Source organism: Paraburkholderia sp. J41 (genome assembly GCF_905220235.1).
In the GTDB taxonomy this organism is placed as follows: Bacteria; Pseudomonadota; Gammaproteobacteria; order Burkholderiales; family Burkholderiaceae; genus Paraburkholderia.
Genome location: NZ_CAJMZE010000001.1, coordinates 56,481 through 113,582 on the forward strand (window position 1 = coordinate 56,481; position 57,102 = coordinate 113,582).

General features: G+C 67.0%; 49 protein-coding genes, 1 pseudogene and 1 riboswitch (2 of these 51 running past the window's edge). Of the genes and pseudogenes, 18 read left to right on the plus strand and 32 right to left on the minus strand.

Going from position 1 to position 57,102, the window contains the following annotated elements; genetic code table 11:
* The 4 genes from U5805_RS00265 to U5805_RS00280 all read right to left on the minus strand — a co-directional run.
* A protein-coding gene (locus U5805_RS00265; protein ID WP_415914514.1) for a four-helix bundle copper-binding protein crosses the window boundary here: on the minus strand, positions 1–75 show its beginning. It extends 471 nt beyond the left edge of the window; 75 of the gene's 546 nt are visible here — the first part of the coding sequence; it begins with the start codon at positions 73–75; its stop codon lies off the left edge, out of view.
* A 602-nt stretch (positions 76–677) separates the two neighbouring features.
* Positions 678–1,433, minus strand: a complete 756-nt coding sequence (locus U5805_RS00270; protein ID WP_322101422.1) for a substrate-binding domain-containing protein — start codon at positions 1,431–1,433, stop codon at positions 678–680.
* Positions 1,434–1,796: 363 nt separating this feature from the next.
* Positions 1,797–2,792, minus strand: coding sequence for a DUF6492 family protein (locus tag U5805_RS00275; protein ID WP_322101423.1), 996 nt, complete (start codon positions 2,790–2,792; stop codon positions 1,797–1,799).
* A gap of 1 nt (position 2,793) precedes the next feature.
* Positions 2,794–4,860: a hypothetical protein gene (locus tag U5805_RS00280; RefSeq protein ID WP_322101424.1), complete on the minus strand. Its 2,067-nt coding sequence runs from the start codon at positions 4,858–4,860 to the stop codon at positions 2,794–2,796.
* A 247-nt stretch (positions 4,861–5,107) separates the two neighbouring features.
* Here U5805_RS00280 and U5805_RS00285 point away from each other — a divergent pair, with 247 nt between their 5' ends.
* The 4 genes from U5805_RS00285 to U5805_RS00300 are packed head-to-tail and all read left to right on the plus strand — an operon-like array spanning position 5,108 to position 10,488.
* Entirely contained in the window at positions 5,108–5,824 is a 717-nt protein-coding gene (locus U5805_RS00285; RefSeq protein ID WP_322101425.1) for a polysaccharide biosynthesis/export family protein, read from the plus strand.
* 14 nt (positions 5,825–5,838) lie between these two features.
* A complete protein-coding gene (locus U5805_RS00290) occupies positions 5,839–7,188 on the plus strand; it encodes a hypothetical protein (RefSeq protein ID WP_322101426.1) in 1,350 nt (449 codons plus the stop codon).
* Positions 7,166–8,845: a glycoside hydrolase family 44 protein gene (locus U5805_RS00295; RefSeq protein WP_322101427.1), complete on the plus strand. Its 1,680-nt coding sequence runs from the start codon at positions 7,166–7,168 to the stop codon at positions 8,843–8,845. Before U5805_RS00290 ends, U5805_RS00295 begins: the two co-directional genes overlap by 23 nt.
* Positions 8,842–10,488: a hypothetical protein gene (locus U5805_RS00300; protein WP_322101428.1), complete on the plus strand. Its 1,647-nt coding sequence runs from the start codon at positions 8,842–8,844 to the stop codon at positions 10,486–10,488. Before U5805_RS00295 ends, U5805_RS00300 begins: the two co-directional genes overlap by 4 nt.
* Before the next feature lie 76 nt (positions 10,489–10,564).
* Here the strand turns inward: U5805_RS00300 and U5805_RS00305 are convergent, their stop codons facing one another.
* Together U5805_RS00305 and U5805_RS00310 are read right to left on the minus strand one after the other, a co-directional pair.
* Positions 10,565–11,503, minus strand: coding sequence for an NAD-dependent epimerase/dehydratase family protein (locus U5805_RS00305; protein ID WP_322101429.1), 939 nt, complete (start codon positions 11,501–11,503; stop codon positions 10,565–10,567).
* Complete coding sequence (locus U5805_RS00310; protein ID WP_322101430.1) at positions 11,500–13,266, minus strand: GMC family oxidoreductase; 1,767 nt, start codon at positions 13,264–13,266, stop codon at positions 11,500–11,502. Before U5805_RS00310 ends, U5805_RS00305 begins: the two co-directional genes overlap by 4 nt.
* Positions 13,267–13,634: 368 nt before the next feature.
* Here U5805_RS00310 and U5805_RS00315 point away from each other — a divergent pair, with 368 nt between their 5' ends.
* On the plus strand, positions 13,635–14,459 hold the full coding sequence (locus U5805_RS00315) for a WecB/TagA/CpsF family glycosyltransferase (RefSeq protein WP_322101431.1): 825 nt from the start codon (positions 13,635–13,637) through the stop codon (positions 14,457–14,459).
* Positions 14,460–14,670: 211 nt separating this feature from the next.
* Here U5805_RS00315 and U5805_RS00320 read toward each other — a convergent pair whose 3' ends face one another.
* The 5 genes from U5805_RS00320 to U5805_RS00340 form a co-directional block, all read right to left on the minus strand.
* Positions 14,671–16,074, minus strand: coding sequence for an undecaprenyl-phosphate glucose phosphotransferase (locus U5805_RS00320; protein WP_322101432.1), 1,404 nt, complete (start codon positions 16,072–16,074; stop codon positions 14,671–14,673).
* Between the two features lie 661 nt (positions 16,075–16,735).
* Entirely contained in the window at positions 16,736–17,914 is a 1,179-nt protein-coding gene (locus U5805_RS00325) for a GGDEF domain-containing protein (RefSeq protein WP_322101433.1), read from the minus strand.
* A 511-nt stretch (positions 17,915–18,425) separates the two neighbouring features.
* Positions 18,426–20,375: an ATP-binding protein gene (locus U5805_RS00330; protein ID WP_322101434.1), complete on the minus strand. Its 1,950-nt coding sequence runs from the start codon at positions 20,373–20,375 to the stop codon at positions 18,426–18,428.
* A gap of 115 nt (positions 20,376–20,490) precedes the next feature.
* A complete protein-coding gene (locus U5805_RS00335) occupies positions 20,491–20,853 on the minus strand; it encodes a response regulator (RefSeq protein WP_322101435.1) in 363 nt (120 codons plus the stop codon).
* A gap of 201 nt (positions 20,854–21,054) precedes the next feature.
* Positions 21,055–22,971: an AAA family ATPase gene (locus U5805_RS00340; protein ID WP_322101436.1), complete on the minus strand. Its 1,917-nt coding sequence runs from the start codon at positions 22,969–22,971 to the stop codon at positions 21,055–21,057.
* 454 nt (positions 22,972–23,425) lie between these two features.
* Between U5805_RS00340 and U5805_RS00345 the strand changes: the two genes are divergently transcribed.
* On the plus strand, positions 23,426–23,587 hold the full coding sequence (locus U5805_RS00345; RefSeq protein ID WP_322101437.1) for a DUF1328 family protein: 162 nt from the start codon (positions 23,426–23,428) through the stop codon (positions 23,585–23,587).
* A gap of 199 nt (positions 23,588–23,786) precedes the next feature.
* On the opposite strand, the gene U5805_RS00350 is transcribed toward U5805_RS00345, so the two are convergent.
* Positions 23,787–25,139, minus strand: a complete 1,353-nt coding sequence (locus tag U5805_RS00350; protein WP_322101438.1) for an MFS transporter — start codon at positions 25,137–25,139, stop codon at positions 23,787–23,789.
* A 350-nt stretch (positions 25,140–25,489) separates the two neighbouring features.
* Here U5805_RS00350 and U5805_RS00355 point away from each other — a divergent pair, with 350 nt between their 5' ends.
* Positions 25,490–25,918 carry a hypothetical protein gene (locus U5805_RS00355; RefSeq protein WP_322101439.1) on the plus strand — a complete coding sequence of 143 codons (429 nt, stop codon included), beginning with the start codon at positions 25,490–25,492 and terminating at the stop codon, positions 25,916–25,918.
* Between the two features lie 4 nt (positions 25,919–25,922).
* On the opposite strand, the gene U5805_RS00360 is transcribed toward U5805_RS00355, so the two are convergent.
* Positions 25,923–26,855, minus strand: a complete 933-nt coding sequence (locus tag U5805_RS00360; RefSeq protein ID WP_322101440.1) for a LysR family transcriptional regulator — start codon at positions 26,853–26,855, stop codon at positions 25,923–25,925.
* 145 nt (positions 26,856–27,000) lie between these two features.
* Between U5805_RS00360 and U5805_RS00365 the strand changes: the two genes are divergently transcribed.
* Complete coding sequence (locus U5805_RS00365; protein WP_322101441.1) at positions 27,001–27,858, plus strand: NmrA family NAD(P)-binding protein; 858 nt, start codon at positions 27,001–27,003, stop codon at positions 27,856–27,858.
* A gap of 134 nt (positions 27,859–27,992) precedes the next feature.
* On the opposite strand, the gene U5805_RS00370 is transcribed toward U5805_RS00365, so the two are convergent.
* The 5 genes from U5805_RS00370 to U5805_RS00390 form a co-directional block, all read right to left on the minus strand.
* Positions 27,993–28,133, minus strand: a complete 141-nt coding sequence (locus U5805_RS00370; protein WP_322101442.1) for a hypothetical protein — start codon at positions 28,131–28,133, stop codon at positions 27,993–27,995.
* 132 nt (positions 28,134–28,265) lie between these two features.
* Positions 28,266–28,733, minus strand: coding sequence for a hypothetical protein (locus U5805_RS00375; RefSeq protein WP_322101443.1), 468 nt, complete (start codon positions 28,731–28,733; stop codon positions 28,266–28,268).
* A gap of 293 nt (positions 28,734–29,026) precedes the next feature.
* A complete protein-coding gene (locus U5805_RS00380) occupies positions 29,027–29,437 on the minus strand; it encodes a DUF3331 domain-containing protein (protein ID WP_322101444.1) in 411 nt (136 codons plus the stop codon).
* 728 nt (positions 29,438–30,165) lie between these two features.
* The gene (locus U5805_RS00385) at positions 30,166–31,197 is read right to left on the minus strand and encodes an alpha/beta hydrolase (RefSeq protein WP_322101445.1); all 1,032 of its coding nucleotides are present in this window, start codon (positions 31,195–31,197) and stop codon (positions 30,166–30,168) included.
* Positions 31,198–31,320: 123 nt separating this feature from the next.
* On the minus strand, positions 31,321–31,692 hold the full coding sequence (locus U5805_RS00390; RefSeq protein WP_322101446.1) for a DUF4148 domain-containing protein: 372 nt from the start codon (positions 31,690–31,692) through the stop codon (positions 31,321–31,323).
* Positions 31,693–32,020: 328 nt separating this feature from the next.
* Here U5805_RS00390 and U5805_RS00395 point away from each other — a divergent pair, with 328 nt between their 5' ends.
* The 3 genes and pseudogenes from U5805_RS00395 (at position 32,021) to fusA (ending at position 35,022) form a co-directional block, all read left to right on the plus strand.
* Positions 32,021–32,149, plus strand: a complete 129-nt coding sequence (locus tag U5805_RS00395; protein ID WP_322101447.1) for a hypothetical protein — start codon at positions 32,021–32,023, stop codon at positions 32,147–32,149.
* Positions 32,150–32,535: 386 nt separating this feature from the next.
* Positions 32,536–32,767, plus strand: a pseudogene (locus tag U5805_RS00400) (slipin family protein); the annotation flags it as partial.
* A gap of 206 nt (positions 32,768–32,973) precedes the next feature.
* Positions 32,974–35,022: an elongation factor G gene (fusA, locus tag U5805_RS00405; RefSeq protein WP_322101448.1), complete on the plus strand. Its 2,049-nt coding sequence runs from the start codon at positions 32,974–32,976 to the stop codon at positions 35,020–35,022.
* 20 nt (positions 35,023–35,042) lie between these two features.
* On the opposite strand, the gene U5805_RS00410 is transcribed toward fusA, so the two are convergent.
* The 7 genes from U5805_RS00410 to U5805_RS00440 all read right to left on the minus strand — a co-directional run bounded on the left by U5805_RS00410 (position 35,043) and on the right by U5805_RS00440 (position 41,746).
* The gene (locus tag U5805_RS00410) at positions 35,043–35,789 is read right to left on the minus strand and encodes a response regulator (protein ID WP_322101449.1); all 747 of its coding nucleotides are present in this window, start codon (positions 35,787–35,789) and stop codon (positions 35,043–35,045) included.
* On the minus strand, positions 35,782–35,934 hold the full coding sequence (locus U5805_RS00415) for a hypothetical protein (RefSeq protein ID WP_322101450.1): 153 nt from the start codon (positions 35,932–35,934) through the stop codon (positions 35,782–35,784). The genes U5805_RS00410 and U5805_RS00415 overlap by 8 nt, the downstream gene beginning before the upstream one ends.
* Positions 35,931–36,302 carry a GFA family protein gene (locus U5805_RS00420; RefSeq protein WP_322101451.1) on the minus strand — a complete coding sequence of 124 codons (372 nt, stop codon included), beginning with the start codon at positions 36,300–36,302 and terminating at the stop codon, positions 35,931–35,933. Before U5805_RS00420 ends, U5805_RS00415 begins: the two co-directional genes overlap by 4 nt.
* A gap of 154 nt (positions 36,303–36,456) precedes the next feature.
* Positions 36,457–37,803, minus strand: coding sequence for an ATP-binding protein (locus U5805_RS00425; RefSeq protein WP_322101452.1), 1,347 nt, complete (start codon positions 37,801–37,803; stop codon positions 36,457–36,459).
* Positions 37,804–38,035: 232 nt separating this feature from the next.
* Positions 38,036–38,839 carry a transporter substrate-binding domain-containing protein gene (locus U5805_RS00430; protein ID WP_322101453.1) on the minus strand — a complete coding sequence of 268 codons (804 nt, stop codon included), beginning with the start codon at positions 38,837–38,839 and terminating at the stop codon, positions 38,036–38,038.
* 274 nt (positions 38,840–39,113) lie between these two features.
* Positions 39,114–39,860, minus strand: a complete 747-nt coding sequence (msrA, locus tag U5805_RS00435) for a peptide-methionine (S)-S-oxide reductase MsrA (protein WP_322101454.1) — start codon at positions 39,858–39,860, stop codon at positions 39,114–39,116.
* Between the two features lie 38 nt (positions 39,861–39,898).
* Positions 39,899–41,746, minus strand: a complete 1,848-nt coding sequence (locus tag U5805_RS00440; protein WP_322101455.1) for a cytochrome c biogenesis protein DipZ — start codon at positions 41,744–41,746, stop codon at positions 39,899–39,901.
* A gap of 341 nt (positions 41,747–42,087) precedes the next feature.
* A riboswitch (cobalamin riboswitch) is annotated at positions 42,088–42,280 on the plus strand.
* A 99-nt stretch (positions 42,281–42,379) separates the two neighbouring features.
* Between U5805_RS00440 and U5805_RS00445 the strand changes: the two genes are divergently transcribed.
* Complete coding sequence (locus U5805_RS00445; RefSeq protein ID WP_322101456.1) at positions 42,380–44,293, plus strand: TonB-dependent receptor domain-containing protein; 1,914 nt, start codon at positions 42,380–42,382, stop codon at positions 44,291–44,293.
* 53 nt (positions 44,294–44,346) lie between these two features.
* Here the strand turns inward: U5805_RS00445 and U5805_RS00450 are convergent, their stop codons facing one another.
* Together U5805_RS00450 and U5805_RS00455 are read right to left on the minus strand one after the other, a co-directional pair.
* Positions 44,347–44,991 carry a glutamine cyclotransferase gene (locus U5805_RS00450; RefSeq protein ID WP_322101457.1) on the minus strand — a complete coding sequence of 215 codons (645 nt, stop codon included), beginning with the start codon at positions 44,989–44,991 and terminating at the stop codon, positions 44,347–44,349.
* Positions 44,992–45,063: 72 nt separating this feature from the next.
* Positions 45,064–46,302 (minus strand): helix-turn-helix domain-containing protein, encoded by a 1,239-nt coding sequence (locus tag U5805_RS00455; RefSeq protein ID WP_322101726.1) that lies wholly within the window; start codon positions 46,300–46,302, stop codon positions 45,064–45,066.
* 154 nt (positions 46,303–46,456) lie between these two features.
* On the opposite strand from U5805_RS00455, the gene U5805_RS00460 reads away from it, so the two are divergent.
* Positions 46,457–47,224 carry a DUF899 domain-containing protein gene (locus U5805_RS00460; RefSeq protein WP_322101458.1) on the plus strand — a complete coding sequence of 256 codons (768 nt, stop codon included), beginning with the start codon at positions 46,457–46,459 and terminating at the stop codon, positions 47,222–47,224.
* A 307-nt stretch (positions 47,225–47,531) separates the two neighbouring features.
* Positions 47,532–48,032, plus strand: coding sequence for a molybdopterin-dependent oxidoreductase (locus U5805_RS00465; RefSeq protein WP_322101727.1), 501 nt, complete (start codon positions 47,532–47,534; stop codon positions 48,030–48,032).
* A gap of 47 nt (positions 48,033–48,079) precedes the next feature.
* Here U5805_RS00465 and U5805_RS00470 read toward each other — a convergent pair whose 3' ends face one another.
* Together U5805_RS00470 and U5805_RS00475 are read right to left on the minus strand one after the other, a co-directional pair.
* Positions 48,080–48,331: a hypothetical protein gene (locus tag U5805_RS00470; RefSeq protein ID WP_322101459.1), complete on the minus strand. Its 252-nt coding sequence runs from the start codon at positions 48,329–48,331 to the stop codon at positions 48,080–48,082.
* A gap of 10 nt (positions 48,332–48,341) precedes the next feature.
* Entirely contained in the window at positions 48,342–48,680 is a 339-nt protein-coding gene (locus tag U5805_RS00475) for a hypothetical protein (protein ID WP_322101460.1), read from the minus strand.
* Between the two features lie 442 nt (positions 48,681–49,122).
* Here U5805_RS00475 and U5805_RS00480 point away from each other — a divergent pair, with 442 nt between their 5' ends.
* Both U5805_RS00480 and U5805_RS00485 read left to right on the plus strand, forming a co-directional pair.
* Entirely contained in the window at positions 49,123–50,157 is a 1,035-nt protein-coding gene (locus tag U5805_RS00480; protein WP_322101461.1) for a helix-turn-helix domain-containing protein, read from the plus strand.
* Positions 50,158–50,455: 298 nt separating this feature from the next.
* Positions 50,456–51,409, plus strand: coding sequence for a LysR family transcriptional regulator (locus U5805_RS00485; protein WP_322101462.1), 954 nt, complete (start codon positions 50,456–50,458; stop codon positions 51,407–51,409).
* A gap of 69 nt (positions 51,410–51,478) precedes the next feature.
* Here U5805_RS00485 and U5805_RS00490 read toward each other — a convergent pair whose 3' ends face one another.
* Positions 51,479–53,068: an aldehyde dehydrogenase (NADP(+)) gene (locus tag U5805_RS00490; protein WP_322101463.1), complete on the minus strand. Its 1,590-nt coding sequence runs from the start codon at positions 53,066–53,068 to the stop codon at positions 51,479–51,481.
* On the minus strand, positions 53,065–54,735 hold the full coding sequence (locus U5805_RS00495; RefSeq protein WP_322101464.1) for a thiamine pyrophosphate-binding protein: 1,671 nt from the start codon (positions 54,733–54,735) through the stop codon (positions 53,065–53,067). The genes U5805_RS00490 and U5805_RS00495 overlap by 4 nt, the downstream gene beginning before the upstream one ends.
* Positions 54,736–54,997: 262 nt before the next feature.
* Between U5805_RS00495 and U5805_RS00500 the strand changes: the two genes are divergently transcribed.
* Positions 54,998–55,300: a hypothetical protein gene (locus U5805_RS00500; protein ID WP_322101465.1), complete on the plus strand. Its 303-nt coding sequence runs from the start codon at positions 54,998–55,000 to the stop codon at positions 55,298–55,300.
* A 134-nt stretch (positions 55,301–55,434) separates the two neighbouring features.
* Here the strand turns inward: U5805_RS00500 and U5805_RS00505 are convergent, their stop codons facing one another.
* Positions 55,435–56,502: an SDR family oxidoreductase gene (locus U5805_RS00505; protein WP_322101466.1), complete on the minus strand. Its 1,068-nt coding sequence runs from the start codon at positions 56,500–56,502 to the stop codon at positions 55,435–55,437.
* A gap of 207 nt (positions 56,503–56,709) precedes the next feature.
* Between U5805_RS00505 and U5805_RS00510 the strand changes: the two genes are divergently transcribed.
* A protein-coding gene (locus U5805_RS00510) for a hypothetical protein (protein WP_322101467.1) crosses the window boundary here: on the plus strand, positions 56,710–57,102 show its 5' portion. 93 nt of this gene lie beyond the right edge of the window; the window shows 393 of its 486 coding nt (coding positions 1–393); it begins with the start codon at positions 56,710–56,712; the stop codon falls past the right edge of the window.

Here is a 57,102-nt window from a genome sequence, read left to right on the forward strand (position 1 = left end):
TTCCCCCGAGTGGATGATCGTCGTGCAACGCGCACCCTGCATACCCGGCCGATACATGGTCGCAACGCGGCTCATCGCCCTTCATGGCCCTGTTTGGCCCTGTTTGGCGCGCACGTCGAACGCGGCAAGCGTGGCTGCATGCATTACGGCAATGCCGGTAATGTGCGGTGGAAATTGCAATCGCTGAATTTCGACGGAAACGGCGCTCACACGCCGTAGCGATGGCGTGCTTACGATGCCGACTATCGACGCATTCGATCTCGTGCCGGCAAGCTCGATACGACCCGGCCAACGGCAATCTTGCTTCGGCGTACGTGGGCGACGAAGGACAACTGCCTTAACGGCGATGCCCGCTTCGGCGTTCGACGCGTTGGCGTAACGATCGGTCGATAAAAAGAAGCCCCGCACGAAGCGGGGCTTAAACAGGTATGGATAACCTGGATCAGTCTGTCGAGCACGGGGTCGTACTCGACACCTGAAGCTTGAACGCAAAGCCGCATCACGGCGATAGAAGGAATTCGAATTTCGCGCCTGAACTACGCGTTCGCTGCGATCTCGCGATACTTCCCCGCATTCGTTGCCGTTTCGTCGGGCTTCGAATGAACGCGTCATTGCAGCGTTGCCGCGCGCGAGACCTTCCCGCCGGCAAGCCGTCACGCGCGCCCGGGCGCTTCCCGTCACGCGCGCCTGGGCGCTTCCATGCCGTGACGTGCGCGAATCGCGTCGTTCTCCGGCGCGGCCGCGAATGCGAGAAACGCGGCCGCTTGCGCACGGCGCGCGGCCGAAAGCGCGGACGTGCAGGCGGCCGCGAACACGGTCACACGCTGCACCGAGTCGGGCAGCGCCGCCACGATCTCCACGCCTTCCACGTTCACGAGTTCGCTCACCTGCTGAAGCCCGAGATCGACTTCGCCTTGCGCGACGAGCAACGCTACGGGCACGCCGGGACGCGCTTGCACGAGCCGCGCTTCCATCTCCTGCGCAATGCCCCACCGCTCCAGCAGCTTCGAAAGATGCGTGCCGCTCGGCCCCGTGGAATAGCCCACGCGACGCGCGGCAAGCACGGCGGCACGCACGGCGGCGTCGCTGCCCAGCTCGGGAGGCGGCGTGCCGCTGCGCACGGCGAACGCAATGCCGGAGCGCGCGATGTCCACGCGCGTGGCGAGATCGACATGGCCTTCCGTGCCGAGCCGCACGAGCGCATCGTCGGCGAGCATCACGATATCGAACGCCTCGCCCGCCGCCACGCGGCGCGCGGCCTCCACGCCGCCGACCGATTCGATCAGCACGGGTTCGCCGCCCTGCGCTTGCCACGCTTGCGCGAGATCGGCGAGCACGAGCCGCGTCGCCATCGACGAAATGCCGCTCAACGGCAATGGCGAAGTGCGCGGCGCCTGAGCCGCGAGTGACGATGGTTGCGTGTTACGGTTCATCAAGGTTCATCCTCGATCAGTCAATTCGGTGCCGGTTACGACAGCGGCACGACACGATAAGTGACTTCGAGACAAAGAATCCACAGCGGGTTAACCCAGCATGAACGCTTGAATACACCCTGAAATACCGGCGATTCCAGGCTTCGGCAACGCAAGGCGCCCGCTGCGCGCCGCCTTGCCAGGAGAGCGCACGCGCGCGCCGCGCGAGTCTCGCGGCCGGAGTCCGATAATTAAATCGAATGCCGTATGAAAGACTTCGCAATCGGCGCGCGATGCGATGCGCGAGAAAGGCTCGTTAAAGCGAATTACCCGCGCGGACTTACCCGCGAACTTACCCGCGCGAACTTACCCGCACCGCAGGACTTACCCGCGCAGCTTGCGCAGCAGTTTCAGGCCGCGGCGCGCGACGGCCGAATAGAGTTCGGCGCCCTTGAGCGCGCGGTCGACATGGCGCTCGTACGGTTGAAGCGTGATGGGAAAATACGGCGAAAGCTTTTCCACCACGCGCTGCGGCGAAATGTGCGTGTTGCTCTGCACGACCGCGAACATGCCGTCGCTGTCGGCCGCGAGATGGCGCGACTCGCTCCAGCCTTCCATCTTGTCGGCGAACCAGACGCTTTCGTCGGCATGCAGCGCGCGCTGCCCCGGCTTCGGCGTGACGTGGTACTGGTCGAGCAAGCCCTCGCGTTCGGCGTTGAGCCAGTACAGCGTGTACTCGGTCCAGTCGACCATGTAGTTCGCGAGCAGCACGCGCCGCCACTCGGTGCCGTGGACGGCTTCCAGGCGCCGGTGCAGATTCAGGCACAGCGTGCGCGACAAAATGGCCGGCGTCCACCAGATGCCGCTGCGTTCGAGTTGCGGGTCCACATCGAGCAGTTTGGCCGAAGCCTCCCAGTAATACGGCTCGACCGTGCGCGGTTGCAGGTGCGTGAGCGCCTTGCCGTCGACGATCAGCGAAGCGATATCGAACGCGTGCGTGGCGAAGCAATCGGGATCGAGCACGAGAAAATACTCGGTGTCGATCAGCGCCGGCGCATAGAGCTTGATGATCTGCTGACGATGCCAGTTGCGAATCTGGTGGCGCTGCGAATACTCGGCGAAAACGGCCATGTGCTCCGCTTCGTCCACCACTTCGATCGGAAAGTCGGACCATGCCTTCGCATAGCCCTTCACCTCGTCGATTTCCTCGTGCGGCACCACGATAACGAAGCGGTGAAAAATGCGCGGATTCGTGAAGTGGCGCAGCGAAGAAAACAGAATGTCGCAGCGGCCGATATTGTCCGCGTAATGCCGTCCCCGCGTCTTGATCGGCAAGATGGCGCTGATCTGAGGCGTCGCGCTCTGAGTGTGGTCCGGCATATCAGAAGAATCGGTAGATGAAGTCGGGAATGTAGCCGCGCCGATGCGTCAGGGCGATGCCGATGAGGTTGCCGCCCGCGTCCTGAATCTGCTCCTTCAAGCCGACGATGACGGGCTTGCGCGAGACTTCCGCACGCACGGCCAGCAGCGTGGCGTCGGCGAGCGCCGCGTTTTCGATGCCGCCGAACGACTGGCTCGCGGGCGGCGCATGCACCACCACGTAATCGTGCGCCGCGCGCAATGTGTCGAACAGCGCCGCCGTCTGCTGCCACGACGAGGGGAAGCCGCCGCCCTTCGGCCGCGCCACTACCACGTTGTGGCCCATCACGTGCTCGTACGCGAGGTCGTCGCAAGGCGCGGCGGGCTCGCCGCTCACCTCGCCGCGCTTCGCCGCAAAACCGGGCCAGCCCGCGTTGGCATACAGCGACGCTTCGTCGCCCGAAGCCACGTCGAGCACGAGAATGGGCCTGGCCGAGCGATGCTCGAGTTCGACCGCAAGCCCCTGAATGACCGACTGCAAGCCGTCGTTCTTGCCGAACGAAAGCGCCATCACCACTTTCGAGCCGGCTTCCGTGCTCGCGTTGATCGCGGCGATCATGCGGCCGTAGGCGAGATGCGTGGGCCGCTCGGGCGCGCTCGTTGCGCCCGCGGCATTCGCCGCGCCGCGCCGCGCGCCCACCGTGATCGGCGCATTGAGCACCGGCAGCATGAGCGAGCGCTCGACTTGTTCAGGACTCAGGAACGTTTCGCGCAGCGAAGCCATGACCATCACCACGAGCGCCGAGATCAGCAAGCCGGCGGCCACGCTCGCCGCGACGATCAGGCTGGCCGGCACGCTGCGCTGCGAAGGCGGCAGCGGCGCCTGGATCACGCGCACGTTGGTGCTGTTCACCTGGCTCACCTGGCCTTGCTGAATGGTGGCCTGCTCGACCTGGCGCGCGCGGTCGCGGTAGCTGTCCGCGAGAATGTCGCGGTTCGCCGTCATCTGGCGCAGCTTGCTCGAAATGTCGCTGAGGTTGCGCAGTTGCGCGCGCGCGCCCTTGATCTGCTCGTCGAGCGCATGCTCCAGCGCCGTCTCGCCCGAAATGCTCGAATTGAGCGTGGCAAGACGGCCCTGCACGACGTCGTAATACTCGTTGTGGCCGACGCGCGTGGCCGTGGTCATCTGCTTCTTCTGACGCGCGATGCTGGCCTTCATGTCGGCGATCTGCTGATCGAGCTGCTGCACGAACGGCGAGCCGGCCAGGTAGCGCGACGCGAAATCGGCGCGGCGCGTTTCGAGCTGCATCAGCGAAAGCTGCATCACGTCGAGCGCGTGCGCGGCCTCGGAGTCGTCGGTGTAAATGGTGATGTCCGGCTTCACGCCCTTCGACGAATTTTGCAACGCCTTCAATTCGCCACGGTCCTGCGCGAGCTTCGCGTCGTTTTCGAGGCGGCGCTGCACGAGCTGGCTTTCGAGCAGCACGGCGCGCGAAATCTGGTCGTCGATATTGACGATGCCGTGCGACTTCTGGAATGCGAGCAGCGCGGCGTCGGCGTTCTTCAACTGCTGCGAAACGTCGTCGCGCTGGCCGGTGAGGAAGTCGAGCCGCCCCGAAGTGAAAATGGTGGCGCGGCGGCGAAAGTATTGATCGAGCAGCGAGGCGATCGCGCTCGCGGCCACTTTGGGATCGGAATCGTAATACGTGATGTTGATCGTATTGGCGAGATCGTTTTGCTCGATATGCAGCCGGTGCTCGAAGTCCTGCAATTGGCTGTCGATTTCTTTTTCGCTTGCGTTCGGCCCCAATTTCGAAATCACCACGTCGCGGTGAAGTTCAGGGCTCCCAAGTATTTCCGCTTCCACGCTGTCGAGCTGACCGATGGCCGGCTGCACCCCCGCGTTGCCGTTGGTGGTGTTGGACTGGTCGTAATAGTTGGCGAGCAGCACGAGCAGCGTGGCCTGCGCGCGATACGGCATGGGCACGACGATCGCCACCGCGAGACCGAGTGCCACGATCGAGAGAAATACCGATACGGCAATCTTGCGGTAATAAAAAAGCGTGTTGAGATAATCCCGTATCGTCACGTCGACGACTGCTGCTTTGCGTGCGGGCCTGGTTCTAGTCGTAATAACCATATAGGTGTGGTTTTAGGCCCACAAGCGTGATGCCGAAGGCGCATATAATACGTAAGAAAACATTGGTTTAGTTCTTCCTTTCCATAAATTTCGCGTTGGCTTCGCCGGGGTTGAAAAACTGTCCCCGGCGCGCAACACTTCGCTGTTAAAACCGGCAGTAAAAACATTAAGCCAACGCTTTATGCCACGCGCCTTCATGACCACTTTCCGCCCGGCGCTCGTGCTCGCGCTGCTGACGCTGACCGCCTGTAGCCGCACCTGGGTCGAGCCGCAATATCAGCAGGCCGGCCGCTTCGCGACGTGGACCGACGCCACGCCCGCCGTCTACCGCATCCTCCCCGGCGACGACCTCACCGTAACGCTGCCCTTCAACGGCGAACTCAACTATCACGGCCAGGTCGCACCCGACGGCACGCTCAGCATGCCGTTCGCGGGCACGCTGCCGGCCGCGGGCCTTTCCATCGCGCAACTCGCCGCCGCCGTGAACAAGGCGCTCGCCGACAACGGCATTTCGGCCAACGCGCACGCCGCCATCGGCATCGTGCAATCGGGCGGTCACATTTACGTGGGCGGCCAGGTCGGCAAGCCCGGCGAAATTCCACTACGCACGGGCATGAGCGTGATGCAGGCGATCATGTCCGCGCAGGGCCTGCTCGACACCGCGCGCAGCAACGAAGTCGTACTGATTCGCCGCAGCCCCGACGGCCGCCCGATGCTGCGCACCGTCAATCTCGACTCGCTCACGCACCAGGGCGACGCCAGCCAGGACCTCGTGCTGCAAGCCTCGGACACGATCTTCGTGCCGAAGTCCTCGGTGGCCGAAGTCGATCAATGGGTCGACCAGTACATCACGCGCGTGCTGCCCTTCAACCGCAGCCTCGACTACAGCATCAACAGCAACCCGTACCCGTAACGCCGGCGTTCGACATGGCTACCCCTCCTTTAACGGCAGATCCGGCGCGAAATTCAGTCGCCGGTTTCTCGGCCGATCTGGCGCCGGTGTTTTCGGGCGCGCCCGCGCGCCGCGCCACGCTCTGGCTGCTGGTCGCGCTGCTGCCCCTCTTCGGGCAAACGTTCCACTACATCAGCGACATCAAGCCGCTCTGGGCGCTCTCCAAGGCCTTTCCCCTCCTCTCGCTGCCGGCCGCATTCTGGCTCGCGCGCGAGGAGCGCTTTCCAATGGCGCTGCAAGTGGTCCTCGGCTTCGGCTGGCTCGTGCTCGCGCCCAGCTTCGCCTCGGTGGTGTATTTCCACGAAAGCTTTTTCACGAGCATCACGGCGCAGGTGAAACTGCTGCCCATGCTGTACTTCTTCTCGTTTCTCGCGGTGCTGCTCGCGGCGAAGCCCACGCTGGCCGAACTCGAACGCGGCTTCGTCATTCTCGGCGCGGCGGTCACGGTCACGCTCATCGTGTTCTGGGCCGTGGTGCCCAATAGCTGGTATCAAGGCACGTACGTGAGCGGCCAGGCGCCGTTCTTCAGCGCCGACAATCGCGGCCACCGCATCCGCATGTCGATGTACTTCCCGATCATCGTGCTGTTTCTCTGCTACCGGCGCGCGTATTTCGAGCGCAGCCTGCGCTATCTGCTGGGCGCGGCCGTCGCGTTCGCGGTCACGCTGCTGATCGTGAAAACGCGCGCCATGGTGATCGGCATCACGGGCGTGCTCGTCCTCAACACGCTGCTGTGGTCGCGCCCGCTCGTGCGCCTCGGCTTGCTGCTGTGCGCGCCGTTCGGCCTCGCGGCGATGTTTTCGGCGGGCTATCTGGCCACCACATTCAGCACCGGCGCCGACACCGGTTTCGACACGCGCCGCATTTCCATCGAGATCGCCACGCGCTTTCTGGGCAGCGACCCGCTGCGCTGGATCTTCGGCGTGGGCACCATCAGCCCCACGAGCCACGACAGCCTGATCGACTACTTCCATCATTTTTTCTTTCTCGCCGACATCACGTGGCTCGGCATCGTGTTCGAGTACGGCTTGATCGGCGCGCTCATCATCCTGTTTTTCCAGTTGCGCGGCCTGCACTTCTACCGCCGCCTGCGCGCCCAGGTGGACGACGATTTCCTCGGCTCGCTGTTCGACTACCTCGTCTACATCCTGCTGATTTCGGTGTTCTATCCGCCCACGCTCACGCCCGGCGAGACGGCCGTGATTCTCGCGATCTTCGCCTACGTCTGGCGCGCGGGCAGGCTGCACGACGCTCACGAGCCGCAATTCGCGGCGCAACCCCGCTTTCAACCCCGGAGCGCCGATGCCCCGCTCGAAGCGCATTAAGCTGTTGCCCACGCTCGCCGGCGCGGCGCTGCTGTTCTCCGGCGCGGCCGCCTGCACGGACGCCGCCTCGGGCGCGCCGCTCGCGGTCACGATCGGCATCGACGCGGCCGCGAATCGTCACGCCATCAACCCGCTCGTCTACGGCGTCAACTTCGGCACGCAGCGCACGCTCGCCGACCTGCGCGCGCCGCTGAACCGCTCGGGCGGCAATAGCGCCTCCGCGTACAACTGGCGGCTCGACGCGCGCAACGCGGGCAAGGACTGGTATTTCGAAAGCCTCGCCGTCAATCCCGGCGACATCAACGACCAGTTCGGCGAGCGCTTCGTCGCGCTCACGCAGGCGGCGGGCGCCACGCCCATCGTCACCATTTCGATGCTCGGGCGCGTCGCGAAACTCGGGCCGCAGCGCGAGCGCCTCGCGAGCTTTTCGATCAAGCGCTACGGCGACCAGCCCAATCACGACGTGGACGGCGACCCCGACGCCGGCAACGGCGTCGCGGCGGGCGGCAAGCTCATCGCCGGCAACAACCCCGACGACGCCACCGTGCCCGACGACCCGCAGAGCCAGCAGGCGCGCGTGGCGGCGCTCGTCGGCGCCTTCGGCGGCGCGAACGCGGGCGGCGTGCGCTACTACGCCATGGACAACGAGCCGAGCCTCTGGCACCTGATCCATCGCGACGTGCATCCCACGGGCGCGCACGCCCAGGAAATCGCCGACAAGGTGCTCGCCTACTCGCGCGCCGTCAAAGCCGCCGACCCGCACGCGCAAGTCGTCGCGCCCGAGGAATGGGGCTGGCAAGGCTACTTCTACAGCGGTTTCGACCAGCAATACGGCGCCGATCACGGCCTCGACCACGCACCCGACCGCGCGAACCAGACGCAGGGCCTGCCCTACGTGCCGTGGCTGCTTTCGCAATGGAAGGCGGCCGGGCATCCCGTCGACGTATTCAGCCTGCACTTCTACCCGCAGGGCGGCGAATACAGCGAAAGCGGCGTGGCCGGCTCGACCGAGATCGCGCTCAAGCGCAACCGCTCCACGCGCGACCTCTGGGACCGCGGCTACAAGGACCCCACGTGGATCAACAGCGTGGTCGCGCTGATCCCGCTGATGCGCCAGTGGGTCGACACGTACTACTACCCCGGCACGCCCATCGCCATCACCGAATACAACTGGGGCGGCGACACGCTGATGAACGGCGCGACGGCGCAGGCCGACATCCTGGGCATTTTCGGGCGCGAAGGGCTCGACATGGCCACGCGCTGGGGCACGCTCGATCCGTCGATGCCGGTGTACAAGGCGTTCAAGCTGTACCGCAACTACGACGGCAACGGTTCGGCGTTCGGCGCGACCAGCGTGGCGGCGAACGCGCCCGACCCGGATACGGTCGCGGCGTTCGCGGCGCTGCGCGACGACGGCGCGCTCACGGTGATGGTCGTCAACAAGCAGCTCGACCGCCCCGCCGACGCCACGCTCGCGCTCGGCCACTTCGCCGCGGGCGGCGCCGTGCAAACGTGGCGGCTCGCCGAAAACCGCATTGCGCGCCAGCCCGACGCCACGTATGCGCAAGGCGCGCTGCGCGCCACGCTGCCGCCGCAAAGCGTCACGCTGTTCGTGCTGCGCGGCGCGGCGCAGGACAAGACGAAGGCGCCCGCGTGAGCGCCGCGCCCACGCCCGCCGGCCCCGGCAGCGGCCCGAATGCCAGCCCGAATGCCAGCCCGAATGCCGGCCCGAACATCGGCCTGGAGAACGAAACGGATAGCGAGCCAGGTAGCGCCTCGGGCAACGCCCCGAAAAACACCTCGATCGTTCGCGGTTCGCTCGTGAGCCTTGGCGTGCGGCTGCTCGATCTGCCGAGCCGCTACGGTTTCCACTTGCTGATCGCGGCCATGCTCGGCGTGGTCGAGACCGGCAACTTCTATATCGTTTTCAGCACCATGGTCGCGCTCGCCGGCTTCGGGCGGCTCGGCATCGACCAGGCGCTCACGCGGCAGATCGCCATGGACGTGGCCTCGGGGCGCGCCGCCGCCGTGCGTCCCACGATCCGCCGCGCGCTCGCCATCGTGCTGCTCGCCTCGGTAGCGGTTTCGGCGCTGCTGGGCGCGGGCGCTTTCGCTTTCGCCGATCACGTCCTCAAGAAGCCCGCGCTCGCGTGGCCGCTCGTGCTGGGCGCGCTCTCGTTCGTGCCGCAGAACCTTGGCGCGGCGCTCGCGGGCGCGCTGGCCGGGCTTCAGCGCGTGGGCTTCAGCCAGATGATCTATTCGTGGCTGTGGCCCGCCATCTTCTGCGCGGCCGCCATTCCGCTCGGGCTCGCGGGCGGCATGACCGTCGCCAACACGCTCGTGCTGATCGCCGCGAGCTTCGCGCTCACCGCGCTCGCGGGCGCGTGGCTGCTCAAGCGCTTTTTGCGCGAACTCGCAACCGGCGGAAGCGGCGGGAGCAGCGGGAGCGGCGGAAGCGGCGGGAGCGGCGGGAGCGGCGGAATCGGCGGCAGCGGAAGCGGTGAAATCGGCGTAAGCGGAGGAATCGGAAGATCCGGCGCAAGCGGCGTAAGCGGCGTAAGCGGCGGAATCGGTGAAATCGGTGAAATCGGCGTAAGCGGCGCAAGCGGCGAGGCCGGCGCGCCGGCGCTCGAAGCCGCGCATCTGCTCAAGCCGGGCTTGCCGCTCTTTACGCTCGAATTCACCAAGCTGCTCATCACCTCGGCGCCCGCCATCGTGCTCGGCATCGTTGCCTCGTCGCGCGAAACCGGGCTGTTCGCGCTCGCGTGGCGGCTCGCGCTCGTCATCAATCTGCTGATCAGCGGCGTGACCGGCATGGCCGCGCCGAAGTTCGCGAGCCTGCACGCGCGCCGCGACCGCGAGGGGCTGGAGCGCAGCGCGGCGCAGGCGATCGGCATCGTGGTCGCGCTCGCGCTGCCCGCCACGCTCTGCATGCTGCTGTTTCCCGAACGCCTGCTCGCGCTGTTCGGCCCCGGCTACGGCACGGGCGCGGCGGCGCTGCGCGTGCTCGCCATCGGCCAGATCGCGGCGGCGTGCTTCACGGCCATGCCCGAACTGCTCGGCATGACGGCGCACACGTCGGTGCTCTATCGCATCAACGTGTGTTCGGTGGCCGTGCTGCTGGTCGGGCTTGCGGTGCTCGCGCCGTTCGGCGGCAGCGTCGGCGCGGCCGTGGCCGCTTCGCTCGCGATCGCCGTGAACGGCGCGATGGCCGCGTGGGCCGCGCACCGCTTGCTCGGCGTGCTGCCGTTGCGCGCGCTATGGCTTTCGGCGATGGCGCGCGTCAAGCCGCGCGCGTGACACGAGCGCTTTGAAGCCGCGCGGCGGCGCGCCCGGTCGTCGTTCGTCTGCGCGCCCACGCCTCGTGCGTTCGCCCTCAGCGCCGCGCTTGCTCGCGCGCCTCGGTTTGCAACGCCGCCAGCCACGGCGTCCAGACCATGCCCAGGTCGTCCTGCGCGCGGCGCGCGTCGAGCCGGATATCCTGTTGCCAGAGCCGCGCGAGCGACGGCGGCAACGGCGGCGGCAATTCGAGGCCGCCCAGCTTGCGCGCCGCGATCTCGCCAATTTTCAGGGCAGGCGCGAGCAGCTTCGTTTCGAGCTTGAGACGCCGCGCGCCCACGCGCTGCACCGGCGTCGCGCCCAGCGCGCGCGCATACGCCACGAAATATTCGTTCCAGCGCGGCGCGTCCGCCATCGCGAGGTTGTAGGCGCGGCCGCGCGCCGCCGGCGTGCGCAGCGCCGCCAGCACGGCGCGCACGACATCGTCGATATGCACGAGATTGCTGCAACCGTCGCCGGCCGCGCCCAGATCGCCGATACGCCGTGCGCGCAGCAAACGCGCGATACGCTGCGACCATTGCGGGCTGCCGCCGCCATAAATGCAGCCGGGACGCAGCACCGTCACCGCGGGCAGCGGCGCAAGCAGCGCCTCGGCCTCGGCCTTCGCGCGGCCGTACGGGCTCGCCGCATCGAGCGGCGCGCTTTCGTCGACCCGGCCTTCGAGCGCGCCGTACACCGCCATCGAGCTGAAATACACCACGGGCAGCGGCTTCGCGCGAGCGAGCAGCGCCTCGCGCAGCGCGCGCGCGTTCGCGACGATGGTCTCCGGCGTGCCCGCGATGCAGTTGACGAGACCGTCGGCTGCGTCGATCGCGGCGCCGAGCGAGGCGGCGTCGAGCGCGTCGACGCGGCGCAGCCCGTTGCCCTCGCGGCGCGATGCGGCAACCGGTTCGGCCCAGCCGCTCGCGGCGAGCGCGGCAACGACGCGCGCGCCGACAAAGCCGGTTGCGCCAGGAACGAGAATGCGGGCTTTCATCGAGCGGCTTCGGAGTGAGTGGGGAAAACCGCAGAGGAAGCGGCGGGGGTAGCGGCGGGGGTAGCGGCAGAAGTAGCGGCAGAGGAAGCGCCGGTGGAAACCGGCAACGCGGCCACCGCGCCGCGCAAATGCGCGGCGAGCCGCAACGCGAGCGCGACGATCGTGAGCGTCGGGTTGGCCTGGCCCGAAGTCGGGAACACGGCCGCGCCCGCCACGTAGACGTTGTCGGTTTCGTGTACGCGGCAGTTCGCGTCGACCACGCTGGTGCGCGGGTCCTCGCCCATGCGCGCCGTGCCGATATGGTGGCCGCCGTACGCGCCGTAGCGCGTCATTTCGGCTTCCACTTCGGCGGGATCGTATTCGAAGCGGCCCGCGCCCGAGCGCTCGATTTCGCGCGCGAGCGCGTCGAGCGCGCGGCTTACCGTGGCCACGTCCTGCGCGGTGTAGCGCCAGTCCACGTGAATGCGGCGCTGGCCCAGCGCGTCGGTGGCGTCGCCGAGCGTCACGCGGCTCGCGGCGTTCGGCTCCTGCTCCGCGTGAAAGTCGAGCGAGAAGCGCAGGTTCGCGGGCCGCACGATGATCGACGGAAACTTGCGCTCGGCGAGCGTGCGGCGGCGCAGCCAGTTCCACAGGAAGCGCGCGGTGTCCGGCGCATCGGCGACCACGTTTTTCGCATGCGCGAACGTCGATCCCGCGTAGCCCGGCGGCGTGCCGTCGTACAGGCGCTTCGCGTATTCGTACGGCACGATGCCGCGCGCGAGATAGAGCGCGGAGAGTATGCCGTTGCCGTGACCGGCGTCGGGAATGCGCGGATGATGCAGGCGCGCGACGAAGTTGCCCGCGCGCAGCGCGTGCTGCGCGCCCTCGCGCAAGGCAAGGCGGCGGCGGCAGTAGATGCCTTCCTCGGAGATGTCGTAGCCGTGATGGACCGAACTCGCGCGCGACAGGTCGAGCGTGCCGATCGTGCCCGCGAGATGGCTCATGTAATAGCGGCCCACGACGTCGTGCGCGTTGCCGAGCCCGCGCCCGCTCGCGCCGGGGCTGTCGAGCAGCAGGCGCGGCACTTCGAGGCCGCCCGCCGCGAGCACGTAGGCGCGCGCCGCCACGCAGAAGGTCGCGCCGCCGATCACCCGCACGACGGCCGCGCCCACGCGCCGCGCCGAACCGGCGTCCATCGGCAGGCGGCAGAGGTTGGCATGCTGGAGCACGCGCACGCGGCCTTTGGCGAGGCGCGCGCGATAGCGGCTGCCGAAGTCGGTCGGGCAACTGAAGCGTTCGAGCGTGTTGGCGGAAAACGCGTCGCTGGCAAAGCCGCCGATCATGGGCGCAAGCGGTGCGGCGAACGCGGCTTCGGCCGTGTAGGCGAACTCGCCCGCCTCGCACAAGGCGTTGGCCTGCGCGTAGTACGGCAGCACTTCGGCATAGGCGATCGGCCAGCCGCTGTGGGCGATGTAGTCGCGCGCTTCGAAGTCGACCGGGTCGAGCGGCAGGCAGCGGCCGCCCCACAGCGTGGTCGAGCCGCCGAAGCGGCGCACGCGGTAGTGGTCGATGGGCGGATGCAGGCGCGCGTCGGCCACGGTGCCTTCGTAAAGCGTTTGCGTGGCCGGCTCGGGCGCGTCGCCGCCGCTCTCGAGCACGATCACGTCGAGGCCGCTTTCCTCCAGCGCGAGCGCGAGCGTGATGCCGGCCGCGCCCGCGCCCACCACGCACACGTCCGCATGGAGCTGCGCGCCGGCGGCAATTTCCCGCGCGTCGACGATCATGGCGCAAACCGCCGCGGCGCGCGTGCGAAATCGCGCGCGAAATAATCGGCGCTGTCGTTATTAGACGCTTTCACCTGAAGAATCCACCGCCCATTTTCAAGACCGCAGCGATGGTAGCCGATCGCCATCGTCCTCATAAAAACAATTCGCCGTGGCCTTATTTTTTGTCTCAAATTTGCACCTACGTGTTTGGTAACTCACTGACTCAAGCGTAAGATTCTGCCTGTAGTCGGAGCGCATCTTGGCCAAGCCAGGAGACCACAAAAAACAACAGTACGTTCGTCATATGACGGGGTGGCACGACGCCGGTGGATAAAGCGTCGCGCCAGGCTCCGCCGTGCCGGACGACGGGGTCATAAGCCAAAACAATGAGCAGCGTGCCTTATCTGGCAGCGGCGCCGCACGCGGGCGAGCGCGCTGTCTTCAACCCGAGCATTCGCCTTTTCGGACTGAACATCGCCGCCGTGTCGTTCGACACCGCGCTCGACGTGCTTTGCGCGGCCGCCGCGCAGCGCGACGGCCGCGCGCGCGTGGCGGTCACGCCGAACGTCGACCACGTCGTGCGTCTGGATACCCAGCCCGACCTGCAAACGCTCTACCGCACCGCCGACTTCCTGTTCGCGGACGGCATGCCCGTGGTGTGGGCGAGCCGCCTGATGGGCAAGCCGCTGCCCGGCCGCGTCACCGGCTCGGACCTGCTGCCCGCGCTCTGCGCGCGCGCCCGCGCGAACGGCTGGAAGGCCGTGATCGTCGGCGGCATTCCCGGTCACGAGAAGGCGCTGCTCGACGGCTTCGCAAAACACTATCCGGGCCTCGACCTGGAGATCGTCGCGCCTTCCATGTCGTTCGATCCGACCGGCCCCGAAGGCGACGCCGTCGCCGAACGCGTGCGCGAGATCGCGCCCGACATCGTGTTCGTCTGCCTCGGCATGCCCAAGCAGGAACGCTGGGCGCTCCATCACGCCGAAACGCTCGGCGGCGGCCTGCTGCTTTGCGCGGGCGCGGCCATCGAATTCGCCGCGGGCCTGCGCAAGCGCGCGCCCGCCTGGATGCAGCGCAGCGGCTTCGAATGGTGCTGGCGCATCCTGCAAGACCCGGCGCGCCTGTGGCGCCGCTATCTCGTCGACGACCGCCGCTTCGTCAGCATCGTCTGGCGCCACTGGCGCATGGCGCGCACGCAACGCGCGGTCTGATCGCGCCCCGGCCGGATAGCCGCCCGCATCGCGTTTCGTCGCAACCGGCGGTGCCGTGGCCTCAACGCGCACGCAACGCGCGGTCTGATCGCGTCTCGACCGGATAGCTGCCCGCATCGCATTTCGTCGCAACCGGCGGCGCCGTGGCACCAACGCACGCGCCGCGCGAACTTCGAGAAGCCGCCTCGCAAGGCGGCTTTTTCATGGGCGCTCACACGGCGTTGCGGCCGGTGATGATGACGGGAATCGTCTTGGCGAGAATCCGCACGTCGAGCCACAGCGACCAGTGCGCGATGTAATAGCGATCGAATTCCACGCGCCGCTGCATCTTGTCCGGCGTGTCGGTCAAACCGCGCAAGCCGTTGATCTGCGCCCAGCCCGTGATGCCCGGCTTCACGCTATGACGCAGCATGTAGCCCGGAATCAGCCGCCGATACAGCTCGTTGTGCTCGGCCGCGTGCGGGCGCGGGCCCACGAGGCTCATGGTGCCGAGCAGCACGTCGAAAAGCTGCGGCAATTCGTCGAGCGAGGTGCGCCGCAAGAAGCCGCCCACGGGCGTGATGCGCTCGTCGCCGCTGCGCGCCTGGCGCACGCCTTCGCTCGCGTCGCCGGGCTGCGCCACGCGCATCGAGCGGAACTTGTGTACGACGATCGGCAAGCCGCGCTCGCCGTAGCGGCGCTGGCGGAACAGCACCGGCCCCGGCGAATCGAACCTCACCGCGAGCGCGATCGCGAGCATGACGGGCGAGAGCAGCGCGCACAGCAGCGCCGCGCCCGCCACGTCCACGCCGCGCTTGACCATCCGCGAAATGCCGAGAATGGGAATGTCGTGCAGCGCGAGCAGCGGCACGCCCGCCAGCTCCGTGCTGTTGGCCGCGAGATCCCGGAGGATCGGCAGCTCGGGCACGAGATAGATCGCGGCCGTGGAGTCGTAGAGGCGATTGACGATCTCGCTCGTGCCTTCCTCGCCTTCGAGCCGACCCATCGCGACGAACACCGTGTCGAACGCGTTTGCCTCGATGCGCGCGAAGGCGTCGGCGTAGCGGCCGAGATACGGCGGCAGCGTCTCGCCCGCTTCGGGCAAGACCGGCTCGTCGTTGTAATAGCCCATCACCTGAATGCCGAGAATGGGCGAGCGGCGCAGCCGCAGATTGAGCTTGCGCGCCTCGCTGCCCAGCCCGAAGAACACGGCGTGACGCTGGTTGCCCGAGGCGTTGTTGATGCGCTGCGCACTCGCGCGCAGCGCCACGAGCCCGGCGAGCTGCAACGGCAGCGCGAGCGCCGCCCATTGCGCGAGCAGCCAGCGCGTGTCGCCGCCGCCGCCGTGCCAGACGAACAGCACCGCCATCAGCCCGACGAGCAGCCGGCACCAGCGCATGGCGGCACGGCTCAGCATCCACGACAGTTCGCGCGCGGTCGCGAGCAGATGAAAGCGCGCGAACAGCAGGAACGCGCCCGCGGCCAGCGCGGCCGCCAGCACGCGCCAGAACTCCATGCCGGACAGCGCCGGGTTGAACGGCATCAGCGCGACGAATGCGCCCGCGTTGAGCGCCGCGCTCACGCCACCGACCAGGCCCATGAAAAGGCGATGATGATGGGTCGACTGGATGGTCATGAGAGGTTCAAGGGAGTCAGGCGGCAAAGCGGTTCCGGCTACGTTCGAAAGCCCGGGGCGTGATCGGTATAACGGCCCGGCGCGGCGACTTGCGTAGGGGTTCCGGTCGAAAACGAGCCGGTTGACGCGAACGCGCGCATGACCCGGACGCGAAGGCGCGTTGGCGCATCGCGACCGGCACGTCGAAAACGCGAGGTCGGAAACATGCCGGCGACGCGGCTCGCGTGGAGCCCTGCGCGGCGCGCGGATCATGCGGCGAAAGGCCGTTCCCCCACGGCCCGATGGCATGAGCCGTCTGTCCGGCGGCGCGAGTGGTCGAGGTTCGGGCCGTGATTCCGGAGCGGCAAGCTGCCATCTCAAAATTGAACCCAATCTTACCAGTCCATTTTGAATTTGCACGCGCCAATAACGCCGCATTCGGAAAAGCCGAAAGAGTGTGGCGAATTTGCCTAATTTCGGCTTTAAAGCCGCGTCGATTAAAACCCGATACGGCTTTAGCGTCTTTAACCGCCCCGCGCGATTTTCGTATGATTAATCGGCGTATTTTTTCGAGGCAAACGTTTGCGGATTCGTTTCGATGAAAATCGGTGCGTTTATTCCGCTTGGCCGGTTGCGTGGCTTGGCTCGGCCCGGCTTCGCCGCGTAAATCGGCGCCCGATCGTCAGGCTTCCGGCGACGACTCCGATGCCGGCGCGGCGGCGCCCGCCTTGTGCGCGTCGCGGCGCGCGAGCGACTTCTTGCGCTTGGCCGCGTACATCGCCATGTCGGCGTGGCGCAGCAACTGGTCCACGTCGGCGGCGGCCTCGGAGACGGTCGTGAGGCCCACGCTCGCGCCCACCTTCACGAGCATGCCCGGTGCGAGCTCGAACGGCCGCTCGATCGCCTCGGCCACGAGCGCCGCGAGTTCGTGCGGCGGCCGCGCCGAAGGGCAATCGACGATCACGAATTCGTCGCCGCCCATGCGGGCGATGAGCGCGTCCTTGCTCGCGAGCGCGCGCAAACGCAGCGCGACCTGCACGAGCAGCAGGTCGCCGGCTTCGTGGCCGTGCGCGTCGTTCACGAGCTTGAAGCCGTCCAGGTCGACGAACAGCACGGTCGAGCCCGCCGCGATTGGCGTGGGACCGGCGCGGCTCGCGGCGCGAAACAGCCCTTCGCGGTTGAGCAAACCCGTGAGCGCGTCGTGGCGCGCGCGGTGGCTGTGCTCGCGCTCGGCCTTCATCGTCGAGATAAGCAGGCCGTTCAGGCGCTGCGCCGCCACGCTCATGGCGAAGAGATAGAACGGAATCTGTAGCAGCGTGAGCAGCAGCACGGGTTCGCGCGCGAGCAGCGCGGCGATGCAGCACGGCCCGAGCGAGAGAAAGATCATCACGGCAACGAGGCGCGGCGCCGCGAAATTGCGGAAGCAGATGCCGCCCACCATCGCCGCCGCCGAGAGGAACGAGAGCGTGGCCGCGACCCAGTCGCCGCTCACCGCGCTCACGAACGCGCCGTAGCCCACGGTCGCGCCCCACAACGGCGCGAGCAGCACGTAAAGGTCCGTGGGCGTGGGAAGCGCTTGCGCCGCGCGGCGGCGCGCGATCACGAGCACGATGAAGCGCATCAGGCACACGGCGACTTCGGCGAAAAACCACGCCTTGAAGGGCAGCGTGGGATGACGGCGCACGAGCACGCCCGCCACGGCGATCGTGTTGAAAACGCCGCCGAAGAAGATCGGCAAGGTTCCGAACAGCGTGCCGACCAGCGCGACGCGAATCTCGTGCGGCGTTTCCTGGCCCGGCGCGGCGAGCCAGCGTGCGAGGCGGCTGCGCGGCAATGAGTAGATTTCGTTCGGAGTATTCAAAGGCAACACCGTCTGGCGGCCGCTGTCCGGCCATGACGCGGGACGGCGGCACTCAAGGGAAGCGGGCGGGTTGGCGCAATGCCGCCGGGCGCCGCGCCCGGCAAGTCCCCGAACTCGCCGGCGGCGCCTCGATCTGCGCGGAGGTGGTCGCATGCGGGTTTATGCGTCGCGAATCATGCCGGGCCGCGGTGCGATCGCCGGCCATTATCGGGCTTTGAACGCGTTGGCGCCACCTTTCGGCGCGCGCGCCGATCATCGCTTGGTTGCGCGCGCAAGCACTCGCGCGTGGACGGATGCGGGAGCATGCCTGCCGCTCCGAAGCGGTGCGGGGCAAGCGTTTGCGGGGCGGGTTCGGCGGCCGCGCGGCGACGTGCGCGCGGGATGCGCGCGGGGTGCGCGAGCCGTCGCGGGCGGTCATACGCGGGAAAACGCCGATATTGATGGAAGGCGCGCGGGATTTGGCCGGGTCACGAACGCCGGCGCGGAGACGCGCGCGAAGCCGCTACCGAAATCAGCGCGACACGCGCGCCGACGCGGCTACAGGCATGAGCGTATCCGGCGCATTCGGTGCATTCGGCGCATCAACCGCATCCGGCGCATCAACCGCATCCGATGCATTCGACGCATCAATCGCATTCGACGCGTCAACCGCATCCGACGCCTCAACCGCATCCGGTGCATCAACCGCATCCGACGCATCAACCGCATCCGATGCGCGCCCGCCCGCACGCCCCGCTTCGAGCGCATCGCGCACGGCGCCGGCGAGATCGTCGAGCCGATAGGGCTTGCCGATAAGCGCCACGCCTTCGTCGAGCTTGCCGTCGTGGAAGATGATGTCGCGCGTGTAGCCCGAGGCGAACAGCACGCGCGCGTTGTGCGGCGGCCCGCCCGCGATGCGTGCGAGTTCGCTGCTGCGCACGGTGCCCGGCATCACCACGTCGGTGAACAGCAGGTCGATGTGCTCGCCGCTCTGCACGATGGCGAGCGCCGCGTCGCCGTCCGGCGCGGAAAGCACCTTGTAGCCGAGCTGCGCGAGCATTTCGATGGCGGCGATGCGCACGTCGGCATCGTCCTCGGCCACGAGAATGGTTTCGCCGCCGCGGCTCTGCTGCGGCGCGGACGGCTGCGGCGCGCGCGGCTCGGCGGCGTGGCTGCGCGGAAAATACAGGTCGACGGCGGTGCCCTCGCCTTCCGTGCTTCGAATGTCGACGAAACCCGCGCTTTGCGACACGAAGCCGAACACCATGCTCAAGCCGAGGCCCGTGCCCTTGCCTTCGGCCTTGGTCGTGAAGAACGGCTCGAACACGCGCGAGCGCACATGCTCGGGCATGCCGCTGCCGGTGTCCGTCACCGAAAGCCGCACGTACTCGCCGGCGGGTACGCACGCCCGCAGCGCGCGCGCGTCCCGCGCCGCGTCGACATTGTCGATGCGCACGGCGATCGAACCGGCGGCCGGAATCGCGTCGCGCGAATTGATCACGAGATTGAGCAGCGCGCTTTCGAGCTGATTGCGGTCGGCGCAGATATTCCACGCGTCGCGGCGCGGCGCGATATCGAGGTCGATGGTTTCGGGCAGCGTCCGGCGCAGCATTTCGCTCATGCCTTCCACGAGTTCCGCGGGCTGAAGCACGGCGGGCGCGAGCGGCTGGCGCCGCGCGAACGCGAGCAGTTGCGAGGCGAGCTTCGCGCCGCGCGCCACCGCGTTGCCGGCCGCCGTCACGCGACGTTGCAGCACGTCGTTGCCGCGCGTCGCGAGTTCGATGAGTTGCAGGTTCGCGGAAATCACTTGCAGCACGTTGTTGAAGTCGTGCGCCACGCCGCCCGTGAGGCTGCCGATCGCTTCGAGCTTTTGCGCCTGGCGCAGCCGCTCCTCCATCGAAACGCGCGCCGTGACTTCCTCCGCCACGCGATGTTCGAGCGTCTGCGTCAGTTGCAGCAGCGCTTCCTCGGCCTGCTGACGGCTTCGTTCGGCGAGAATCTTTTCCGTCGTTTCGAAGACGATGGCGATCACGCCCGCGGGCCGCCCGTCGTCCTCGATCACGGGGCTGTAGCTCAGGTCCAACCACACGTCTTCGGCGCAGCCCTCGCGATAAAGCACGAGTTCCTTGTCCTTGAACGTGAGCGTGCCGCCCGCGAGGCACGTGTCCACCACGTGCCGGTTGAACGACGCCACTTCGGGCCAGCCCACTTCCACCGGCTTGCCGAGCAGGAACGGATGGCGCCCGCCCGCGAACACGGCATAGGCGTCGTTGTAGATCATCGAGCCTTCCTGGCCCCAGAGCATCACGAGCGGCGAAGGCGAAGCAAGCAGAAGCTGCACGGCCGCCACGAGACTCGCCGACCATTTTTCGCGAGGGCCGAGCGACGTGCCGCTCCAGTCGAACGCGGCGATGCGCTGCGCCATTTCGCCCTGCCAGCCGGGACATTGCACGTGATGGGGCGTCAATTCGGTCGAACTCATGGCGAACACATTGGTACGAGGCACGGCGCGCGAAGCTGCGGCTCGCGCTGGAGGACGCGGCTTGCGCAATTTGCGCAACTGAGCCAAGGTAGCAAACGTCGTTCCCGTCTCGCCGTTACAGACAGGCCAGCAGGTCCTCGATCGTCGCGGGTTTCGTCAGCGTTTTGTCGAAGCGCGCTTGCGGCGCGGCGGCGGTTTCGCCGCGCATCGCCTCGGGGTCGACAAAGCCGGAAAGCAGGACGAAGCGCGTGTGCGCCGTGCCCGGCTGCGCCTTGAGCCGCGCGAGCAGTTGCGCGCCGCTCATGTCGGGCAGCTTCCAGTCGAGGAACGCCACGTCGGGCGCGAACGACCGGATCGCCTGCAATGCGCCCTCGCCGTTCGTGGCGCTGCGCACTTCGTGGCCTTCGAGTTCGAGCAGCATCGCAACGGCGTCGGTGATGTCGCGATCGTCGTCGACAAGCAAGATTCGTCTGGACATGAAACACCCAATCGCTGCTGCGCGCGGCCGCGTGACGCGGCGGCGCGGCTTCTTCATGACTTCGTGATGGTAGCGAAGTTGCGGCGACAGTGCGGCGGACGCGCGCGCGAATGCGCGCGATCGAACGGTTAGCTCACCGTATCGGCGTCGGGCGGCGGCGAACGCCCTTGCGAAACACCGCGCGAACGCGCGATGAAAACACTATGCCGCGGCTTGCGAAATGACCGGCGACTGCGCGCGCTCCCTCGCTTCGGCGTGCTCGCGAATCAGCCGGTACACCGTTTCGCCGGGCACCGTTTCCGCTTCGAGCAATTGATCGGCAATCGCGCGCAGCACCGGTTCGTTCGCGCGCAGCAACGCGAAGCACGCGTCGTTGAGATCGTGCAGCAAGAGGTTCGCGTGCTCGATCGCGTTCTTCAATTGCAGTCCCGCGTATTGCTGCGGCAGCGCGGCGAGACTGAACAGATTGCCGTCCGCGTTGAAGCCGTGCTTCGACACCATGTCGAGGCTGATGCGCGAGGCTTCCTGCAAGTCGGAGGCCGCGCCGCTCGACGCTTCATGGAACATCAACAGCTCGGCATTGCGCCCGCCCAACAGCACCTGGATCTCGTTGCGCATTTCGGTTTCGCGGTACAGGTACTTGTCCTGCCGCTTGGTGATGAGCGCCACGCCCAGCGCGCCGCCGCGCGGCAGGATCGTCACTTCCTCGAGCACGCCCGTGTCGAGCAGCGCCGCGACGAGACCGTGCCCCGCTTCGTGAATCGCAATGCGCGTGCGCTCGTCGTCGGAGAGCGCGCGCTCCGCGCCGTTGATGTCGCCGATGCGCGCGATCTTGATCGCTTCGAGAAAGTGGCTTGCGCCTACGGCCTTCGCGCCCGCCTTGCGCGCGACGAGACCGGCCTGATTCACGATCATCGAAAGCGTGGCCGGCGAAAGACCTGTAGTCAAACGCGCGAGCTGATCGAAGTCGATTTCGTCGGCATTCGTTTTCAGTTTTGCCGCGTAAAAGCGCAGGATTTCCGCGCGGTCCTCCACGTCGGGCAAACGCACCGGCACCGTGCGGTCGAAGCGCCCCGGACGGCGCAGCGCTTCGTCGAGATTGTCGGGGTGATTGGTGGCCGCGACGATGATGACGCCTTCGTTCGAGGCGAACCCGTCCATCTCCGCGAGCAGTTGATTGATGATGCGATTGCTTTCCGCTTCGACGGGACCGCCGCCCGTATCCGTGCGTTTGCCGAGGCCGTCGGCTTCGTCGATGAAGATGACCGTGGGCGCGTTCTTGCGCGCGAGTTCGAACAGATGCTTGACCTTCTGAATGCCCACGCCGTAATACTTGGCGCTGAAATAGCTGCCTGTAATCGCGATGAAATTGGCGCCGCATTCGCCCGCGAGCGCCTGCGCGAGCCGCGTCTTGCCGACGCCCGGCCCGCCCGTCATGAGAATGCCGCACGGCGCACGCACGCCCATGCCCGTGAATTGCGCGGGCTCGGTGAGCCACGCGCGCACGTCGGCGAGCGCGGCCTTCGCCTCGCCCGCGCCGATCACGTCGTCGAAACGCAGCGTGGGCGTCTTGCTCAGCAAACGCGCGCCGCCCGTCATTTCGCGGCGCATGAACCACGCCACGCCGCCCAGCAGCAAAATGGGCAGCATCAAGCTGATGATGTCGCGCAGACGGTCGAACGCTTCGGACCAGCGCGCGGCGCCCGTGCTGACCTGCGCGTCGGGCAGCCAGACGAGTTGATACGGCGTGTTCGCGCCCGGCTTCAGGTCGCCGAGCAAAAGCGCATTCGAGAACGTGCCGTTGTGGTCGGCCACGTAATACTTCTCGCCTTCGAGCGTGGAGACGAGAATGGCGTCGCGGCTCACGCCGATCGCGGCAACATCGTGCGCGTGAATATCGCGCAGCATTTCGGAAGCGTCTTTCTCACGGTGCGTCCACAATGCCGCGTCGTGCCGCATCTCATGCGCGATGCCCGTCAACGCGGGCGGCGTTTGCGCAATACGCGCCTCGTGCCGCCAGTAGAAAAAACTGACCGTCGCCGCGAACGCGGTCGCCGTCACGCCGAATGCCACATAGCGGCCAATCCGCGACCACAATGAATTCCTTGCCGGTTTCATCAATCAATTCCTGAACGGACGCGAAGCGCGCGCCCGAAAAACACACGAAGGGATTGGAGACAGGCGAACGCATGGCGCGCTCGTGGCTGGGATATCGTTTGCGCAATCGCTTGAGCCCGATCCAACTCGACTTAACTCAGTCAGTTTTATCGGGCGAAATGATCGAGTGCTGATTAAGATCGCGCCAGGTTGTCATTGCGATCTCGACCCTCTTTATTCTTACTGCTCCATACGCATTATGCCCGCGTTGCACAGCGTGCAAAAAGCCGAATAGCGCGGAAAGGCCAGTTATTTCGCGGATTTGGCCGGTGCGCAGCGCAATTCAGCATTTCTTACCTGGCGCGGAGCACCGGAAATGCGGCACGTCGCTTGCGCACCGCCACTCACGCGCGCTGAACGCGCCGCGAATGCGCGCCGGTTGCACGGTACGTCCCCACATAGACGGAGGTCCATCATGCTCTACTACGCGTTGGTCTTTTTCATCATCGCGATCATTGCCGCTGCACTGGGCTTTGGCGGTATTGCGGCGGGCGCCGCCAGCATCGCCAAAGTGCTGTTCTTCATCTTCCTCGTGATTTTCCTCGTCACGCTCGTGATGGGCCTCATGAGAAGGTGACGCTGCGCTTGCGCCGCGCCTCGGCAACGCCTTGAACGCGGCCGCGCGCCGGCGTCAGAACGCCGGTCCCGGCCGCGTCGTTTCGTGCGGATGCAGGTGCGCGTTCGGGATGAAACCGAAGTCCGAAGCCGAAGCCGATTCACGCCGGCTTCACGAAGCGCCAATCAGCGCCAATCGCGATCTTCACGCGCCCGGTCGTTCACGGCCTCACGACTTCGCCGTCGTCGTGCGTGTGGGGCTGCGAGGCGTCGTCGAGCGTTTCGAGCGCCGGGTTGTGATGCAGGATGAGCGCGGCGCCCGCGCCCACGAGCCCCGCGCCCGCGAGACACAACAGCCCCGCGCCGAAGCCGCCCGTGCTGTCCTTGATCCAGCCCATCGCATAGGGCCCGAAAAAGCCCGCGAGATTACCGAGCGAATTGACGGCCGCGATGCCGCCCGCCGCCGCCGCGCCGGAAAGGAATGCGGCAGGCAGTGTCCAGATCACGGGCAGGCACCCGAAGATGCCGAAGCCCGCAATCGAGAGCGCGAGCATTTTCAGCACCGGACTGTCGAGCCCCGCCGCCGCCGCGATGCCCGCCGCCGCGACCACCAGCGCGAAAGCCACATGGCGCTTGCGTTCGAGCCGGCGGTCGGAGTGGCGTCCCCAAAAAATCATCGACACCACGCCCACGGCATAGGGCAGCGAAGTCACGAAGCCCGTTTGCAGGTTCGTGAGGCCGAACGCCTTGACGATCTGCGGCAGAAAGAAGCTCAAGCCGTAATTGGTGGCATTCGCACCGAAATAGATGAGCGCGACCGCGAGCACGCGCGGATTGATGAGCGCCTCGATCACACTGAACGTATGCACCGCCTCGCGATGCTTGCGCTCCTGCGCCTGGCGCGCGACGAGCCAATCGCGTTCGTCCTGGGCGAGCCACGCAGCGTCGATGGGTTTATCGGTCAGATAGAACAGCACGCCCAGCGAAAGCAGCAGCGCGGGCGCTGCCTCGATCAGATAAACCCACTGCCAGCCCGCGAGGCCGCCGTGCCCGTCGAGCGAAAGCAGCGAACCCGAAATGGGGCCGCCGATCACCGTCGATAACGGAATGGCCGCCATGAAATAGCCGACCACGCGCGCGCGATATTTGGCGGGAAACCAGATGGTGAGCAGGAAAATGATGCCGGGGAAAAATCCCGCTTCGGCAATGCCCAGCAAGATGCGCAGCACGTAGAACACGTGCGCGTTGGACATGCCCGTGTAGCTCGCGATATGCGGAATGAACGCCATGGCGCCCGCGATAATGCCCCACGTGAACATGATGCGTGCGATCCAGCGCCGCGCGCCAAAGCGTTCGAGCAGAAGATTGGAAGGCACTTCGAAGAAAAAGTAGGCGATGAAGAAGATGCCGGCGCCAAAGCCGAACGCGCTCGCGGAAAGATCGAGCGCCTTGTTCATTTGCAGCGCGGCAAAACCGACGTTGACCCGGTCGAGATACGCCACGAAATAACAGATCATCAGGAACGGCACGAGCCTCGCCGTCACGCGCGCCATGGTGCGTGTTTCCAGCTCCATCGGTGTCTCCTCCGAGATCGGCGTCGCGCGCCGGCGCCCCAAGCCCCGGCGTGCCCGTCCGTGTCATGTGTTTAAAGACTAGGCGGTGCTCGCGCGATCGGAAAGTGCGATTTACGACGCGGCGTTTTTCTTACGTTTTCATTACCCGTTTCGAGTCAGGTCGACGACGCGCAAGGCGTTTTAACTGGCGAATGAATGGCCACCCGGAACTTCGCGCATTGCCGCGCACAGGCCGCGCACAGGCCAAGCGCGCTCAAGCGCGTGTCGGGCGCCAATGGCATGATGCACGCAGCCCGCCGGTTCGTTCGCAGTCGTTTCCCTTCATGCCGTCTTGCTTCAGGAGAAAGCCCATGCCGATGTCACGCCGATGGATCGCCGCCGCCGCGGCCGCCGTAGCGCTAACCGCCTTCGTCCCGTTTTCCGCCGCCGCGCAAACCGCGCCGCCCGATGCCCCCGCGGCCACGCCCGCCGGCGACGGCACCTTCTTGCTGACGATCTTCCTCAAGCACGACGAGTCCAAGCCGCTGCCCAAGATCAATCAGCAACTCGCGGAACAAGGCTTTTACAAGGCGTTTCCGCCGCCGGGCGTGGAAGTTGTTTCGTGGTACGTAATGATGGGCGTCGGTCAGGTGGTCACGCTGCGCGTGCCCGCCGGCCGCTTGCGCGAAGTGAATCGCGCCATCGAGGAAACCGCGTGGGGCGGCTATCGCACGGAGTTTTATCCGACCTACGATTACAAGGCGCTCGCCGAACAGGCGCGCGAGCGCAACGGCAAGTAACGCGTCAATACCAGGGCGTGTCGTCGAGCGACGCGCCCGTGATCTTCACGATGAAGTCGAGAAACGCACGCACCTTCGCTGACGGATGGCGCCGCGAAGGATAAAGCGCGTACAGCGGAAAGCGCTCGTCGGGCCAATCGGGAAAGAGATCGACAAGGCGACCGCTTTCGAACAAGGGCTGCGTGCCGAGCGCCATGATCTGCGCGATGCCGTGGCCCGCGAGACACGCGCCGTGCATCGTCGAAACGTCGTTCACCATCAACCGCCCGCGCGCCTCGATCGCGATCTTCTTGCGCGGCCGGTGGAATTCCCACGAAAACGGCCGCGCCGTTTCCGGGTCGCGATAGTGGATGCATTGATGCGGCTCGCGTTCGAGATCGGCGGGCTTGAGCGGGCGTCCGTGCTTCTTCAGATAGCCGGGCGACGCCGCCGTGACGATGCGCGTTTCGAGCAGCTTGCGCGCGATGAGCGTGGACGCGCGCGGCACGCCGAAACGCACGGCGAGATCGAAGCCGTCGGCCACCATGTCGCCAAGCTGGTCGCGCGTCATCAAGTCGAGTTGCAGATCGGGATAACGCTCGATGAACTGGCCGATGCGCGGGCTCAGGACGATCTTCGAAAAGAACGGATCGACATTCACGCGCAGGCGGCCGCGCACGGCCGTCGCGCCGCCTGCCGCCGAAGCGGCCGCTTCCTCCAGCCCGTCGAGCAGCGGCACGACCTGCTCGTACAGCCGCCGCCCTTCGTCGGTGAGCGTGATCGTGCGCGTGGTGCGATCGAACAGCCGGATGCCGAGCCGCGCCTCCAGGCGCGCGACCGAGCGGCTCACGCCCGATTGCGACATGTCGAGCCGCTCCGCCGCGCCGGCGAAGCTGCCGCTGTCGACAATGGCCGTCATCACGCCCATGCCGTTGAGAATGCGTTCGTCGAAAGACATACGGGTTTCCTGAAATCGCCGGTGACGCGATTCATGCCATCGCGTCATGACTGCCATGATACTCATGTCATGGCGTAACGCATCGCCCGCCGCCACAATCGACCCCGTCGAACGCGAGTTCATTCATTCGAACGGGAGCACGAATATGTTTGCAGTGACGGGAATTACCGGTCAGGTCGGCGGCGTGGTGGCGCAGCGCCTCGTCGCGCAGGGTCAACCGGTGCGCGCCGTCGTGCGCAGCGCCGAAAAAGGCGCGCCGTGGGCCGCGCGCGGCTGCGAGATCGCGCTGGCGCAAATGCACGACGCGGCCGCGCTGCGCTGCGCCTTCGAAGGCGCGAGCGGCGTGTTCGTGCTGTTGCCGCCGGTGTTCGATCCGTCGCCCGACTTCGCCGAGTCGAAGCGCAACATCGCCGCGCTGCGCGACGCGCTGGGCGCGGCGCGGCCGCAACGCGTGGTCGCGCTCTCCACGATTGGCGCCCAGGCCGCGCAGCCGAATCTGCTCAACCAGCTCGGGCTCATGGAAGCGGCGCTGCGCGCGTTGCCGATGCCCGTGGCCTTCCTGCGCGCCGCGTGGTTCTTCGAAAATTCCGCATGGGACGTCGAACCCGCGCGCACGGCGGGCGTGATTCCGAGCTTTTTGCAGCCGCTCGACAAGCCGGTGCCGATGGTCGCGACCGAGGATATCGGGCGCGTCGCCGCGAACCTGCTGCGCGAAACGTGGCAAGGCGCGCGCGTCGTCGAACTCGAAGGCCCGCGCCGCGTCACGCCCGACGAGATAGGCGCCGCTTTCGCGCAGGCGCTCGATCAACCCGTGCGCATGGAAGCCGTGGCGCGCGAGCGTTGGGAAGCATTGTTCCGCGCGCAGGGTATGGCCAATCCCTTGCCGCGCATGCAGATGCTGGACGGCTTTAACGAAGGCTGGATCGAATTCGAATCGCCGGCTAGCTCGCTCAAGGGCGAAGTGCCGCTCGAAACGGTGATCCGGCAGCTCGCGGCGCATTAAAGGCGCATTAGGCGCATTAAAGGCCCATTAAAGGCCGCGATTGAAAAAGGGCTCATCGAATTGACTTCGATGAGCCCTTTACAGCACGCGCGCGCTAATCGCTCAATCCATTGACCGGCGCACAGCGTGTCAACTCAATGACAACGCGTTTCCCAATGACCATGCACGCGCACCTTGTGACAAACCGGGCGATGGTGATGGTAATCCGCATAAGCCGGAGCAACGGCAGCAAGCGACGTGAGCGATGCGGCAAGCGCGAGAATGAGTTTCTTCATTGTTCAATGCCCTTTGGGTTGGTTGAGGGTACTGTCGGCTCAGCACGCTGCGAACCCGCGGCTTTCAAATCGCTTGATGCAGATTTCGCTTTAAATCGAACCGTCACGAATGCGTTGTTTCGCGGCTTTCGCTCACGATTCCGCGGTGATGTAGCGCGACACGAACGCCACGAATAGCAGGCCTTTCAAGGTACATTCGATCAGCGAGAGATAAAAGGCGAGCGGAAACATCGTGTACTCGGCCGGCAATGCGGGCGCAACCGCCAACACGCCCAGTGCGCAGAGAAAAACCAGTACGCCGCGCGCAATGCCGTTGCCGCGCAGCACGAGCCAGGCAAGCGATACCCACAGCGCGGAAGAAAAGAGCAGCGCCGCGCGTTCCGTCGTGCCCTGCGCGGCCCAGAATTCCACCGGCAATTCGATGAGCGCCCATAGCGCCGACGCTTTCACGAGCCACGCCGTCGCCGCTCCCGGCCGCTTGCGCCGCGCGCCCCGGCCGTCCTGCGTGTGCAGCCAGTCCGAGAAGTCAGCGAAATTCGACAGGTCGTCAATCGTGGTGGAATCGCGCATGACCGGCGATCCGCTTTCGTCGTGTGCCATCTCCATTCTCCCTCGCGCTGCCGTCGCGAACGAACGTGCCGATGGGCGTTCGTGGGCGTTCGTGCGGCAATGCCGTCTTTCCTTGTTATCAGTCGGTTGGTCGATTTGTCGAGCGTGTGGTCGCCTGATGGTTCACCTGAGCAGAAAGCTTGCCTGGGCGCGCGGCCATGCCGCCCCGCTGCCGGTAAAAAACGAGCGAAACCACCGGTCCGGCCCGCTCGCTCCATCGGCACGAAGCGCTTTTCGCCGCGCTTTTTGCCTCGTTCTTGCGTCGTTTTTGCCTCGTTCTTGCTTTATTGCCGGCCTTCTTCGGTCTGCAAGACGACGCTATGAATCATCGCGTCGGCGTTGAGCGCCTGCGGTCGCATCGGCCGCGGGCGATACACCGCCTCGCCGCGCCGGATTTCGCGGCCCGTCACCGCGCACACGCCCGAGCGGCGCGCGCGCGTGAGATACCACTCCTGGTCGCCATATGCGCAATGCGACGGGTCGCGCCAGGCGAGCGTCAGGCGCGTGTCCGTCGAGCGCTCGATCACGCGCACCGAGAGCCCGGCCACGGCCGTTCGCGCGGCGCGGCGCGCCGACTTGCGCGGCTTGGCCAGCGCGCCGATCGCACCGGGCGCGCCGCGCTCGCCGCGCAGTTGTCCGAGCAAGCCGATGGTCATGGCCCAGGGATCGGCGGCTTTGGTTTGGATCGGCATCATGGGAACTCCTTCAGTTCGGGTGGTCGCGCCGGGCTTTCGCGTGCCTGGCGCCGGGCTTGACGGGCATTGGCGCGGGCGCATCGGGCAAATCGAAAACCGGGCGGCCGATCAATGGCCTGAAAACCCGGCTTTGCGAAACCGCCGCGATGCATCCGCGCGATACGGTTTCGTGCCCATTGCAAGCCGCTTGCCTGACGGCACCGGCGAGCGAAAAGAAGTTGCTTTTCAGCCGCTCGGAGGCCGCCGCGCGGCGCGGGAGAAACGCGCGGAGCGGCGGCGGCTCGAAGCTCGGGCGCGAGAAAGGAACGGGAGGACGGCAAGACTTACGCTGCGCACGCGAACGCTTTGCCAGGCGCGATCACGTCAATCGCGCCCAGCCGGAACGCGCCGGGAAGGAACCGGTCGATTTTTCCAGCTCAGGACGGCAAACGCCGCATGAACGCGGAAACGAGGCAGACGCCGCGAGCCCGGCGCGATTCGCGCAGGTGAAGGCGAGCGACGGCGCTCCGTGCTGGTTTTAAAGGCGATGGCACGCGCCGGACGCCCTCGTTGGCACCCGGCGGACGCGCACGCATCGCGAATGCGCGTAGATTGGGGCGAGGCCGGGAAATGCCGTCCGCGCTTGCGGCGTGGCCATGACGGAATGAGGATGCGCGTCGCGAAGATCGAGAGCAGTGCGAAACAGACGCGCCATCGCCGCGAACCTCGCGTCGCGCGCCCCGTTCCGCTCACAGGTGCGTGACTTGGAGAATCGCCTCGGCAAACGCCTGGGGCGCTTCCTGCGGCAAATTGTGGCCGATGCCGCCGCCGACGTTGCGATGCAGATACTTGCCGGTGAACTTCTTCGCATACGCGGCGGGATCGGGATGAGGAGCGCCGTTCGCGTCGCCTTCGAGCGTGATGGTCGGCACCGCGATGGGCGGCGCGCTCGCGAGGCGCTGCTCGATGCCGTCGTAGCGCGATTCGCCTGGCGCGAGGCCCAGCCGCCAGCGATAGTTGTGAATCACCACGGCTACGTGATCGGGGTTCTGGAACGAAGCCGCGCTGCGCTCGTAGGTGGCATCGTCGAAATCCCACTTCGGCGAGGCGAGCCGCCAGATCAGCTTGTTGAACGCATCGCGATTGGCCGCGTAACCTTGCGCGCCGCGCTCGGTCGAAAAGTAAAACTGATACCACCACTGCAATTCCGCTTTCGGCGGCAGCGGTTTGCGGTTCGCCTCCTGGCTGCCGATCAGATAGCCGCTCACGGAAACCAGCGCCTTCACGCGCTCGGGCCACAGCGCCGCGATGATGCCGGCGGTGCGCGCTCCCCAGTCGTAGCCGCCCAAGATGGCCTGGTCGATCTTCAACGCGTCCATGAGCGCGACGATATCCACGGCCGTGACCGCTTGCTGGCCGTTGCGCGCCGTATCGGCGTGGAGAAAGCGCGTGCTGCCGTAGCCGCGCAGATACGGCACGATCACGCGATAACCGTTGGCCGCCAGCATCGGCGCGACTTCCACGTAGCTGTAAATGTCGTACGGCCAGCCGTGCAGCAGAAACACGGCCGGGCCGTCCTTCGGTCCCGCCTCGGCATAGCCCACGTTGAGCACGCCCGCGTCGATCTGCCGGATGGGGCCGAACGCGGCGTTGCCGCCGGTGCGCGGGTTGCCGCCCGACTGCGCGTGCGCGAGATTGCCGAGTCCGAGGTCGGCGAGCGTGAGGCCCGCGAGCGTGGTGCCCAGCAGCCGGCGACGACGGACATTGACGGGATCTGACATGACCTGCTCTCCTTGTGGGTTGGCGATGCGCTAGCGGTTGCGCTAGCGGTTGCGGTTGCGGTTGCGGTTGCGGTTGCGGTTGCGGTTGCGGTTGCGGCTGCGGCTGCCGATCCAGCCGGCCCATCACGAATGCGCGTAAATCGGGCCAAGACCCACGACGTCCGCGTCCTGGCCGTGCGAAGCCGCACGCGCGCCCGCCGCCGACACACCTTGCGCCATTCCGCCATAACCCGAGGCTTGCGCCGCATCGGCCGCGCCGTTCGCGCTCGCGGTGTTATCGGCGTTAGCGGTGTTATCGGCTCCGATGCGCGCCAGCGCCGCTTGCAGGTTGGCGGGATATTGCGTGTTGTCGGCCGCGGGGTTGTAGCCGGCCTTCTGGAGTTGCACGAGTTCGGCCTTCACTTCGGCGCGCGTCAGCGGCTGGACCGGCTGGGCGAACGAGAGCGCGGGCACGGCGACGAGAGCGGCAACAACGAACGATTGAACGAGTTTCATGATGTTTCTCCTTGGCATCGAGGTGGATGAACGCAGGGTTGGGTTGGCCGGATCGGCTTGTGAAGCAACCTTGCGTGAGAAGCATTTGAACGCCGCCGTGTATCACGCTTGTTTCCGTGCAGGCCGCTTTTTGCAAGCGCGCATGTCGGGCGGCCGTCTCGACACATTGCGATACAGAACCCCGCCGCGACAGCCTGCCGATCAATTAGCGCCAAGTCGAAAACGCTTGCCACGTGCGGATTTGGCAACGGCGGGCTTGCATTCCGTCTCGCGATCCTTATAATCAGGGTTATCCCTTAGGTACATTCCCTAGATCAGCGAGAACATCATGAGCGCAGCGATTCTTGAACACGTGACCCGTTTTCTGAGCAACGTTCGCCGCCTGGGCGCCGAAGCGCTCGAACGTCACCTCGAGTACTGCGAACTGCTCGCAGAAGCTCAACGCCGCTCGTTCTAAGCAGGCGTTTTCAGTAGTTTTGGCATTACCGGCCGCGTGAGTCCGGCTCGCGGCCTTGTTTTTGCATGCCGTATCGGGCGTCCACGCTGCGGGTTGTTCTGCGCCTCGCGCCCCGATGGCGGTTCAAACCTGCGGTAACGCGGGCGCCTCCGGCGTCGTCTCGCCGTCTATTCGCGACCGGTGACGGCTAACAAGGCCGCGAAGGCGCCGCGCGCCGTCATGTCGCCGCTTCTTCGCTCCGACGCAAACACTGCGGCGCGAGTCCGCACAGGCTGGCCGTGCATGCGGCAGTCTCTCTGCGCGTCATGAGCGGCCTTGCTGCGTCGCACGCGGCAACGCGCTCGTGCATGTCGCCGTCCGCCTTCCGCGCGGAAAACGCCTACTAGACGATGATTCGCGCGAGCGCGCGCCAGGCCGAAGCGGCGCGCCAAGGTGATTCATGCGGAAGGCGAATTGCAGGCTTCGGAAAAATGGCTGCTGGCTGCGCAGCACCCGCAAGCGATGCAACTGCGCTATTTGCAAACGCTGACCACCATCGCCGCCGACAAGAATTCGACCATCGTGTTCCCGCTGCCGATCAAACTCCTGAATGCGCTGATGAAGCGCATCAGCAAATGATGCGGCCCTGCGGCTTTATCGCGCTGCAATAAGCCCGCGCAACCGTTAAAGGCAACCGCGCCGCATAAAGATAGGGTTCCTGACTATTGCGCCGCAACGAATCGCGGATGCCGCGCCGCGCGCGCCGCATGTACCGGCGCGCGTTTGGCAGAGCGCGGTTTTTTCGCCAATAATGCCTCGAACACCCTCACTGGACGACGGCGGCCATGGACTATTCTCCCGAAGCCATCCGCACGGTCGCGCTCGTCGGGCACGCCGGTTGTGGCAAGACCTCGCTCGCCGAAGCGCTGCTGCATCGAGGCGGCGCGATTCACGCGGCGGGCAGCGTGAATCGCGGCACCGCCCTGTGCGACTTCGATCCGCTCGAACGCAAGTACCATCATTCGCTCAGTTCGGCCGTCGCGCATTTCGATCATCAGGACACCCGAATATATCTGCTCGACACGCCGGGTTATCCCGACTTCGCCGGACTTTCGATCGGCGCGCTGCCCGCCGTGGAAACGGCCGCCATTGTCGTCAATGCGCGCACCGGCATTGAAATGACCACGAGCCGCATGATGGTTTACGCGCAGCAGCGCAAGCTTTGCCGCATCGTGATCGTGAACGGCATCGACGGCGAGAAGGTCGACCTGCCCGCGCTGCTCCAACAGATTCAGGAAGCGTTCGGCAAGACCTGTTTGCCGATCAATCTGCCCGCGCACGGCGGCCGCGACGTGGTGGACTGCTTCTTCAATCCCGCTGGCGACGCCGACTTTCATTCGGTGGAAGCGGCGCACAACGCGCTCGTCGATCAAGTCGTCGAGCTCGATCCCGAGTTGATGGAGCTGTATCTCGAACAAGGCGAGGCGATTCGGCCCGAGCAGTTGCACGCGCCGTTCGAGCGCGCGCTGCGCGAAGGCCATCTCGTGCCCGTGTGCTTCACGTCGGCGGCCACGGGCGCGGGCATCGCGCAACTGCTCGACGTGTTCGTGCGGCTGCTGCCCAACGTGACCGAAGGCAATCCGCCGCTGTTCTATCGGCAAAACGGCGGCGTGCGCGAGTCCGTGCGCGCCGAGCCCGACGCGCGCAAGCACGTGCTGGCGCACGTCTTCAAGATCGTGATGGACCCGTATATCGGCAAGATGGCGGTGTTTCGCGTACACCAGGGCACGGTCACGCGCGACAGTCAGCTTTATATCGGCAACGCGCGGCAGCCGTTCAAGGCGGCGCACCTGATGCGGCTGCAAGGCAAGGATCACGCGGAGATTCTGCGCGCGGGCCCCGGCGACATTTGCGCCGTCTCGAAGGCCGAGGACATCGGCTTCGACGCCGTGTTGCACGACGCGCCCGAAGACGGCGACATTCATCTCACGCCGCCCGATTTTCCGAATCCCATCTACGGTCTCGCCATCGAGCCCGCGCGCCCCGGCAACGAACAGCGCCTGTGGGAAGTGCTGCAAAAGCTCGCGGCCGAAGATCCGTGCCTCACGATCGAGCATCCGGCGGGCACAAACGAAACCGTGGTGCGCGGCCTCGGCGAATTGCACCTGCGTTACATGCTCGAACGGCTCACCGATCAATACAAGCTCGACGTGGTCACGCACCCGCCAACCATCGCATGGCGCGAGACCATCGGCGGCAAGGCGGAAGGGCATTGCCGCCACAAGAAGCAAACCGGCGGCGCGGGCCAGTTCGGCGAAGTCATGCTGCGCGTCGAACCGCTGCCGCGCGGCGCGGGCTTCGAATTCGTCGATGCCGTGAAGGGCGGCGCGATTCCCTCGCAGTTCATGCCGGCCGTGGAAAAAGGCATCTTGCAGGTGATCGACAACGGGCCGCTCGCGGGCTTTCCGATGCAGGACCTGCGCGTGATCGTGTTCGACGGCAAGAGTCATCCCGTGGATTCGAAGGAAGTCGCGTTCGTCACGGCCGGGCGCAAGGCGTTCATCGACGCCGTGCTCAAGGCGCAGCCCATCGTGCTCGAACCGATCGTCGATATCGAGGTGACGACGCCCGAAGGCGCGATGGGCGACATCATCGGCGATCTCTCGGCGCGGCGCGGGCAGGTTCACGGCACGCGCACGATGGGGGGCCGCGCAATGGTGATCGCGGGCAAGGTGCCGCTCGCCGAACTCAACGACTACCAGTCGCGCCTCAATTCGCTCGCGGGCGGTCACGGCAACTACAGCATCCAGTTGAGTCACTACGATCCCGTGCCGCCGAATCATCAGGAACGGCTTGCCGCGCAGCACAAGGGCAAGACCGAAAACGTCGACTGAACGCGGGCGCCTTGCCGCGCCTACTGCGCGGGCGCATCCACCGTCGCGACCGCCGACGAAAACACATAGCCCTCGCTGCGCAGCGTCTTGATGTAGCGCGGCTCGCGCGCTTCGTCGCGCAGGCGTTGGCGCAGCCGGCTCACGAGCAGGTCGATCGAGCGGTCGAACGCGTCGGCCTGGCGGCCTTGCGTGAGACTCAGCAACTGGTCGCGCGTGAGCACGCGTTGCGGGTGGTCGAGAAACACGCGCAAGAGCCGGTATTCCGCGCCGCTGAGCGCGACGATCGTGCCTTCGGCGTCGAGCAGATGGCGCGCCGTGGTGTCGAGCCGCCAGTCGCCGAACGCGAGCAGTTGGGCGGCCTCGTTCACCTGCATGCCGGGCGGCAGCATGCGCGTGCGGCGCAGCACCGAGCGGATGCGCGCGAACAACTCGCGCACGGCGAAGGGCTTCGGCAAATAGTCGTCGGCGCCCATTTCGAGGCCGACGATGCGGTCGGTTTCTTCGTTGCGCGCCGTGAGCATGACCACGGGCACCGCGCGATGCTTGCTCGCACGCAGCTCGCGGCACAGCACGAGGCCGTCGTCGCCGGGCATCATGAGATCGAGCACGATCAGGTCGGGCGCGCCGTTTTCGAGCGCGGCGCGCATCTCGCGGCCGTTCGCGGCCAGCGACACGCGCATGCCGTTCTTCTCCAGGTACGCGCCCACGAGTTCGCGAATGCCGCGATCGTCGTCGACAACGAGTACGTGATCCAGCTTTTCAGTCATCGGTCGCAATCTCCTTGCCGCTTGCGCGCCGCTTGCTCACGGCTTGCACGCCGCTTTGAGCGATGCACGAACCATACGCCGGATGCACGATCTCCGCCGCGAGACCGCCCGCCGCGAACAGCGCGATGGCGATGAGGCGCCTCATGCGTCCTCCATCACCGAAAGGCTCGCCCCGTTTGCGACGGACGACGCGAGCGCGTAAGCATCCACGCCTTCGAGACAGCCGAGGTTCACGCGCCAGCGCGTGGCGTCCATGCGCGTTTGATGAAACGGATAAATGCCGCAGTGCTTGCAGAAATAATGCTTCGCGACGTGCGAGTTGAACTGGTACAGCGTAAGCGATTCTTCGCCTTCGAGTATCGTCAGGCGACTGGCGTCGAACATCGGGCTCATCAACGCGCCGCGGCGGCGGCACAAGCTGCAATTGCAGCGCGTTGCGGGTTCGAGGCTGGCTTCGACCTGGAACTTTACCGCACCGCAATGACACGCGCCTCGAAAAGCCGTGGGACTCATGATGTCTCTCCGTTGTGCTAAATGAATGGAAATGGCGTGACGGAGTTATAGCGCAACGCGCGGGTGCGCTTGTATCGCCATGTATCCGCCGCAGGGATGGATACAAGACATTGCATTTTCACCGCCGCGCTCTTTCCACCGCATTTCATTGCCATCAAGACAGCTTCGCGCGCGCGAGCACGAGCCGCGCTTCCAGACCGCCTTCGGGCCGATTGCGCAAGGTGAGTTGCGCGCCCATCGCCACGGCAAGCTGGCGCGAGATCGCGAGGCCGAGCCCGGTGCCGCCCGTGCCGCGATTGCGCGATGTCTCCAGCCGGAAAAATGGCTCGAACACTTTCTCCAGCGCGTCCTCGGGAATGCCGGGGCCGCCGTCGCGCACGGCGATCGTCACGCTCGCGCGATCGGCGGCTTCGCTCACGTCGATGGCGGCCGAGCCGCCGTACTTGAGCGCGTTGTCGACGAGATTGCCCACGATGCGCCGCAACGCCTGCACGCGCGTGACGATCGCCACCTCGCGCCGCGTTTCGTAACTCACGGGCGCGCCCGCGTCGACGTAATCGCACACGAGGCTATCGAGCAGCGCGTCCAGGTCCACGCGGCGCGGCGTCTCGGCCGCGCCGTGCAGCGTGCGCGCATACGCGACGCCCTCTTTCACGAGCTGCTCCATCTCGCGCAAGTCCTGCGTGAGCTTTTCCGTTTCGGCACTTTCGTCCATCACGTCCACGCGCAGGCGCATGCGCGTGATCGGCGTTTGCAGATCGTGCGAAATGGCCGCGAGTATCTGCATGCGCTCGGCGACGTGCGACGCAATGCGCTCCTGCATCGCGTTGAACGCCCGCGCCGCGCGCGCGACTTCCGAAGGCCCTTCCTCCACGAGGCGCTCGGCCTTGAGGTCGGGGCCGAGGGCGTCGGCCACGCGCGCGAGTTCGTTGAGCGGCCGCGTGGCCGCGCGCACCGCGAGCCAGCAGCACACCGCCACCACCAGCAATTGCAGGACCATCACGGCCGGCAGCCAGCCGGACAGCGGCAGCGCCGCGGGCGGGCGGTAATCGAGCGTGAGCGGCGCGCCGTCCGAGAGCTTCAGATGGATCTGGAAACGCTCGCCCTCGCCGGGCACCGCGTTGGACGTGAGCGCGTAACGCCCGCCAAGACCCGCTTCGATGGCCGAGGCCACGCGCGTCGAGCGCGCGCCTTGCGGCGGCGCGCCGGGCGTGCCCGGCCCGAGGATGAACACGTAGCTGCGGCGCGCGAGTTGCGGGAGCCAGTGCGCGCGTTCGGCGGCGGGCAAGTGATCGAGCAGCGCGACCGACATGGCGACTTCGCGCGAGATGTAGTCGGTCATCATGGTCGCCGTGGCGTCGTCGCGCTCGGTCATCGTGAGCGTGAACGAAAGCACCTGCGCGAGCGCGAGCCCCACGCACAGAATGAGCGCGAGCCGCGCGAACAGCGTGCGCGGCCAGTGCCAGGCGCGCGCGGCTTCGGTGGCGCCGAGCGTGCTCATCGCTGCAACACCGCGGTCGGCACGCGGCGGCGGCGCGCCGCCAAACCATCGGCAAACATGAGTGGCTCCGGGGAATCGAATCGGCAATGAAGCCGTTATACCGCAAGGCGCGCGCGGCTTTGTATCGCAGTGTATCGGCGCGGCGGCCGGACACACTTTATTGCCGGCGGCGCAAAAAAAACGCGCCCGGCGTCGTAACGCGGGCGCGCTGCCGTACGGGCGGCGTACGAGGTCAGTGGCCGATGGGCTGCGTGACGTCGGTGTTGAACCACTTCATCGAAATCTTCTTGAGCGTGCCGTCCTGCTTGAGCGACGTGAGCGCGTCGTCCAGCGCCTTCGCGAACTTCGGATTGCCCTTGTGGAACGGAATGCCCATGTCCTGATCCGCGCCTTGCAGCACGGCGCCCGGACGCAGCGGCAAGTTTGAATTCTTGATGATGTACGGCAGCATCAAACGGTCGTCGATGGTCGCGTCGATCCGCCTCGCCGCGAGGTCGCGCAGCTTCTCGGGCGCGCCCGGATAGGTTTGCACGTTGATGCCGGGCACGGCGCGCGCCATCTGGTCGTAATTGGTGCCGAGCGTCACGCCCAGCTTCTTGTCGCCCTTGAACTCGTCGAGCGACTTGAACTCGCGCTTGTCGTCGGCGCGCTGGATTAGTTGCGCGGCCGAATACGTGTACGGCTGGGTGAAATCGACCGCTTGCTTGCGCTGCGGCGTGATGGTCACCTGGTTGACGATCACGTCGAACTTGCCGGCCTGGAGCGCCGCGATAATGCCGCTCCATTCCGTGGGCACGAACTCGGGCTTCACGCCCAGTTTGGCCGCCACGGCTTTTGCCACGTCGACGTCGAAGCCTTCCAGCTCGCCCTTGCTGTTGCGGGAGTCGAACGGCGGGTAAGTGCCTTCGAGGCCGATCTTGAGCACGCCGGATTGCTTGACGGAATCGAGCACGTCTTCGGCATGCGCCGAAGCGGCGACGAAACCGAGGGCCGACGCGGCAATCGCGCTGGTGAGCAGGAGCTTCGACAACTTCATTAAACATCCCCTTTTTGGCTGAGCATGAAATTGCGCACGACCGTTGCGGCAGTGAAAGCCATGTCAGCAACCGTCAGCGCGTCGCAAGAGAATACTACGATCCGCGAGCGCGCCGAAGCGGCAAAGGGTGAGGAGTTTCCCGCGCCTTGCGGGCGCTTTGCAGACGCTCCGGGGCGCGTCCGCAGCGCGTTTGGGCCGTGCGCGGGCCGTCTCCCGGCGTTCTTCGACGTGCATTCGCGCGGTTATCCGGCCCGTGACGCCCCGGTGCGCGCCGTCACGTCGCGCGCGTGGGCACCAGCACCGCCTTCTCGCGATACTGCGCGGGAAAGAGGCGCTTCAGGTCGGCCACCTTCGGCAGATCGTTGATGGCGATATAGGGCGCGTCCGGGTGCAGCGTCAAATAGTTCTGGTGATACGTCTCCGCCGGATAGAACGCGCGGCCCGTTTCGATCGTCGTCACCACCGGCTGCGCGAACACATGCGCGCCGCCGAGCTGCGCAATATACGCGCGCGCCACGCGCGCCTGCTCGGGCGTGGTGGGGAAGATCGTCGAGCGATACTGCGTGCCTTCGTCGGGGCCCTGGTGGTCGAGTTCGGTCGGATCGTGCGCCACCGAAAAATAGATCTGCAAAATGCGCCCGAAACTCACCTGCTGCGGGTCGAAGGTCACGCGCACCGACTCCGCGTGGCCCGTCGTGCCCGTGCTCACCATCTCGTAGCCCGCCGTGGCGCGCGCGCCGCCCGCATAGCCCGAGACCGCCTCGGTCACGCCCTTGACGTGCTGGAACACGCCCTGCACGCCCCAGAAACAACCGCCCGCGAGCACCACGGTTTCGCTGTGCGCGTTCGGCGCGGCCGTTTCGTCGAGCGCGGGCGGCGGCACCGTGTGCGCCTCGTCGGCGGCGAACACGCGCGCATGATCGACGCCGAAGATCGCCGCGCCGGCGAGCGCGAGCGCGCTCACCGCCGCGCGCAGCGTGCCGGCCCGTTTTGTGTTTCGTGACTTCGATAACCCACGCATGTTGCCTCTCCTTGCCCGCAGCGGGCGAATGAATCCCGTCAACCGAACGTGAACGAATACGCGCGCACGCCCGGATCGAGAAAGCGGATTTCGAACGTGCGGTCGCCGATGTCGCCTTGCTGACGCACGAGTTGATACAAACGCTGGCCGTCCACCACGCCGTTGCCGTTGGCGTCGGTGTCGGCGCCGTGATTCGCGCCCGGCGGCGCGCCGTCGATCGTCACGCGAAACCGCACGGGCTTGCCGTTCGCCGCCGGCCCCAGCACGAGATGCAGATCGCGCGCATGGAAGCGATAAACGATGTCGCCGCCCGCCGCGTCGAGGTCGGTGTGTTCCGCGCCGAGCGTCCACGTGCCCGCCAGCGCCCACTGGTTCAGATCGAGCGGACCGGCCTCGTAGCGATGCGGCGCGTCGGCGACAGGGTCGCCCTTCGAGGCGAAACCGTGCGCGCGCTGATAGCCGAGATAGGTTTCCGGCGACTGCACGGCGGTCATCGTGGACGCGGCTTCGACGCCCTTGCCCGTATCCGTGACGAAGCCGCCCGGCACGTTCTTCGCGCCCGCTTCGGTCAGCAGCTCGCGAATCACCTGTTCGGATTCCTGATAATTGCCTTCGCCGAAGTGATGATGGCGAATCTGCCCTTGCGCATCGACGAAATAATGCGCGGGCCAATACTCGTTGTCGAACGCGCGCCAGATCGCATAGTTGTTGTCGATGGCTACCGGATAGTCGATCTTGAGATCGCTCACCGCCCGCCGCACGTTGCCGATGTCTTTCTCGAAGGCGAACTCGGGCGCATGCACGCCGATCACGACCAGGCCGGAGGCGCGATATTTGTCGGCCCACGCTTGCACGTAAGGCAGCGCGCGCAGGCAGTTGATGCACGAGTAGGTCCAGAAGTCGACGAGCACGACCTTGCCGCGCAAACCGGCCGCCGTGAGCGGCGGCGAATTGAGCCACTGCACCGCGCCGCCCAGGTCCGGCAACCGGCCTTCCACGGGCAGCGCGCCGGTTGCCGAGGTTTTCGCCGCGACGGCGCCGTGGCTCGTGTCGTTCGTGCCGTTCGTGTCGGCGGCTTGTGCGTTTGCGTTTGCTCGTGCGTTCGCGTTTGCCTGCAAGCTGACTGGCGAATTCGCCTGCGCGCCGGCCTCGCGCGAATGCACGCGGTCGAGCAAGCCTTGCTCGATCTGATTGGTGCCCGCGAGCGACACGCGCGCGAGAACGCCGGTATCCAGATGCAGCGCGATGGCGGCCACGCCCGCCAGCACCGCGACGCCCAGCGCGCGCCGCAGCCATTCGCCCGCGCCCAGCGAGCGCTTCATGGCCGCGAACACCTTGCCGCCCACGAGCAGCGCGAGCGCCAGCGAAGTGGCCGCGCCCGCCGCATACGCGAGCAGCAGCAGCGAAGTGCGCGCGCTCGCACCTTGCAGCGCCGCGCCGGTCAGGATCAGGCCCAGAATCGGGCCCGCGCACGGCGCCCACAGCAAGCCCGTCGCCACGCCCAGCAGCAGCGAGGCGCCCACGCCCGAGCCCGCGCCCTTGCGCTGCGCGTCGCCGGCCGTTTCCGAAAGGCGCGAGCCGAACGCCACGAGCGGGCGCGTCAGCCGCTCGGCCACCGCGGGCACGAGCAGCGTCACGCCGAACACGACGAGCAGCACGAGCGCGGCCGCGCGGCCATACTGGTTCGCCGCCACGGCCCAGCCGCCGCCCACGGCCGCGAGCGCGCCCACCGCGCTGAACGAGAGCGCCATGCCGACGAGCAGCGGCAGGCCGCTGCGCACGAACGGCCGCCCGGTGCGAGCGAACACGAAAGGCAGCACCGGCAGGATGCACGGACTGACGATGGTCAGCACGCCGCCGAGCCAGGCAATCAGGAACAAAGCCATTTTGCGTATCTCCACCGCTGCCCGCGCCGCAATGCGCCGCGCGGTTCCAGCGGCCTTCGAACGGATAAACACCCGGCGCGAGTGTCTATTCCGCGGCGCGTTGTATCCGTTTTGTATCCGCTCGGCACCTTCGGAAAAGGGTGCGATCGGCGCTGGCGGATCGCGGGCTTTCACGCCCGCCTGCGCGCGACTGGCGCAAGGCTAGGCAAGCGACGCGGCGCCGACGCAAGACCGCGCGCGAACCGCATCATCGAAACGCCATGTCGCGCGCGATCCGGCGTTTTCGCCACACTTCGCGCCGCAATATCGACGCGCGGGTTGACGCCCGGGCGGCGCGGCCATTACCCTTGCGCGCTGATGGTTCCCGGCGACGGGATCAAAAGGGAACGCAGTGAGGCACACGCCGAGTCTGCGGCTGCCCCCGCAACTGTAAGCGGCGAGTTCGCGCCCACTCAGGCCACTGGGAAACCGGGAAGGCCGGCGTCGAACGGCGACCCGCGAGCCAGGAGACCTGCCATCGCGTCAGTCCAGCAGCCGCAGCGGGCGGGGTCCCCCAATGCGCCAAAGCGCCGCGCCCGCGCGGTCGCCCGTTGCACGGACAGCCCGCAATCAGGAGCTGTTTCCAGCCGCATCATGAAGTTTTCCAGCCTATTCCTCGCGTCGGCCGCGCTCGCCTGCGCCTCGCAAGCCGCTTTCGCCGACAGCAACGCCGATCCCGACGCCGGCGCCACCTTGCCGAACATCCTCGTGACCGGCGACACCCAGCGTCTGCCGCAATCGTTCGACGGCCGCTACGCCAGCACGCAGGTGCTCACGCGCACCGACCTCGACCGCCTTTCGCCCGCCGACCCGAGCATCACGCAGGCGCTCGCCACGCTGCCCGGCGTGAGCGTCGCGCAAAACGGCGGCCCCGGCACGACGGCGGCGGTGAGCATTCGCGGTTCGTCGGCAAGCCAGGTGGCGGTGTTCATCGACGGCATTCGCGTGGGTTCGGCCACCACGGGCTCCGCCGCCTGGGCCGACCTGCCGACTTCGTCGTTCGATCGCGCCGAGGTGATTTCCGGCCCCGCGGCGGCCTCGTTCGGCGCGGACGCCGTGGGCGGCGTGGTGCAACTCTTCACGCGCCATGCGTCGAATCAGCCGAACCAGACCACGGTCTCGTTCGGCGGCGGCTCGAACAAGACCTTCGACACGCAACTGCGCACCTCGGGCACGATCGCCTCGACGGGACCGCTCGCGGCGCTCGGCGGCCTCACGTATTCGCTCGGCCTGCACGACTACGCCACGGCCGGCATCGACGCCACGCAGCCCTACGCCTACGGTCACGAGAACGGCCGCAATCCGTACCACGCGCAGGACCTGGACGCGCGCCTCGGCTATGCGCACCACGACTGGTCGATCTCCACCTTCGCGCTGTATCACCGCAGCGATCTCTCGTACGACAATCTCGGCGGCGACGACCGGCAGCGCGACAATCAGCTCACGACGGGCATTGCGTTCCATCTCGACATCACGCCGACCACGCAATTCGACCAGTCGCTCGGTTACGCCACGGACCGCCAGTTCCTCTACGCGAACGACCGGTCGATCGCCACCGACGAGATCGACTCGACGCGGCTTTCCACCTCCACCTCGCTCACGCATCAGGAGACCGGCCACACGCTGCTCGGCCAGCCGCTTTCCGGCGAAACCCGGCTCGCGTACGACTTCACGCGCGAACTGGCGTTCCTGCCCGTCGACATTCCGGGCGGCGTGCCCGCGCGCAACGACTCGGCCGTCTCGGTGCATCAGTCGGCGACGCTCGGCCCGCTCACGCTGTTCCTCGCCGGACGCCACGAAATCGTGCAAGGGCGCGCGGTCAACACGGGCAACGCCGCGCTCGCCTGGGCAATCACGCCGGTGTACACGGCGCGCATGTCGTACGGCAACGCGTTCCGCCTGCCCACCTTCGACGACCTCTACTATCCCGGTTACGCGAACCCCAACCTCCAGCCCGAGCGCAGCAATTCGGTGGAAATCGCGCTCGATGCGAACACCGCCTTCGGCACGTTCACGGCGGCGCTCTACGACACGCGCGTACACGATCTCATCACCTACGACGCGGCCACCTTCCTGCCCGTGAACGTGGGCAAGGCGCGCGTGCAGGGGCTCGACCTCTCGTACAAGGGCACGCTCGGCCGGTACACGCCCGTCAGTCTCGCCGTCGGCATTCTGAACCCGCAGGACGTGAGCGATCAGACGTGGCTCAACCGCCGGCCGCGCCAGACCGTGAGCCTTTCCGTCGATCACAGCTGGGACGAATTCCACCTGCACGCGCTGAGCACGGGCGTTTCGCTGCTCTACGGCGGATCGACGTTCGACGATCAGTACAACAGCATCTATCTGCCCTCGTACACGACCGTGAGCTTGCGCGCGTCGTATCGGGTGAACGCGCATCTCGCGCTTTCGGCTTCGCTCGCGAATCTGTTCGACCGGCAGTACGCGACCGTGTACGGCTATCGCTCGCTCGGGCGCACGGCGTTCGGCAAGATCAGCTATACCTTTTAACCGCCTGCTTTAAAGGCGCTTTAAAAGCGTTTTAAAGCGCTTTAAAAGCGCCTTCAATCCCGCGGCCCCGGCGGACGGCGCACGGTGCGGATTTTTCCGCTCTTGCCGCCGCCGCAGAAGAACTGGCCCGCGCCGTCGGATTCCATGCCCGAAACGGCGGTGCCTTCGGGCATGTCGAGCTGCTCGATCACGCCGCCCGTTTGCGGATCGAGGCGGCGCAGCGCGCTTTCGTCGCCTTCCCAGGTGCCGTGCCACAACTCGCCGTCCACCCATGTGACGCCCGTCACGAAGCGGTTCGACTCGATCGTGCGCAGGATCGCCCCGGTCTGCGGATCGATCTGATGAATCTTGCGCGCGCGATATTCGCCCACCCAGAGTGTGCCGTCGTGCCACGCGAGCCCCGAATCGCCGCCGTTGCCGGGTGCCGGAATCGTGGCGAGCACGCGGCCCGACTCGGGATCGATCTTATGGATGCCGCTTTCGGCGATCTGGAACAGATGCCGCCCGTCGAACGCCGTGCCCGCGTGCGCGGCCACCTCGATCGCACGCCGCGTTTGCCCGCTCGCCGGGTCGAGCGTGACGATGCCGTCGCCCACGGCGAACCACACCTGGCGCCCGTCGTAAGTGAGGCCGTGTACCGCGTCGATGCCGGGAAAAGGACCGTATTCGCGGACGATCTCCGCTGCCATGCGCTTCATGTTCCGCTCCGTGTTTTCATGTCGGCCGATGCGTTTCCGGCGATGCGTCCGCGACGTATCGGCACGTTCATGCTAATCGCCCGGCAGCGGCGCGGGGAGTAACAAGGTCGTCGCGAATCCGGGCATGGGCGGCGTGGTCCAGCGCCGCGCGCGCCCGTGGCCGTACGATTGCGCCTTGCCCGCCGCCGCGAGCGCGTCGAGCGCGCGCTGCACCGTGCGCTGGCTCGCGCCCAGCGCGATGGCTAGCGCGGAACTGGACCACGATTCGCCGTCGGCGAGAAAGGCCAGCACGGCCGCGTGTTTTTCCTCGACGGGCCGCGCCAGCACCACGGCTTCCCTCGCTTCGGCAGGCGTGATCGCAAAGCCGGATTTCGTGGCGTCGATTCGCGCGAGCGGTTCGAGCATCGCGCGCAGGCGGCCGATTTCCACGCGCAGGCGCGCGTGCTGCGTTTGGTCGGTTTGGTCGGTTTGGTCGGCGCGGCGGATGCGAAACGCGCGTTCGATGAGCGCGTCGCGCGGCACGTCGCCGGGCCACGCTTCGGCCAGCGTGCGCGCGAGCACGAACAACACCGGCCGCCGCGCGAGCGATATCGCATCCGGCCCGGCGCGCACGACATAGCGGCACGCGTCGACCACCAGCGCCGGCGAGGCCAGCAGCGCTTCCACTTCGTCGAGCCGCAACGGCGTTTGCCTGCCGCGCGCGATGCGCCGCGCGGCGGGCGCGGCGAGCCATTGCGCGGCGCTCGCGACTTCGGCGCTCAAGGCGGGAATGGCGGCGCGCTGCGCGGCGCGCGCGGCCACGGCCAGCGCCTCGCGCGCCGCCCGCGTGCGCACGCGCCGCATTGCAATGCCCGCGACGATCAGCGCATGCGCCGCGCGCAACGGCGGCGGCAGCGGCGCGGGGTCGGCGCCCGCAAGCAGGCGTTCCGCTTCATCCAGACGGCCGATCAGCAACAGGCGGCGAATTTCGAGCAGACGCGCGTGTTCGGCGTTCAGGCGGTCGTGGTGGGCTTCGAGCGTGCGGCGCGCGGCCGCGAGCGCCCCGGCCGGCCAGTTCAGATCGCGCGCGGCGAGCGCGATTTCCGCCTCGGCGACGACACATCGAGCGCGCGCCACGGCCTCGCGGGCGCCGAACGCGCGCGCCGCGCCGCGCAAGAGCGCCTTGGCGCGCGCCAGGTCGCCGAGCTGCGCCATGGCGATGCCGCGCAACGCGAGCGCGGGCGCGTCGTCGCGCAACGCCACGCGATTGAGCGCGCCGAGCGCGTCACCGGCCGCGAGCGCGCGCGCCGCCGCGGTAATCAGCGAGTCCATGCTCATCGGAATCCCGACACACTTGTCACTCCCTCGCGTTCGTCGACGGGACTAATCTAACACGGCACTCTCGCGGCGCCGCCGGGCATTCCGCCGGTCGGCCCGCGCCCGCGCGCATCGCGACATCGGCATCATTCTTCAGGAGGACCAGGCAATGACCACGCATCGAACCGGAACCCGCGACGAATGGCGCGCGGCGCGACTCGCGCTGCTCGCGGCGGAAAAAGAGCACACACGGCGCGGCGACGCGCTCGCGCAACAACGCGCGGCGCTGCCGTGGGTGCGCGTCCAGCGGCCGTACCGCTTCGAGACCGAACACGGCGCGGCTTCGCTGCCCGACCTGTTCGCGGGCCGCTCGCAACTGCTCGTCTATCACTTCATGTTCGGCCCCGATTACCGGGCGGGCTGCCCTTCGTGCTCGGCCATTGCCGACGGTATCGACGGCGCGGCCGTGCATCTCGCGCATCACGACGTCACGCTGATGGCCGTCTCGCGCGCGCCGCTCGCGAAGCTGCTGGCGTACCGCACGCGCATGGGCTGGCGTTTTCCGTGGGCTTCGTCGCACGACAATGCATTCAACTTCGACTTCAACGTGTCGTTCACCGAAGCGCAGCAACGCACCGGCGACCTCGAATACAACTACGCGCGCGATGGCCACGCGATGGACATGGCGCCGCCGCCCGAACCGGTCGCGCAATTCGCGGCAAGCTGCGGCACCGACGCCGCCACCTACACGCGCGACCGGCCCGGCCTCAGCGCGTTCGTGCTGGAAGACGGCGTGGTCTATCACACGTATTCGACCTACGCGCGCGGCCTCGACGGCATCTGGAGCATGTATCAATGGCTCGACCGCGCGCCGCTCGGGCGCAACGAAGCGGGCGTCTGGTGGCATCGTCATGATGAGTATTCCGAAGCATCGTGACGGTGCCGGCGCACCGCGCCGGCGCGCCTGGCGCGTTCGGCTCGCGGCCGCCGCGCTCCTCGCGTCGAGCGCCGCCGCCACGCTGCGGCGCGCGGCGGCCATGCAGACGCAAGGCGGCACGCCCATGCCCGGCGGCTGGCTGCTCGCGATGCACTGGACGCCGGCGTGCGGGCAAACGTGGGCGGGCGCCGCCGCGTCGTTTGCCGCCATGTCCCGGCGATCTCGCCACGCTACGCGCGCGAGCGTAATATACGCGAAGTTATATCGTCATTTCGACGCTGGCCGCCTGCGGCCCGGAGACCCGAGAATGGACATCGCGCGCACCGTCGACCTCCCGCCCGCCGGCCCGCACACGCAAGCCGACGGCACGTTGCGCCTGAGCGGCAGCCTGCTGCGCCCCGCCACGCTAACGCTCGACGCGCTGCGCCGCCTTCCCGCCGCGACCGGCGAACCGTTCGACTTGCGCTGCTATACCTCGGGCCGCTTCATCCGAACGGTCGCGCCGTATCGCGGCGTGCGCCTCGTCACGTTGCTCGAAAACGCCGGCCTGCGCTGCGATCAGCCCGGCGATTTCAAACGCATGATCTTTCTCGCCATCGGCGCGGACGGCTACGCGGTGACGTTCTCCTGGCACGAGTTGTTCAACACGCCCGTGGGCGCGCAGGTGATCGTCGCCTACGAATGCGGCGGCGCGCCGCTCGACGCCGAAACGGGAGCGCCCGTGCTCTATTCGGGCCTCGACCTCGTGCCGGCGCCGCGTCACGTCAAGCGGCTCGTGGGCATAGAAGCGCGCGTGCTCGCCGTCTAGAGCCGTTCGCGCGTCGAACGGCGCCGCGCGCAATAACCGAAACGGCCTCAACCGAACTTGGGCGCCGGATAGTGGTGGTAGTCGATCTCCATGAGCGCGACGTCAAGCGCGGACCGCACGGCCGCCGAGCGCAACGTCACCGCGAACGGCCAGCTTTGCGTGCGGTCGGTCTCGATCTCCAGGCCCTCTCCAAACACGCTTTCCAGATCGCTCGCCGATCTCGCGCTCACCACGAGATGATCGAACTGGTCACGCGCGGCGACCACGATCAAGACGCTGCGCTGGGTAGCAATCCACATGGCCGCGCTGTCACGACTCCTCGCCCGCGGCGGCCAGACACGCCGCGGGCGCCACGTGAGCGATGGGCACCGGCGCCGAGGTGCGAGCGGGGCGTACCACCACGTAGCCGCCTTGCACGAGCCCCACGCCCACACCCACGACCGCGCCCAGCATCAACGCGCTCAGATGCAGGTTGCGATCGCGCCACTGCCACCAGCGGCGGGCAGGCTGCGCACCCGGCGCATCGACTTTTTCGGCGTAAGGATCGCGCCGCAACTCGAAGTTGGTGAGACGCGGCTTGCGCGCGAAATTATTCACGTGCCAAGGGTTTCCGGCCTGCTCTTCCTGATTGCTGGTATCCGATTTCATTGCTGTCACTTCCCCGAATAAAAATACGCGCATTCTTTTTTCGGAATTAAAGGTAAAGCATTCGGGTTCGGACCAGACAAACGGACACATTTCCCGATACGTCGCCATTTAATTTCCGCGCATATCGCCGAATCTAATTAGCGAGCGCGCTTCTCTCCGGCACGCTTCGCCAGGGCGCCCAGACAAGCGCCCGATCCAGACCCACCTCGTTTTATTGATTGAGACGCCGCACGCGAAATTTCGCGGCGCGGACATCCCTTTTTTAATGTCGGCAATAATAGGAAAACGATTGCGCGATCGCGTACTGCCCGTCATTTGCCGCCAATAAAAATTTTAACCGCGCGGCATTTATTGAAGTTGCCTGTCTGTATCAATTCTTGTCCGTACGTCTCAAGTCGGAATTCCCGTTCGCTCAACGCACTCACACGAGGTAAACAATTTCATGTCTTTAACTAAACAACCGGTCCCCTATGTGCGCTTCGATTCGAACGACGTCGAAACCATCGACCGCATGGACTACTGGCGCGCGAGCCTCGGCAACGTGGCGGACCTGAGCTTGCCCGAGCACCATCACGCCGCCGGCTTCGAGGCCACCAACGAAATGTGGATGATGAGCGAGATGCTGATGTCGCGACGCCGTTGCGCGGACCACATCCTGCACCGCTCGGCTCGCGCGATACGCATGGACCAGTGCGATCACCTGAAAGTGCATTTGCGCCTCACGCGCACGGCGCAAACGCTGCTCGAAGCGGGTAGCCGCCAATTCCGGCTGGCCGCCGGCGAATGCGTCATCACCGACATGGCGCGGCCCGAGTGGGTGCATGTGGAGCGCGGCATTTCCATCGCGATGGTGTTTCCGCGCGAAAAGCTCGAAGCGCTCCTGCCGCGCGCCGTGGATCTGCATGGCGTGGTGATACGAGGCGCGGCGGGCGCCTTGCTCAGCGATCATCTGATGTCGATAACGGGCCGCATTCACGCCATGACGCGCGGCGAATTGCCCGGCGTGAGCGCGGCGACGCTGCATCTGATCGCGGCGGGTCTCGCGCCTTCGCTCGACACGCTGGCGCTCGCGAAATCGACGCTGGAAGGCACGCTGCTGCGCAGAATGCGCCGCTTTATCGACGTCAATCTCAAGCATCACGGTTTGAACGCCGACGCGCTATGCCGCGCGTTCGGCGTGTCCCGCGCCACGCTTTACCGGCTGTTCGAGCCGCTCGGCGGCGTCGCGCATTATGTGCGCGAGCGGCGGCTCTTGAGCGTGCATGCCGAACTCGCGCAAGCGCATCGCTCTCCGTATCTCGTGCGCATTGCGGAAGAACACGGTTTCAAGAGCGCCGCGCATTTCAGCCGCGCATTCAAGACGCAATTCGGCTATACGCCTTCCGATCTCGTGCGCAGCGTGCCGCGCGCGCCGGTCTTCGCGGCGATCCCCGGCGGCCGCTTTTCGTTGCCGCACTGGCTCGCGTCGTTGCGTTAGCGCCGCGCGCCCGAGGCGGTGCGGTGCCGTCTTTACCTCATCCCTTTTCGTGGGCGCCATTTGCCCCGTAGCAACGTTCGGCGGCATGGCCGCGCGCGCGGGTCGTGCGCTCGCCTGGCTTCGCGCAACGACACAACGGACACAACCGACACAACGGACACAACGAAGCAACGACGAACGCCGGGTTGCAGCCCGCCCGCGCCGAATCCGGCGTTCGCGCGTGATATAACGGCAAGTCGCGTCAGTCGATTGCCTGTTAATCATCCGTCAAGCGCCCGTTGGCGTGCGTTAATCGCTCATGAATTCAGACGACCTCGCCGTTTTCGCGCACGTCGCGAAGACCGGCAGCATTTCGCGCACCGCCATGGAACTGGGCGCGAACCAGTCGACCATCAGCCGCCGCATTGGCGTGCTCGAAACCGAGCTGGGCGTGCGGCTCTTTCGCCGCAGCGGGCGCGGCGTGGGCCTCACGGAGCGCGGCGCGCAACTGCTCAACTACGCGCAAGCCATGGAGCGCACGCTCGGCGAAGCGCGCGACGCCATGCGCAGCGGCATCGAAAACGGCCCCACGCGGCTCGCCATCGCCGCGCAGCCCACCATCGCGCGCATCATGTTCGGCAGCCTCGGGCACCGGTTGCGCGCGCGCTATCCGAACACGAGCATCCGTTTCGTGGAAGGGCTCGGCAGCCAGATCCTGAGCCGCCTCACCGACGGCGAAATCGACCTCGCGCTCATGTACGTGCCCGAGCATCGCGGCGCGATGCAATTCGACACGCTGCTTTCGGAGCAGGTCTGCCTCATCACGCCCGCGCGCTTCGCGCTGCCGTTCAAGCCGGCAAGCACGGTCGACGTCGGCAGGCTCGGCGAAGTGCCGCTCATTTTGCCGAGCACGCATCACGGCCTGCGGGTGCTGGTCGAATCGCTCGCGGCGCGCCACGGGTTCGCGCCGCGCATCGCGCTCGAATGCGACGGCTCGATCTCGCTCACCAAGCGCCTCGTCATGGCCAATTGCGGATGCACGGTGCTGCCCGCGGCTGCGGTGATCGAGGAAGTCGCGCAAGGCCGCCTGAACTGCATACCGCTCGTGAATCCCGTGGTGAAGCGCGACGTGGCCATCGCCTGGCCGCAAAATCGCGCGATGCCCGAGGGCGTGTGGAGCGTCACGCAGATGATTCGCGAACTCGCCGCCGACCTCGTGAAAACGGGCGAATGGCCGGGCACGTCGCTGTCCGCGCCCGCGCAGCCAACGTAATGCGCGAACGATAAAACGCCCCGCATGCGAAAGACATGCGGGGCGTTTTTCGTCGCGTGCGAGAACCGCTCAATCGCGCGTCAGCTCGCCATCCACGAGACGCCAGATACCCAGCGGATTGCCGTACTTGAGCGCTTCGGGCAGCAACGCGTCCGGCACCGACTGATAGCACACCGGCCGCAGGAAACGGTCGATGGCGGTCGCGCCCACCGAGGTCGTGCGCGTATCCGAGGTCGCCGGGAACGGGCCGCCGTGCACCATCGCATGACACACTTCCACGCCGGTCGGAAAGCCGTTGAACAGCACGCGGCCCGCCTTGCGTTCGAGCGTGGGCAGGAGCGCGCGCGCATGCGCGTGGTCGCCTTCGTCGAGTTGCACGGTCGCGGTCAACTGGCCGCTCATGCGGCGCAGCACCGCGTGCAGTTCGCCGATGTCGCGGCACGCCACGATCAGCGAACTCGGTCCGAAGATTTCGCCTTCCATCGCGGCTTCGGCGAGGAACGCGCGCGCTTCGGTGCGCAGCAGCGCGGGCACCGCGTCGTGCGCGCCGTTCGTGGCCGCGCCGCGCGCGAGTTCGCTCACGCCGGCGAGCGCGCTCAGGCGCGAGATGCCGCGGCAATACGCGGCGTGAATGCCGGGCGTGAGCATCGTCGCGGCCGTCTTCGCGGCAATGGCTTCGGCGGCCGTTGCGCAGAACGCGTCGAGCGCCGCGCCTTCGAGCGCGAGCACGATGCCCGGATTCGTGCAGAACTGACCCGCGCCCAGCGCCACGGAATCGGCGAAATCGCGGGCGATTTGCGTGCCGCGCGCGGCCAGCGCCTCGGGCAACAGCACGACCGGATTGATGCTGCTCATTTCCGCGTAGACGGGAATGGGTTCGGCCCGCGCCTGGGCGATGCGTTGCAGCGCGAGACCGCCCTGCCGCGAGCCGGTGAAGCCCACGGCCTGGATCTCGGGATGCGCGACGAGCGCTTCGCCAAGCCACACGCCTTCGCCGATCAGCAGCGAGAACACGCCTTCGGGCATGCCGGTTTCGCGTGCGGCGCGGCCGATCGCGCGCGCCACGAGTTCGGAGGTGCCCAGATGCGCGGGATGCGCCTTCACGACCACGGGGCAGCCGGCCGCGAGCGCGGAAGCCGTGTCGCCGCCCGCCACCGAAAACGCCAGCGGGAAGTTGCTCGCGCCGAACACGGCAACCGGGCCGAGGCCGATGCGGCGCAGGCGCAGATCGGCGCGCGGCAGCGGCGCGCGCCGCGGCTGGGCCGGGTCGACGATCGCGCCGTGCCAGCGGCCTTCGCGCACGAGCGCCGCGAACAGCTTCAACTGGCCCACGGTGCGGCCGCGCTCGCCTTCGAGACGCGCGAGGGGCAGCGCCGTTTCGGCGTGCGCGCGCTCGATCAGCTCCGCGCCCAGATCGACGATGGCTTGCGCGATCGCGTCGAGAAACGCCGCGCGCCGCGCGTCGGGCAACTGGCGATACGTGTCGAACGCTTCGCCCGCCAGCGCGCAGGCGCGTTCGAGATCGTCGCGCGTGGCCGTGCCGAAGGCCGGTTCGAGCTTCTCGCCCGTGGCCGCCGCGACCGCGTACGTCGCGTTGCCCGCGCCCTTGACGGCCGCGCCGCCGATCGACATCTCGCCTTGCAGGGTGCTCGTCGTCATTGCGCGCTCATGCGGTTAGCCGGCGTGATTTGCAGCGGGTCGGTCATGAGTTCGATCAGCGCGGGCTTGCCTGCCTGCTGCGCGCGCTCGAATGCCGCCGCGAAGTCCTCGGTGCGCGTCACGCGTTCGCCGTGCGCGCCGAACGCCTGCGCCATCGCCACGAAATCGGGGTTGACGAAGCGCGTGGCCGAGACGCGGCCCGGATACTCGCGCTCCTGATGCATGCGGATCGTGCCGAGCATGTTGTTGTTCACGACGATGACGATGAGCGGCGCGCCGAACTGCACCGCCGTCGCGAGTTCCTGCGGGTACATCATGAAACAGCCGTCGCCCGCGAAGCAGACGACCGGGCGCTGCGGGTCCGCGAGCGAGGCCGCGACCGCCGCCGGAAAGCCGTAGCCCATCGCGCCGTTGGTGGGCGCGAGTTCGGTGCGCGGGCGGCGGTAGCGATAGAAGCGATGCACCCACACCGTGTAGTTGCCGGCGCCGTTCGAGATCACCGCGTCTTCGGGCAACACGTCGCTCAGATGCGAGACCACCTGCGCGAGATCGACGCCCTTGATCTGGTTGTTCACGGGCGGCGTGGAATGCGCGAGATAGTCGGCGCGCGCCGCTTCGGTCCAGCCGTGCCAGCGTTCGAGCGCGGCCGCGCCGACCGGCGCCACGCCGTCGAGCGCGAGCGCGAACGCGCGCAGCGAAGCGTGAATCGGCAAGCGCGCCTGATACACGCGGCCCAGTTCTTCGGCGTCGGGATGCACGTGGATCAGCGGCTGCTTCGTCACCGGGCTCGTGAAAAGCGTATAGCCCGACGAGGTGGTTTCCGCGAGACGCGAACCGACGACCAGCACGAGATCGGCGTTGGCCGCGCGCTCCGCGAGCTTGGGCGACACGCCCAGCCCGAGCTGGCCGACGTAATGCGGATCGCGGTTGTCGAACAGATCCTGGCGGCGAAACGAAGCCGCGACGGGCAGATGGTTCGCGTGTACGAAGCGCTTGAGCGCGGCCGTCGATTCCGCGTCCCAGCCGGTGCCGCCGACCACCACGAGCGGGCGCTCCGCGGCCTCCAGCAACGCGCGCATCTCGTCGAGCGCGGCGGCTTCGGGCGCGGCGTGGGCGATGCGCACGGCGGGCGCGTCGGCAACCACGGCCGAGCCGAACAGCACGTCCTCGGGCAACGCGATCACGACCGGGCCCGGACGGCCCGACTGCGCGATGCTGAACGCCTTCGCGACGATCTCGGGAATGCGCTCGACGCTTTCGATCTGCGCGACCCACTTCGCGATGCCGCCGAACATCTGGCGATAGTCGACTTCCTGAAACGCGCCGCGCCCGATCATGCTCTGCTCGACCTGGCCGACGAAGAGAATCATCGGCGTGGAATCTTCGCTCGCGGTATGCACGCCGTTGCTCGCGTGCGTGGCGCCGGGGCCGCGCGTGACGAAGCAGATGCCGGGGCGGCCCGTGAGCTTGCCATAGGCGTCGGCCATGTTCGACGCCGCGCCTTCGTGGCGCGTCGTGATGGTGCGCACGCCATGCGCGTCGTGCAAGGCGTCGAGCACGGGCAAGTAGCTTTCGCCGGGCACGCAGTAGACGGTGTCGACGCCGTTGCGCGCGAGCGCGTCGACGAGAATGCGGCCGCCGTTGCGCGGCTGTGCGGTTTCGGACATGGGTTTCAGGCTCCTGTGACGGGGACCGGCGCGCGGCGCTCGGCCCGCGCGCACGTTGGAATGCGTGAAATTATGCGCGGCGGTCCCCGCAGCGGCCGTGCGTGCGCCGCATAGCAGCTATGCGCGGCTCTCCAGGCGGGCCGGCAGCCGCCTTACGGTCTGTTACCGAACTAGCAGCACCGTTTCACCTGTGTCTTTACGCGCTTCTTACACTCGAAACCCTGCTCACCAGCAACGCACACAAGTGCGAAGGAGTAGCGATATGAAGCGAACGATTCTGGGCGCGGTTAGCGTGGCGATTGGCGCGGCGGCGTTGGCGGTATCGGCGGCGGCGTGTGCGCATGTGAACGTGGCCGTGGGAATTGGCGTGCCGGGCGCGGCTTATGCCCCGGCGCCCGCGTATGCGGCGCCCGCGCCGGTGGCGGTGGGTTATCGCGAGGACGATTGGCGCGCGCGCCGCTGGCGCGAACACGAATGGCGCCGCCGCGAGTGGCGCGAGCAACGCTGGCGCGAGCACGAGTGGCACGAGCGCGAGCGTTATCAACAAGGCCGCTGGGGCTACTGACGCGGCGCGACGCGACGGCAACGGTATGCGCGGGCAGGCACCGCTTGGCGCATGCCTGCCCGCCGCCCGGGGTTTCATCGCGCGGGAGTCGAGCCGCCATCGAGCCTCTGGATCAAGCCGGAATCAAGCTGGAATCAAGCTGGAATCAAGCGCTCCGCCTTCAGCCGCTCGAACAGATCGAAGAACGCGTCGGGCGTACCTTGATAGTCGAGAAAGCCGGCCTTGCGGCTTTTCGTCATGTCGGTCACGACTTCCATCGGCCGCCCGAGATCGGCGTCCGTATGCCACCACGACGCGAGCCGCTCGACGTCCGCTTCCTTGAGCGCATGTTGCGCGGCGATCTCGCGCCACGCGCGCGCGGCGTGCTGCATGCGGCCTTCGAGCGGCCGCACCGTGCCGTCGAACGGCGCGGCCTCCACGCCGAAGTAATCGGCCAGTTCGCGCCACATCGTCTTCCAGCGGAACACGTCGCCGTTCACCACGTTGAAGTCCTGATTGCGGCCGGCTTCGGTCGTCGACGCCCATTCGAGATGACGCGCGAGCAAACGCGCGTCGGTCATGTCCGTGAGGCCGTTCCACTGCGCCGCCGAGCCGGGAAAGACGAACGGCTCGCCCGAGTGGCGGCACAGCGTGGCGTAGACGGCCAGCGTCTGCCCCATGTTCATCGCATTGCCGGGCGCGAAGCCGATGATCGTATGCGGACGATGCACGCTCCACGCGAAGCCGTCGCGCGCCGCCGCTTCGAACAGCCGGTCCTCCTGCTCGTAGTAGAAATTGTCGACGGGCTGGCGCCCTTGCGACTCGCGAAACGGCGTGTCGGGCACCGCGCCCGACGCATACGCCTCGAACGGCCCCAGATAATGCTTCAGGCCCGTCACGAGCGCCGCGTGTTGCAGCGTGCGCGCGCGGCCGAGCGAATCGAGCACGTTGCGCACCATCGCGCCGTTCACGCGAATGTTCTCCTGCTCGTTCGCCTGGCGCGCCCACGCCGTGAAAAACACGTGCGTCACGTCGATTCCGGCCGTCGCCGCCGCCACCGATCCGGCCGAGGCGAGGTCCGCGACAATCGGCGTGCAGCCCGCCACGCCCGCGTTGCGCCCGCGCGAAAGACCGTGAACCGACCAGCCCGTATCGAGCAATTGTTGCGCGAGCGCGCGTCCCACCACGCCGCTCGCGCCCACGATCAAAGCCTTGTTGCCCATCGCGTTCTCCTGTTCAAGTTCGAGCGATAGTACCGGGGAATGACATTGTCGGCGCGCTCGCGCCCATGCCCGGAGCCGGATCGCGTATGCGCCCGGCGTGTGCGTGTGCGTGTGCGTGTGCGTGTGCGTGTGCCCGACTGTGGCGTGGGCGGCCGCATATTCGTCTACAGTGTGCTCACCTGCTCGAACCCAACCGCCGGAGCCGCCATGAAACGACTGCCGTTTGCCGCGCCTGATTCGCGGCTCAAACCCGGTTTAGCCGCCTGTCTTGCGGCCTGTTTTGCGGCGTGCCTTGCGGCATGCCTCGCGACGGCCGCGCACGCGCAAAGCCACGACGCTGCGCTGACCACGCCCAGCGGCACGTTGCAATTCGCCCGCGCGGGGCACGCGTTCGTCGCGACGCTCGACAACGCGGCGTTCGACCGTTTCGACGCCGGCGCGCTCACGCATTTCGACGAAACCGGCGCGCAAGGCGATGCGGTGCCTCGCACGCTCGTGCAAACCGAAGCCGGTCCGGTGCTCTACGACTTGCGCCGCCGCCCGCCGCTCGTGCAGCGCACGAGCCTGCGCATGACGGTCAAACGCGTTTTCTGGCAAGGC

Coding starts and splice junctions, on each gene's coding strand:
- U5805_RS00270 (WP_322101422.1), bottom strand. CDS start 1,433: ATGAACCGTAACACGCAACCATCGTCACTCGCGGCTCAGGCGCCGCGC.
- U5805_RS00275 (WP_322101423.1), bottom strand. CDS start 2,792: ATGCCGGACCACACTCAGAGCGCGACGCCTCAGATCAGCGCCATCTTG.
- U5805_RS00285 (WP_322101425.1), top strand. CDS start 5,108: ATGACCACTTTCCGCCCGGCGCTCGTGCTCGCGCTGCTGACGCTGACC.
- U5805_RS00290 (WP_322101426.1), top strand. CDS start 5,839: ATGGCTACCCCTCCTTTAACGGCAGATCCGGCGCGAAATTCAGTCGCC.
- U5805_RS00295 (WP_322101427.1), top strand. CDS start 7,166: ATGCCCCGCTCGAAGCGCATTAAGCTGTTGCCCACGCTCGCCGGCGCG.
- U5805_RS00305 (WP_322101429.1), bottom strand. CDS start 11,503: ATGAAAGCCCGCATTCTCGTTCCTGGCGCAACCGGCTTTGTCGGCGCG.
- U5805_RS00310 (WP_322101430.1), bottom strand. CDS start 13,266: ATGATCGTCGACGCGCGGGAAATTGCCGCCGGCGCGCAGCTCCATGCG.
- U5805_RS00315 (WP_322101431.1), top strand. CDS start 13,635: ATGAGCAGCGTGCCTTATCTGGCAGCGGCGCCGCACGCGGGCGAGCGC.
- U5805_RS00320 (WP_322101432.1), bottom strand. CDS start 16,074: ATGACCATCCAGTCGACCCATCATCATCGCCTTTTCATGGGCCTGGTC.
- U5805_RS00330 (WP_322101434.1), bottom strand. CDS start 20,375: ATGAGTTCGACCGAATTGACGCCCCATCACGTGCAATGTCCCGGCTGG.
- U5805_RS00335 (WP_322101435.1), bottom strand. CDS start 20,853: ATGTCCAGACGAATCTTGCTTGTCGACGACGATCGCGACATCACCGAC.
- U5805_RS00340 (WP_322101436.1), bottom strand. CDS start 22,971: ATGAAACCGGCAAGGAATTCATTGTGGTCGCGGATTGGCCGCTATGTG.
- U5805_RS00345 (WP_322101437.1), top strand. CDS start 23,426: ATGCTCTACTACGCGTTGGTCTTTTTCATCATCGCGATCATTGCCGCT.
- U5805_RS00350 (WP_322101438.1), bottom strand. CDS start 25,139: ATGGAGCTGGAAACACGCACCATGGCGCGCGTGACGGCGAGGCTCGTG.
- U5805_RS00355 (WP_322101439.1), top strand. CDS start 25,490: ATGCCGATGTCACGCCGATGGATCGCCGCCGCCGCGGCCGCCGTAGCG.
- U5805_RS00360 (WP_322101440.1), bottom strand. CDS start 26,855: ATGTCTTTCGACGAACGCATTCTCAACGGCATGGGCGTGATGACGGCC.
- U5805_RS00365 (WP_322101441.1), top strand. CDS start 27,001: ATGTTTGCAGTGACGGGAATTACCGGTCAGGTCGGCGGCGTGGTGGCG.
- U5805_RS00370 (WP_322101442.1), bottom strand. CDS start 28,133: ATGAAGAAACTCATTCTCGCGCTTGCCGCATCGCTCACGTCGCTTGCT.
- U5805_RS00375 (WP_322101443.1), bottom strand. CDS start 28,733: ATGGCACACGACGAAAGCGGATCGCCGGTCATGCGCGATTCCACCACG.
- U5805_RS00380 (WP_322101444.1), bottom strand. CDS start 29,437: ATGATGCCGATCCAAACCAAAGCCGCCGATCCCTGGGCCATGACCATC.
- U5805_RS00385 (WP_322101445.1), bottom strand. CDS start 31,197: ATGTCAGATCCCGTCAATGTCCGTCGTCGCCGGCTGCTGGGCACCACG.
- U5805_RS00390 (WP_322101446.1), bottom strand. CDS start 31,692: ATGAAACTCGTTCAATCGTTCGTTGTTGCCGCTCTCGTCGCCGTGCCC.
- U5805_RS00395 (WP_322101447.1), top strand. CDS start 32,021: ATGAGCGCAGCGATTCTTGAACACGTGACCCGTTTTCTGAGCAACGTT.
- fusA (WP_322101448.1), top strand. CDS start 32,974: ATGGACTATTCTCCCGAAGCCATCCGCACGGTCGCGCTCGTCGGGCAC.
- U5805_RS00410 (WP_322101449.1), bottom strand. CDS start 35,789: ATGACTGAAAAGCTGGATCACGTACTCGTTGTCGACGACGATCGCGGC.
- U5805_RS00415 (WP_322101450.1), bottom strand. CDS start 35,934: ATGAGGCGCCTCATCGCCATCGCGCTGTTCGCGGCGGGCGGTCTCGCG.
- U5805_RS00420 (WP_322101451.1), bottom strand. CDS start 36,302: ATGAGTCCCACGGCTTTTCGAGGCGCGTGTCATTGCGGTGCGGTAAAG.
- U5805_RS00425 (WP_322101452.1), bottom strand. CDS start 37,803: ATGAGCACGCTCGGCGCCACCGAAGCCGCGCGCGCCTGGCACTGGCCG.
- U5805_RS00430 (WP_322101453.1), bottom strand. CDS start 38,839: ATGAAGTTGTCGAAGCTCCTGCTCACCAGCGCGATTGCCGCGTCGGCC.
- msrA (WP_322101454.1), bottom strand. CDS start 39,860: ATGCGTGGGTTATCGAAGTCACGAAACACAAAACGGGCCGGCACGCTG.
- U5805_RS00440 (WP_322101455.1), bottom strand. CDS start 41,746: ATGGCTTTGTTCCTGATTGCCTGGCTCGGCGGCGTGCTGACCATCGTC.
- U5805_RS00445 (WP_322101456.1), top strand. CDS start 42,380: ATGAAGTTTTCCAGCCTATTCCTCGCGTCGGCCGCGCTCGCCTGCGCC.
- U5805_RS00450 (WP_322101457.1), bottom strand. CDS start 44,991: ATGAAGCGCATGGCAGCGGAGATCGTCCGCGAATACGGTCCTTTTCCC.
- U5805_RS00455 (WP_322101726.1), bottom strand. CDS start 46,302: ATGGACTCGCTGATTACCGCGGCGGCGCGCGCGCTCGCGGCCGGTGAC.
- U5805_RS00460 (WP_322101458.1), top strand. CDS start 46,457: ATGACCACGCATCGAACCGGAACCCGCGACGAATGGCGCGCGGCGCGA.
- U5805_RS00465 (WP_322101727.1), top strand. CDS start 47,532: ATGGACATCGCGCGCACCGTCGACCTCCCGCCCGCCGGCCCGCACACG.
- U5805_RS00470 (WP_322101459.1), bottom strand. CDS start 48,331: ATGTGGATTGCTACCCAGCGCAGCGTCTTGATCGTGGTCGCCGCGCGT.
- U5805_RS00475 (WP_322101460.1), bottom strand. CDS start 48,680: ATGAAATCGGATACCAGCAATCAGGAAGAGCAGGCCGGAAACCCTTGG.
- U5805_RS00480 (WP_322101461.1), top strand. CDS start 49,123: ATGTCTTTAACTAAACAACCGGTCCCCTATGTGCGCTTCGATTCGAAC.
- U5805_RS00485 (WP_322101462.1), top strand. CDS start 50,456: ATGAATTCAGACGACCTCGCCGTTTTCGCGCACGTCGCGAAGACCGGC.
- U5805_RS00490 (WP_322101463.1), bottom strand. CDS start 53,068: ATGACGACGAGCACCCTGCAAGGCGAGATGTCGATCGGCGGCGCGGCC.
- U5805_RS00495 (WP_322101464.1), bottom strand. CDS start 54,735: ATGTCCGAAACCGCACAGCCGCGCAACGGCGGCCGCATTCTCGTCGAC.
- U5805_RS00500 (WP_322101465.1), top strand. CDS start 54,998: ATGAAGCGAACGATTCTGGGCGCGGTTAGCGTGGCGATTGGCGCGGCG.
- U5805_RS00505 (WP_322101466.1), bottom strand. CDS start 56,502: ATGGGCAACAAGGCTTTGATCGTGGGCGCGAGCGGCGTGGTGGGACGC.